Origin of the sequence: Streptomyces sp. NPDC079020 (genome assembly GCF_044542225.1) — a bacterium.
In the GTDB taxonomy this organism is placed as follows: Bacteria; Actinomycetota; Actinomycetes; order Streptomycetales; family Streptomycetaceae; genus Streptomyces.
This window is the reverse complement of record NZ_JBITUB010000011.1, coordinates 168939-219603: the sequence shown is the minus strand read 5'-3', so window position 1 is coordinate 219603 and position 50665 is coordinate 168939. Positions and strand designations below refer to the sequence as shown.

General features: G+C 72.1%; 39 protein-coding genes, 1 tRNA gene, 1 pseudogene and 1 riboswitch (1 of these 42 running past the window's edge). Of the genes and pseudogenes, 8 read left to right on the top strand and 33 right to left on the bottom strand.

The window, feature by feature from the left end; all coding sequences use genetic code 11:
- The first annotated feature begins 496 nt into the window (after positions 1-496).
- On the top strand, positions 497-1363 hold the full coding sequence (locus tag ACIGJO_RS23900; RefSeq protein WP_399961144.1) for a hypothetical protein: 867 nt from the start codon (positions 497-499) through the stop codon (positions 1361-1363).
- Between the two features lie 22 nt (positions 1364-1385).
- Here the strand turns inward: ACIGJO_RS23900 and ACIGJO_RS23895 are convergent, their stop codons facing one another.
- From ACIGJO_RS23895 to ACIGJO_RS23885, 3 genes are all read right to left on the bottom strand, one after another.
- Entirely contained in the window at positions 1386-1703 is a 318-nt protein-coding gene (locus ACIGJO_RS23895) for a hypothetical protein (protein WP_399961142.1), read from the bottom strand.
- Between the two features lie 187 nt (positions 1704-1890).
- Positions 1891-2778 (bottom strand): Bax inhibitor-1/YccA family protein, encoded by an 888-nt coding sequence (locus ACIGJO_RS23890; RefSeq protein ID WP_266931672.1) that lies wholly within the window; start codon positions 2776-2778, stop codon positions 1891-1893.
- Positions 2779-2925: 147 nt separating this feature from the next.
- Positions 2926-3011 (bottom strand) — tRNA-Leu (locus ACIGJO_RS23885).
- A gap of 476 nt (positions 3012-3487) precedes the next feature.
- Between ACIGJO_RS23885 and ACIGJO_RS23880 the strand changes: the two genes are divergently transcribed.
- Both ACIGJO_RS23880 and ACIGJO_RS23875 read left to right on the top strand, forming a co-directional pair.
- Positions 3488-4258, top strand: a complete 771-nt coding sequence (locus ACIGJO_RS23880) for an ABC transporter ATP-binding protein (RefSeq protein WP_266931673.1) — start codon at positions 3488-3490, stop codon at positions 4256-4258.
- 56 nt (positions 4259-4314) lie between these two features.
- Positions 4315-6843 carry an ABC transporter permease gene (locus tag ACIGJO_RS23875; RefSeq protein ID WP_399961139.1) on the top strand — a complete coding sequence of 843 codons (2529 nt, stop codon included), beginning with the start codon at positions 4315-4317 and terminating at the stop codon, positions 6841-6843.
- A gap of 126 nt (positions 6844-6969) precedes the next feature.
- On the opposite strand, the gene ACIGJO_RS23870 is transcribed toward ACIGJO_RS23875, so the two are convergent.
- The 14 genes from ACIGJO_RS23870 to ACIGJO_RS23805 all read right to left on the bottom strand — a co-directional run bounded on the left by ACIGJO_RS23870 (position 6970) and on the right by ACIGJO_RS23805 (position 24061).
- Positions 6970-8280 carry a class I SAM-dependent methyltransferase gene (locus ACIGJO_RS23870; protein ID WP_399961137.1) on the bottom strand — a complete coding sequence of 437 codons (1311 nt, stop codon included), beginning with the start codon at positions 8278-8280 and terminating at the stop codon, positions 6970-6972.
- A gap of 368 nt (positions 8281-8648) precedes the next feature.
- Entirely contained in the window at positions 8649-10034 is a 1386-nt protein-coding gene (locus ACIGJO_RS23865) for an NAD(P)/FAD-dependent oxidoreductase (protein WP_399961135.1), read from the bottom strand.
- A 464-nt stretch (positions 10035-10498) separates the two neighbouring features.
- On the bottom strand, positions 10499-11449 hold the full coding sequence (locus ACIGJO_RS23860) for an exopolyphosphatase (protein ID WP_399961133.1): 951 nt from the start codon (positions 11447-11449) through the stop codon (positions 10499-10501).
- Positions 11446-12003, bottom strand: a complete 558-nt coding sequence (locus ACIGJO_RS23855; RefSeq protein WP_399961131.1) for a DUF501 domain-containing protein — start codon at positions 12001-12003, stop codon at positions 11446-11448. The genes ACIGJO_RS23860 and ACIGJO_RS23855 overlap by 4 nt, the downstream gene beginning before the upstream one ends.
- An 84-nt stretch (positions 12004-12087) precedes the next feature.
- Positions 12088-12558, bottom strand: a complete 471-nt coding sequence (locus ACIGJO_RS23850) for a septum formation initiator family protein (RefSeq protein WP_399961128.1) — start codon at positions 12556-12558, stop codon at positions 12088-12090.
- Positions 12559-12683: 125 nt separating this feature from the next.
- A complete protein-coding gene (gene eno, locus ACIGJO_RS23845; protein WP_399961126.1) occupies positions 12684-13964 on the bottom strand; it encodes a phosphopyruvate hydratase in 1281 nt (426 codons plus the stop codon).
- A 355-nt stretch (positions 13965-14319) separates the two neighbouring features.
- On the bottom strand, positions 14320-15054 hold the full coding sequence (locus tag ACIGJO_RS23840; protein ID WP_399961124.1) for a transglycosylase family protein: 735 nt from the start codon (positions 15052-15054) through the stop codon (positions 14320-14322).
- A 3-nt stretch (positions 15055-15057) separates the two neighbouring features.
- Positions 15058-15238, bottom strand: a riboswitch (cyclic di-AMP (ydaO/yuaA leader).
- Positions 15239-15528: 290 nt separating this feature from the next.
- Complete coding sequence (locus tag ACIGJO_RS23835; RefSeq protein WP_399961122.1) at positions 15529-16497, bottom strand: transglycosylase family protein; 969 nt, start codon at positions 16495-16497, stop codon at positions 15529-15531.
- 142 nt (positions 16498-16639) lie between these two features.
- Positions 16640-17920 carry a cytochrome P450 gene (locus tag ACIGJO_RS23830; RefSeq protein ID WP_399961271.1) on the bottom strand — a complete coding sequence of 427 codons (1281 nt, stop codon included), beginning with the start codon at positions 17918-17920 and terminating at the stop codon, positions 16640-16642.
- 182 nt (positions 17921-18102) lie between these two features.
- A complete protein-coding gene (locus ACIGJO_RS23825; protein ID WP_399961120.1) occupies positions 18103-20709 on the bottom strand; it encodes a tetratricopeptide repeat protein in 2607 nt (868 codons plus the stop codon).
- Positions 20710-20750: 41 nt separating this feature from the next.
- Entirely contained in the window at positions 20751-21785 is a 1035-nt protein-coding gene (locus ACIGJO_RS23820) for a nucleoside triphosphate pyrophosphohydrolase (RefSeq protein ID WP_399961118.1), read from the bottom strand.
- 62 nt (positions 21786-21847) lie between these two features.
- The gene (locus tag ACIGJO_RS23815) at positions 21848-22501 is read right to left on the bottom strand and encodes a SurA N-terminal domain-containing protein (protein WP_399961116.1); all 654 of its coding nucleotides are present in this window, start codon (positions 22499-22501) and stop codon (positions 21848-21850) included.
- 139 nt (positions 22502-22640) lie between these two features.
- Positions 22641-23045 (bottom strand): GtrA family protein, encoded by a 405-nt coding sequence (locus ACIGJO_RS23810; RefSeq protein ID WP_399961113.1) that lies wholly within the window; start codon positions 23043-23045, stop codon positions 22641-22643.
- Positions 23046-23098: 53 nt separating this feature from the next.
- Entirely contained in the window at positions 23099-24061 is a 963-nt protein-coding gene (locus ACIGJO_RS23805) for a glycosyltransferase family 2 protein (protein ID WP_399961111.1), read from the bottom strand.
- 123 nt (positions 24062-24184) lie between these two features.
- Here ACIGJO_RS23805 and ACIGJO_RS23800 point away from each other — a divergent pair, with 123 nt between their 5' ends.
- Positions 24185-26896 (top strand): YfhO family protein, encoded by a 2712-nt coding sequence (locus ACIGJO_RS23800; RefSeq protein WP_399961109.1) that lies wholly within the window; start codon positions 24185-24187, stop codon positions 26894-26896.
- Positions 26897-26912: 16 nt separating this feature from the next.
- On the opposite strand, the gene ACIGJO_RS23795 is transcribed toward ACIGJO_RS23800, so the two are convergent.
- From ACIGJO_RS23795 to ACIGJO_RS23785, 3 genes are all read right to left on the bottom strand, one after another.
- Positions 26913-28481 carry a protein kinase gene (locus tag ACIGJO_RS23795; RefSeq protein WP_399961107.1) on the bottom strand — a complete coding sequence of 523 codons (1569 nt, stop codon included), beginning with the start codon at positions 28479-28481 and terminating at the stop codon, positions 26913-26915.
- Positions 28478-29134 carry a hypothetical protein gene (locus tag ACIGJO_RS23790; RefSeq protein WP_399961105.1) on the bottom strand — a complete coding sequence of 219 codons (657 nt, stop codon included), beginning with the start codon at positions 29132-29134 and terminating at the stop codon, positions 28478-28480. Before ACIGJO_RS23790 ends, ACIGJO_RS23795 begins: the two co-directional genes overlap by 4 nt.
- 100 nt (positions 29135-29234) lie before the next feature.
- Positions 29235-31439 (bottom strand): N-6 DNA methylase, encoded by a 2205-nt coding sequence (locus ACIGJO_RS23785; RefSeq protein ID WP_399961103.1) that lies wholly within the window; start codon positions 31437-31439, stop codon positions 29235-29237.
- 254 nt (positions 31440-31693) lie between these two features.
- Here ACIGJO_RS23785 and ACIGJO_RS23780 point away from each other — a divergent pair, with 254 nt between their 5' ends.
- Complete coding sequence (locus tag ACIGJO_RS23780; protein ID WP_399961101.1) at positions 31694-32116, top strand: hypothetical protein; 423 nt, start codon at positions 31694-31696, stop codon at positions 32114-32116.
- A 170-nt stretch (positions 32117-32286) separates the two neighbouring features.
- A complete protein-coding gene (locus ACIGJO_RS23775; protein WP_399961099.1) occupies positions 32287-33030 on the top strand; it encodes a hypothetical protein in 744 nt (247 codons plus the stop codon).
- A 61-nt stretch (positions 33031-33091) separates the two neighbouring features.
- Here the strand turns inward: ACIGJO_RS23775 and ACIGJO_RS23770 are convergent, their stop codons facing one another.
- From ACIGJO_RS23770 to mfd, 5 genes and pseudogenes are all read right to left on the bottom strand, one after another.
- Entirely contained in the window at positions 33092-33838 is a 747-nt protein-coding gene (locus ACIGJO_RS23770) for an N-acetyltransferase (protein WP_399961097.1), read from the bottom strand.
- A gap of 61 nt (positions 33839-33899) precedes the next feature.
- Positions 33900-34679, bottom strand: a complete 780-nt coding sequence (locus ACIGJO_RS23765; protein WP_399961095.1) for an HNH endonuclease family protein — start codon at positions 34677-34679, stop codon at positions 33900-33902.
- A 213-nt stretch (positions 34680-34892) separates the two neighbouring features.
- Positions 34893-35057, bottom strand: a pseudogene (locus ACIGJO_RS23760) (GntR family transcriptional regulator); the annotation flags it as partial.
- Positions 35054-35596: a GntR family transcriptional regulator gene (locus ACIGJO_RS23755; RefSeq protein ID WP_399961093.1), complete on the bottom strand. Its 543-nt coding sequence runs from the start codon at positions 35594-35596 to the stop codon at positions 35054-35056. The gene ACIGJO_RS23755 and the pseudogene ACIGJO_RS23760, both read right to left, overlap by 4 nt.
- Before the next feature lie 259 nt (positions 35597-35855).
- Positions 35856-39386, bottom strand: a complete 3531-nt coding sequence (gene mfd, locus ACIGJO_RS23750; protein ID WP_399961091.1) for a transcription-repair coupling factor — start codon at positions 39384-39386, stop codon at positions 35856-35858.
- A gap of 432 nt (positions 39387-39818) precedes the next feature.
- Here mfd and ACIGJO_RS23745 point away from each other — a divergent pair, with 432 nt between their 5' ends.
- Positions 39819-40817, top strand: coding sequence for a helix-turn-helix transcriptional regulator (locus ACIGJO_RS23745; protein ID WP_399961089.1), 999 nt, complete (start codon positions 39819-39821; stop codon positions 40815-40817).
- Between the two features lie 70 nt (positions 40818-40887).
- Here ACIGJO_RS23745 and ACIGJO_RS23740 read toward each other — a convergent pair whose 3' ends face one another.
- Together ACIGJO_RS23740 and ACIGJO_RS23735 are read right to left on the bottom strand one after the other, a co-directional pair.
- Positions 40888-41136, bottom strand: a complete 249-nt coding sequence (locus ACIGJO_RS23740; protein WP_399961087.1) for a hypothetical protein — start codon at positions 41134-41136, stop codon at positions 40888-40890.
- Complete coding sequence (locus ACIGJO_RS23735) at positions 41133-42392, bottom strand: amidohydrolase (RefSeq protein WP_399961085.1); 1260 nt, start codon at positions 42390-42392, stop codon at positions 41133-41135. Before ACIGJO_RS23735 ends, ACIGJO_RS23740 begins: the two co-directional genes overlap by 4 nt.
- Before the next feature lie 251 nt (positions 42393-42643).
- Here ACIGJO_RS23735 and ACIGJO_RS23730 point away from each other — a divergent pair, with 251 nt between their 5' ends.
- Positions 42644-42820, top strand: a complete 177-nt coding sequence (locus tag ACIGJO_RS23730; RefSeq protein WP_073726004.1) for a thiazolylpeptide-type bacteriocin — start codon at positions 42644-42646, stop codon at positions 42818-42820.
- Positions 42821-42958: 138 nt separating this feature from the next.
- Here the strand turns inward: ACIGJO_RS23730 and ACIGJO_RS23725 are convergent, their stop codons facing one another.
- The 6 genes from ACIGJO_RS23725 to ACIGJO_RS23700 all read right to left on the bottom strand — a co-directional run.
- On the bottom strand, positions 42959-44935 hold the full coding sequence (locus ACIGJO_RS23725; RefSeq protein ID WP_399961082.1) for a TOMM precursor leader peptide-binding protein: 1977 nt from the start codon (positions 44933-44935) through the stop codon (positions 42959-42961).
- Positions 44932-45687: an ABC transporter permease gene (locus ACIGJO_RS23720; RefSeq protein WP_266931706.1), complete on the bottom strand. Its 756-nt coding sequence runs from the start codon at positions 45685-45687 to the stop codon at positions 44932-44934. Before ACIGJO_RS23720 ends, ACIGJO_RS23725 begins: the two co-directional genes overlap by 4 nt.
- A gap of 110 nt (positions 45688-45797) precedes the next feature.
- Positions 45798-46799, bottom strand: a complete 1002-nt coding sequence (locus tag ACIGJO_RS23715) for an ABC transporter ATP-binding protein (RefSeq protein ID WP_399961080.1) — start codon at positions 46797-46799, stop codon at positions 45798-45800.
- Between the two features lie 22 nt (positions 46800-46821).
- A complete protein-coding gene (locus ACIGJO_RS23710; RefSeq protein WP_399961078.1) occupies positions 46822-47955 on the bottom strand; it encodes a site-2 protease family protein in 1134 nt (377 codons plus the stop codon).
- On the bottom strand, positions 47952-49046 hold the full coding sequence (locus ACIGJO_RS23705) for a lantibiotic dehydratase C-terminal domain-containing protein (protein WP_399961076.1): 1095 nt from the start codon (positions 49044-49046) through the stop codon (positions 47952-47954). The genes ACIGJO_RS23710 and ACIGJO_RS23705 overlap by 4 nt, the downstream gene beginning before the upstream one ends.
- Positions 49043-50665: the 3' portion of a lantibiotic dehydratase gene (locus ACIGJO_RS23700; protein WP_399961073.1), read on the bottom strand. Its footprint extends 1104 nt past the window's final position; only the last 1623 of its 2727 coding nucleotides appear in the window; the start codon falls outside the window, past its right edge — the gene reads right to left on this strand; it ends in the stop codon at positions 49043-49045. Before ACIGJO_RS23700 ends, ACIGJO_RS23705 begins: the two co-directional genes overlap by 4 nt.

Below are 50665 nucleotides of genomic sequence, written 5' to 3'. Positions count from 1 at the left end.
GAGCGGCTGAGCTGAGGCGCAGCGGAGGGTAGGGGTCGTCCGAGGCACGAGGGCGGCACCTGCCCGCAGCGCAGACGAAGCGAACGCGACCAGTGACACCGAGCGGCTGAGCTGAGGCGCAGCGGAGGGTAGGGGTCGTCCGAGGCACGAGGGCGGCACCTGCCCGCAGCGCAGACGAAGCGAACGCGACCAGCGAGTACGAGCGGGAGAGCCGAGTCCGCCCGCAGCGCAGCGTCACCGGCCGGTCGCCCTTTCCCTCCGGTCGTCGCTGCTGAACCGGTCCGAGCCCGGACCGTGACCGAATCTCCCCCAGGATGTGATCTGCGTCCCGGGGGCGAGTCATTTATGCAGGTCACAGCACTTTTGGGGTTAAACCCCAGGCCGAAAGACCTGTCCATTTCGTGACGTAATGCACTGACAGGGGGCGCGGGTACAGGCCAAGCTGATGTAGGAAGTCGGGGGATCGATTGAAACCGGGAGTATGTCAGTGAGCGCCATGTCATTTGCCCTGTTGCTGACCACCGCCGCTGCCACGGCCGTCGGCGCCGCTGCCCTGCACGCCGTTCACGGGCTGCGCAAGCAGGTCGCGGCCCTGTGTACGGAGCTCTCCGAGGGCCGGGTCCTCGACGCGACCGTGCCGCCACAGACCCGCAGCACCCTCACTCCGGCCGAGGAGATACGCGCGGCCGTCTCCGAAGCCCTCGCCGAGGAGCGGGAGCGCGAGCTCGCCGAGGCGCGGGCCTTCTGGGCCGCCCAGGAAGCCCGCGACGCCGCCGATGCCCCGTCCCTGCTGGGCGGACTCAACGGGCTCGGTGACGACTCCCCCTTCTTCCTCCCCCGCCAGGCGGACTTCGCCGGTCTTGAGGCGATGGACCTGGAGGCCACCGAGGCGCTGGAAGAGCTGGCGGCCCTGAGCGAGCGGCCGTCCGCCGAGTACGAGTCGGCCGACCTCAGCGACCTGCCCGAGATCGCGGAGTTCGCCGACGACTCCCCCGAGCTCGCCGCGGCCCGCCGCCGCCACCCCTCGCACCCCGACTTCGTCCCCGTACAGACCCCCGTCGTCACCGATCACGAGCGCACCGTGAGCCGCCTGGAAGAGCTCGCCGACGCCGCCACCGCGCTCACCGACGTGCGCCCCGGACCGCTGGGGACGCTCGATGTGTATGTCTTCGCCGACGGCACCACGCTCTGCATGACCCCGGGCCACCGCGAGACGGCGGAACGCCTCGCCGACGCGCTGCGGGCGGGCCGGCAGCCGGTGCTGCTGGGCGGCTCCGGTGTCTCCGGTGCCTACGCGCTGACCTTCTCGTGCGGCGAGGACAACGTCTACATCCTCGCGGACCGCGTCATCGCCTCGTTCTAGCCCCCGCACACGGCGCGGGTCCCTACGCGAACGCCCGCGCCGCCGCCTCTTCCACGAATTGCACGGCCTCGTCCAGCTCCGCGGACGGGGCCGTTACCAGTGCCACGGCCAGATCGCGTCCCGCCACGGTGAGCTGATCACCGACGACGAACATCCCGGCGTCCGGCACGAGGTGCGGCTCCCGGCCGGGGCGCTCGATGCGCTGGGCCCGTACGGCCAGTTCCCTGGCGGCGGCCAGCGCCTCGGCGGCCGCGCCGCGCTGGAGCCGGCTCTGCGGGGCGGCCCGCAGGCGGTCGGCGAATCGGTCCACGGCAGCGGTCAGGGGCGTCGTATCGAGCACCCGGCCGACCCTACGCGCCCTTCCCGGACGGCCGCCAACGGGCCCGGCCCCCTCGACGCGCCGGCCATGAGGTCTCCGGCGGGCTCCGCGCCGTCATGGTGGTCCGCACCCGTCACAGAAAACGGAACGGCCCGCGGGCAAGGAGCCTGCGGGCCGTTCCGTTTCGTACGGGAGCTTCGCGCCGTGGTCAGTCGTCCCCGTTGAGGATGGACAGCAGACGCAGCATCTCCAGGTAGATCCACACCAGGGTCATGGTGAGGCCGAAGGCCGCCAGCCAGGACTCCTCGCGCGGTGCGCCGAAGGCGACGCCGTCCTCGACCTGCTTGAAGTCCAGAGCCAGGAAGCACGCGCCGAGGATGATGCCGATGACACCGAAGAGGATGCCGAGGCCGCCGCTGCGGAAGCCGAGGCCGTCACCGCCGCCGAACACCGAGAACAGCAGGTTGACCATCATCAGGAGCACGAAGCCCATGGCCGCGGCCATCACGAAGCCGTAGAAGCGGCGGGTGACGCGGATCCAGCGCATCTTGTACGCGATGAGCACACCGGCGAAGACACACATGGTGCCCATCACCGCCTGCATCACCGTGCCGGGACCGATGTAGGTGCTGACCGCGCTGGAGATCACACCGAGGAAGACACCCTCGAAGGCGGCGTACGCGAGGATCAGCGCCGGGACCGGCTTGCGCTTGAAGGACTGCACGAGCGACAGGACGAACGCCACGAGGGCGGCGCCGATCGCGATGCCGTAGGACTTGCCGAGGTTCGCCTCGTCGACCGGCAGCAGCGCCCAGGAGAGCGCGGCGCCGAGGACGACGGTGCCCAGCGTCATCGCGGTGCGGGTGACGACGTCGTCGATCGTCATCGCGCCGGAGCGCGCGGGCGCCTGCGGGGCGCCGTACTGGACGTCCTGCTGCGCGTAGGGGTTGGTCGCGTACGGGTTGGCGGCGGTGCCCTGTGCGTACGGGTTGGTTCCCGCTGCGGGGGCCCCGGCCTGCGGCGCCGTGTTGAAGCCGGCGGAACCGTTGTCGCGGCTGAACCCCCGTCGCGAGAAGACCGGGTTGCTGCTCCTCATTGCTCTCCTCCATGGCCACACTGCGTGGCCTCGCGACAAGAGTAATGGGTGGGCAAAGGAATCACCCTCGTGCCCGGGGAGGATCTTTATGGAAGTTGATCGCTGAAGTATTCTGCGGTCGCCCGGCGCGCCCACCGACGGGTGTGGTGGTGCCCGGAGCCGGACTCGAACCGGCACGCCCCCGAGGGGCAGCGAGGTTTAAGCTCGCCGTGTCTGCGTTCCACCATCCGGGCCTGGCGCGCGGCTCCGCGTTGGCACATGACCCTATCCGGGGCCGTCCCCCGATCAGCGGAACCGTGGCTCGATGTTGTCTTATTTTATTGACCGTTTGAGGGTCCGTCAGCACATCTGGGCGCGCTGACCGCACGCCCGCCCGGGGTGACGGGCCGGTAGCCCACCGTGTGGGAATGACGGAAAGTCGCCGCACTCGTACGGCCCAATGCGCCAGGGGCACGCCATGCTCCGCCAGGGCTCCGCCACCCCTTCGGTCCGACGGCCGCCGCGGGCCCGGTCCGCGGGCCGCCCCCGGACCCCGTCCATGGTCCGGCTCAGGGTCGGTGTCATACCCCAGGAGGACGCCGCCACCCCGCCGGTGCGACTCAAGACGGCCACAGGAACGGGCACGGGGGCTGACGCCCGGCGGCGATACGGCGATGACGATGGAGGTGTCCCCGAAGGAACCCCGCATCACCCCCTCAGGAGCGTCCCCGTGATCACCACCCCCACCGTTCACCGCGCCACCGCGGTGGCTGCCCGCGCCACGGAGCTGTCGAAGGTCTACGGGCAGGGTGAGACCCAGGTGGTCGCCCTCGACCGGGTGACCGTGGACTTCCCGCAGGGCGAGTTCACCGCGATCATGGGCCCCTCGGGCTCCGGCAAGTCCACGCTGATGCACTGCGTGGCGGGTCTCGACAGCTTCAGCAGCGGCTCCGTCCGCATCGGCGAGACCGAGCTGGGCTCCCTCAAGGACAAGCAGCTCACGCAGCTGCGCCGGGACAAGATCGGTTTTATCTTCCAGGCCTTCAACCTGCTGCCGACGCTGACCGCGCTGGAGAACATCACCCTCCCGATGGACATCGCGGGCCGTAAGCCCGACGCCGCCTGGCTGCAGAAGGTCATCGACATGGTGGGGCTGTCCGAGCGGCTGAAGCACCGGCCGACCGAGCTCTCCGGCGGCCAGCAGCAGCGCGTCGCCGTGGCCCGCGCCCTGGCCTCGCAGCCCGAGATCATCTTCGGCGACGAGCCGACCGGAAACCTGGACTCCCGCTCCGGCGCCGAGGTCCTCGGCTTCCTGCGCAACTCGGTGCGCGAGCTCGGCCAGACCGTGGTGATGGTGACCCACGACCCGGTGGCCGCCTCCTACGCGGACCGGGTGATCTTCCTCGCCGACGGCGCGATCGTCGACCAGATGCTGCACCCCACCGCGGACGGGGTGCTCGACCGGATGAAGGCGTTCGACGCGAAGGGCCGCACCAGCTGACGTAACCGGCTGCCGCCCCCCGTCCCCCTTCCGGAACCCATCCCAGGACTACAGACATGTTCCGTACCGCCCTGCGCAATGTGCTCGCGCACAAGGCCAGGCTGCTGATGACCGTGCTCGCCGTCATGCTCGGCGTAGCCTTCGTCTCCGGCACCCTCGTCTTCACCGACACCCTCGGCAACGCCTTCCGCAACCAGTCGGCCAAGAGCTACGACAACGTCGCCGTCGCCGTCAGCACCTACGCCGACCAGCGCGACGAGAAGGCCCGAGGCATCGACGACGCCACCCTGAAGAAGATCGAGGACCTGGACGGCGTGGCGAGCGCCACCGGCCGGGTCTCGGGCTTCGCCGGGGTCGCCGACCCGGACGGCAAGCTCATCGGCAACGGCTGGTCCAACACCGGGGCCAACTTCGCCCCCGGCAAGGACGGCAAGGACGCCGCGTACACCTTCACCGAGGGCACCGGCCCGCTGAAGGACGGCACCATCGCCCTGGACAAGGACACCGCGAGCAAGGGCGAGTACAGCGTCGGTGACCCGGTGCGGGTCGCCACCAACGGGCCGGTGAAGGAGTACACCCTCTCCGGTGTCTTCACCACCGAGGACGGCGCGGTCAACGCGGGCGGCAGCCTGGTCCTGTTCGACACCGCGTCCGCGCAGAAGCTCTATCTCAAGCCCGGCGTCTTCAAGGACGTCAACGTGGCCGCCGAGGCCGGCGCCTCGGACCGGAAGCTGCTGGCCGCGGTGAAGCCGCTGCTGCCCGAGGACGCCTCCGCCCGGACCGGCGCCGAGCTCGCCGACGAGCAGGCCGAGCAGATCGAGAGCGGCCTCGGGGCCCTCAACGGGATGCTGCTCGCCTTCGCGGGCATCGCCCTCTTCGTCGGCGTCTTCCTGATCGCCAACACCTTCACCATGCTGGTGGCCCAGCGCACCAAGGAGCTGGCCCTGATGCGGGCCGTCGGCGCCTCCCGCAGCCAGGTGAAGCGTTCCGTCCTGCTCGAAGCGGCCGTGGTCGGCGCGATCGCCTCGGTGATCGGCTTCGTGCTGGGTCTCGGCCTCGCCGTCGGTCTGCGCTCCGCGATGAGCCTGCTCGGCGGGAAGATCCCGGCCGGCCCGCTGGTCGTCTCCCCGACCGCGGTCGCCGCGGCCTTCACGGTCGGCATCGTGATCACCGTGCTCGCCGCCTGGCTGCCCGCCCGCCGGGCCGCGAGGATCGCGCCGGTGGCGGCGATGAGCAGTGTGCACGCGGTGGCCACCACCAAGTCCCTGGTCGTACGGAACTCGATCGGCGGCGTGCTCGGCCTGATCGGCGCGGCGGCCATCGTCGCCGGCGCCTCGGCGGGCGGCACGAACGGCCGCTACACCGTCGCGGCGGGCGCCTTCTTCGCCCTGATCGCCATCATCGTGCTCATCCCGCTGCTGTCGCGGCCGGTGATCGCACTGGTGCGGCCGCTGCTGATGAAGCTGTTCGGCGTCTCCGGGAAGCTGGCCGCGCAGAACTCCGTCCGTAACCCCCGGCGTACCGGGGCCACGGCCTCCGCGCTGGCGATCGGGCTGACCCTCGTCACCGGGATCTCGGTGCTCGGCGTCACGCTCGGCCAGGCGGTCGACCGGATGACGACGGACAACATCAAGGCCGACTACCTGGTCTCGATGGCCAGTGGCGACCCGCTGGACCAGACGGCCCTCAGCGCCCTGGAGAAGGCCGACGGGGTCACCGCGGTCTCCCCGCAGCAGGCCTCCTCGCTGTGGATCGGTGAGGAGTACCACTCGGCCTCCGGAGTGACCCCCGGTGATGTGGAGAAGCTCTTCTCGCTGAAGACGGTCTCCGGCTCGCTGGGCTCGCTGAACGACGGCGAGATCGCCGTCGGCAGCAAGACCGCGAAGTCGAACGGCTGGAAGACCGGCGACACCGTCGCGGTGAAGTTCGAGGACGAGAAGAAGGGCGAGCTGAAGATCGGCGCCCTCTACGAGCAGAACGAGTTCCTCTCGCCGTTCCTGCTGCCGAAGGACATCGTCAACGCGCACACCCCGCTGGCGGACATCCGCGAGGTCTGGCTCAAGATGGACGGCGGCGGCACCCAGGCCAATGAGCAGGCCCTGGTGGACGCGCTGGGCGACAACCCGGCGATGAGCATCATGGACCGGAACGACATCCGGGACATGTTCGGCGGCTTCGTCAACATCGCGCTGAACATCATGTACGGACTGCTGGCGATGGCTCTGATCATCGCGGTGCTGGGTGTCATCAACACCCTGGCGATGTCGGTGTTCGAGCGTCAGCAGGAGATCGGCATGCTGCGGGCGATCGGTCTCGACCGGCGCCGGGTCAAGCGCATGATCCGTCTGGAGGCCGTGGTCATCTCGGTCTTCGGCGCGGTGATCGGTGTCGCACTCGGTACGTTCCTGGGCTGGGCCATCGGCCGCACCCTGGCCTCCGAGATCCCCAACTACAGCCTGGTCATCCCGTGGGACCGCCTCGCGCTGTTCCTCGTGCTCGCCGGTCTGGTGGGCGTGCTGGCCTCGCTGTGGCCGGCCCGCAGCGCCGCGAAGCTGAACATGCTCACGGCGATCAAGACCGAGTAACACCCGCCGGGGACCCTGACAAAGGGGGGAGGGGCCGGTGACCGCGCGACGCGGTCACCGGCCCCTCCCCCCTTCCTCCGTCTCCGTCTCCGTGCCGTGCCGTGCCGGGCGCTCCGTACGCGGGCCTCAGTCCCCGGCCGCGGCCGTCCACTCGCGGGAGCGCAACGGCATACGGACGGCGCCGTTCTCCTCCGGGCGGACCACCAGGATCTGGTTGACGCCGATCTTGTTGTGCTCGAAGGAGAGCGCGGAGGCGGCCATGTAGAGCCGCCAGACCCTGGCCCGGCCGGGCGAGGTGGCCCGTACCGCCCGCTCCCAGTGCTTCTCCAGGTTGGCCACCCAGCGGCGCAGGGTGAGCGCGTAGTGCTCGCGGATGGCCTCGACGTCGCGGACCTCGAAGCCGGCCTCCTCAAGGGTGGCGGTGGTCCGGCCCACCGGGGCGAGTTCGCCGTCGGGGAAGACGTACGCGTCGATGAACTCGTCGATGCGGTAGGCGTCCTCGTCCCTCTCCGGGCGGCGGGCGATCTGGTGGTTGAGGAGCCGTCCGCCGGGCCGCAGGAGCGCGTAGAGGTCGTCGGCGTACTCGCGGTAGCGGACGGAGCCGACGTGCTCGGCCATCCCGATCGAGGAAATGGCGTCGTACGGGCCGTCCCTGACGTCCCGGTAGTCCTGGACCCGGATCTCGATCCGGTCGGTCAGCCCCTCCTCGGCGATGCGCTTCCTGGCGTACGCGGCCTGTTCGGCGGAGAGGGTCACCCCGGTGACCCGGGCGCCGTACTCACGGGCCGCGTGGATGGCCATGGAGCCCCAGCCGCAGCCGACGTCCAGGAGGCGGTCACCCTCCTTCAGGGCGAGCTTGCGGCAGACCAGGTCGAGCTTGTCGCGCTGGGCCTCCTCCAGGGTGCTGCCCTCGTCCCAGTAGGCGCAGGAGTAGACCATGGACGGGCCGAGGACCAGTTCGTAGAAGTCGTTGCCGACGTCGTAGTGGTGGCTGATGGCCTTCTTGTCGCGCCGCTTGGTGTGTATGGCACCGGTTCGGCGGCGGACCTCCTCGGCGGGCGGGGCCGGCGGGGGCCAGGGGCCGGCCAGTCCGACGAGCCCGCGGACGAAGGACCGGACCTTCGGGTCGCGGACCGGGTGCGGGGAGGCCTTGGCCTTGGCATCGGCGTCGCGGTCCCACAGCAGGTCGGCGAGATGGTCCAGGGCCTCGTACAGATTGCCGTCGACATCGATCTCACCGGCCACCCAGGCGCGGGCCAGGCCCAGCTCGCCCGGCTTCCACAGGAGCCTGCGCAGGGCGCGGCGGCGCCGGATCACCAGGGCGGGGGCACCCGGCGGCCCGGATTCGCTGCCGTCCCAGGCCCGGATGCGGACCGGTAGGGGTTCCCCCAGCAACTCTTCGGCGAGAGCGGTCAGCCGCGATGCGGCGTCTGCCATGGCGCACACCTCCGTGGTGGTGTTTCCCGAACATGCCAAAATTCGCATAACCATGCCCTTGATCCCGTCACGACACCTCGGCGCCGGGACGAGATACACCTGCGTCAACTGTCTCCGGACCGCAGGCCATCCCGCTACAGGGCAACAGATCGGCAAAGCACGTGTACGCGGCATGCATGTACACGTGTCAGGACCGTCGCCGGAACCGGGGCGGCGTCCGGACATGCCGAAGGGGCCGTCCGCACCACGGATGGCGGACGGCCCCTTCGGGCATCGTGCGGGAGGATCCGGCGGACCGGAACCGGTGGAGCCGGTGCCCCGGCCGGCAGTGTCCGCCCGCTACGGGGCGGAGCCTGCCGGGAAGGGCACTAGGAGGCCTTGGCCTTCTCGCCCTCGGACTTGGCGGCGGCCGGAGCCGGAGCCGGCTTGGCGGCCTCGTAGAACTCCTCGCGCGGCGTCTCCATGGCGCCGAGCGAGACGACCTCGCGCTTGAGGAACATCGCGAGGGTCCAGTCGGCGAAGATCCGGATCTTACGGTTCCAGGTCGGCATCGCCATGCCGTGGTAACCGCGGTGCATGTACCAGGCGAGACGGCCCTTGAGCTTGATCTTCATCTTGCCCATGACGATCATCGCGACGCCCTTGTGCAGGCCGAGACCGGCGACCGCACCCTTGTTGGCGTGGCTGTACTCCTTCTGCGGGAAGCCCCGCATACCGGAGATGACGTTGTCGCCGAGGACCTTGGCCTGACGCAGCGCGTGCTGGGCGTTGGGCGGGCACCAGGCGTTCGGGTTGCCGGCCTTGCGGCCGACCAGGTCCGGGACCTGGGCGTTGTCGCCGGCGGCCCAGATGTAGTCGGTGCCCTGCACCTGGAGCTTCTCGGAGGTGTCCACGTGGCCGCGCGGGCCGAGCGGCAGACCGAAGCGCGCCAGCGCCGGGTTCGGCTTCACGCCGGCCGTCCACACGATGGTGCTGGAGTCGACCTCAAGGCCGTTCTTCAGCACGACGTGGCCGTCGACACAGGAGTCCATCGAGGTGGAGAGGTAGATCTCCACGCCGCGGCTCTCCAGGTGCTCCTTGCCGTAGGCGCCCAGCTTCGGGCCGACCTCGGGAAGGATCTTGTCCGCGGCGTCGACGAGGATGAAGCGCATGTCCTCGCGCTTCACGTTCGTGTAGTACTTCGACGCGTCGCGGGCCATGTCCTCGACCTCGCCGATGGTCTCCGCACCGGCGAAACCGCCGCCCACGAAGACGAACGTCAGCGCCTTGCGGCGGACGTCCTCATCGGTCGTGGAGTCAGCCTTGTCCAGCTGCTCCAGGACGTGGTTGCGCAGGCCGATGGACTCCTCGATGCCCTTCATGCCGATGCCCTGCTCGGCGAGGCCGGGGATCGGGAAGGTGCGGGAGACCGCGCCCATCGCGATGACCAGGTAGTCGAAGGGCAGCTCGTAGGCCTCGCCGACGAGCGGCGCGACCGTGGCGACCTTGCGGTCCTGGTCAATGGTCGTGACACGACCGGTGAGAACCTCAGCCTTGGGCAGCACGCGTCGCAGCGGGACGACGACATGCCGAGGCGAGATGCTGCCGGCAGCAGCTTCGGGGAGGAAGGGCTGGTACGTCATGTACGAGCGCGGGTCGACGACCGTGACGGTCGCCTCTCCGTAGCGCATCTTCTTGAGAATGCGTCGAGCTGCGTACAGGCCTACGTACCCACCGCCTACAACGAGGATCCTGGGACGCTCCGTGGTGCTCATGCCATCGAGTATCCACCCCCCTCACAGGGGGTGCTCGTGAGCCCCTTCACAAGGTTCGGAGTCACCTCTGCTACACTTCGCCGCCCACGTGACCGAGGTCATGGCGCCACAGGGGAACCAGGAGTCGGCGGCGAACGTTGTTCACCGCTTGTGAGCTGGCCCTTGACCCTTGGCACAGCGGGAACCAGTGCTCGGATTCATCCGCGCGCAACACCCCCGGAACATGCCCGCACACCCGCCGCGGGGCACCGCGGACCACCTGCACAGCCCCCGGGGCGCCGAACTGCGTCCAACAGGGCCGAATTCCTTGTGAAGAAGTTCACGAACTTGGTCGCGGCGCACGCCCGAAGGGGCCCCCGGAAGGGCTTCCGGGGGCCCGTACGCGGCTCAAAGGTGCAGACGGGAATGCGTATGAGCAGGTGCGCGGGGCGGGCGTGAGCAGGCGTACGCGGCGGGCGCCGGGCTCAGTGGCCGGACGCGGCCGACCACGCGATGCCGTCCAGGATGTCGTGTTCGCTGACGACGACCTCCCGGGCGCCGGTCCGCTTCATCACGGCGAGCAGGACGAGCGCCCCGGCGGTGATCACATCGACCCGGCCCGGGTGCATCGCGGGGATCGCGGCGCGCTCCTCGTGCGTCGAGGCGAGCAGGCGTCCGGTGATCTCCTCGACCCGCTCGAAGGGGATCCGGGAGTGGTGGATCGCGGCGGAGTCGTACTCCGGGAGCCCCAGGGCGATCGCCGCCACCGTGGTGACCGTCCCGGCCAGTCCGACGAGCGTGGCGGCCCCGCCGAGCGGCACCGTCTCCTCCGCGAGGTCCAGGGCCGCGTCGATGTCCGCGCGGATCGCGGCGATCCGGCCGGGCGTGGGCGGGTCGACGACGGCGCCGTCGTCCACGAGGTGGCGCTCCGTCATCCGGACGCAGCCGATGTCCACGGAACGGGCCGCGCGGACCTCGTCGTCCCCGAGGACGAACTCCGCGGAGCCGCCGCCGATGTCCACCACGAGATAGGGCTTGGCGAAGTGGTCGCCGCCGACCAGTTCCTTCGTGGCGCCGGTGAAGGAGAGCTCCGCCTCCTGGTCGCCGCTGATCACCTCCGGCTCGACGCCCAGGATGTCCAGGACACCGGCGACGAACACCTCGCTGTTCTCGGCGTCGCGCGAGGCGGAGGTGGCGACGAAGCGGACACGTTCGGCGCCGAGCTCCTTGATCACCGCCGCGTACTCGCGGCAGGCCGCGAAGGTGCGCTCCAGCGCGTCGGGGGCGAGCCTGCCGGTCCGGTCGACGCCCTGGCCGAGGCGGACGATCTGCATCCGCCGGTCCAGCTCGACGATCTCGCCGGTGGCGGGGTCCGCGTCGGCGACGAGCAGACGGATGGAGTTCGTACCGCAGTCGACGGCGGCGACCCGGGTCACCGGTCCGTCCCCCCGTCGGCGCCGTCCACCCCGGACGCCTCGCACGGCGTGACGCACGGGCCCTTCGCCCACCACTCGGGCAGCATCGCGATCGCCTCGTCGCCCAGCGGGTTCACCCCGGGGCCCGCGGCCAGCGAGTGGCCGACCAGGACGTGCAGGCACTTCACCCGGTCCGGCATGCCGCCCGCGCTGGGGAAGCCCTCCAGGACCTCGATGGCGTCACGGCGGGCGATGTAGTCCTCGTGCGCCCGGCGGTAGGCCGCCGCCAGCTCGGGGTCGGACTGGAGACGCTCCGTCATCTCCTTCATGACCCCGTTGGCCTCCAGCGTCCCGATGGCCGACGCCGCACGCGGACAGGTCAGGTAGTACGTCGTCGGGAACGGCGTGCCGTCCTCCAGACGGGGCTGCGTCTCGACCACGTCCGGGTTGCCGCACGGGCAGCGGTGCGCGATGGCCCGCAGACCGCGCGGCGGGCGGCCGAGCTGCTGCTCGAACGCGGCGATGTCCGCGTCGGTGGGCTTGGTGGACTCGGTCTGCGGAGGGGGCGTTTCCATGCCTGCCTTGGTTCTGCTCGAAGGTTCTGCTCGACAAGACGCTGCTTGAAGGCTCTGCTCGACGGTTCTGCTCAGGGGTACGGGTCAGTCGCGGTCGGCGCTGTCCACGCCGTCCCAGAGGTTCGAGTGCCAGGGACGGTCCGCCGCGCCCGGCTCTCCGCGGCGGTCCTCGGCCGCGTCCGGGTCGGCCACGGTGTAACCGGTCTCCCCGGGGAGTACGTAATGGAGGTGTTCCCGGGCCAGCCGCATGATGTACGCGTCGTCCTGGAGCCGCGCCTTCTCGTCGCGCAGCTCCTCGGTGCGCCGGCCCGCCTCCTGGGAGAGCCGCTCCTGGTCGGCGATGTCGTCGCGCTGGGAGACGTACTGCCGCATGGGGTACGCGAGCGCGACCACCAGGGAACAGACGACCAGGGCCAGGAAGGCGGCCCGGCCGGTGAGCCGGGAGCGCCGGGCCTGCCGGCGGTTCTGGGAACGGTAGACGCGGGCCGCGGTCAGCTCGCCGAGCAGCCGCAGCCTGGTCGCGGTGGAGAACCGGTCGCGGTCCTTCCCGGCCATGTCTCCCGCCTCCCCATTACGCACGTCCGTCCCCGCACACGGTACGGGACCGAGTGCGGGGACGGACGGAGGCTGGTGCACCGAACCACCGAAGGGCCGGTGACCGGCCCCCGGGTGCCGGAATGTCAGCCCTTGAAGCGCGGGAACGCCGAGCGGCCCGCGTACACCGCGGCGTCGTCGAGGATCTCCTCGATGCGCAGCAGCTGGTTGTACTTGGCGACACGGTCCGAGCGGGCCGGGGCGCCGGTCTTGATCTGACCGCAGTTCACGGCGACGGCGAGGTCGGCGATGGTGACGTCCTCGGTCTCGCCGGAACGGTGCGACATCATGCACTTGAAGCCGTTGCGCTGGGCCAGCTCGACGGCGTCCAGGGTCTCGGTCAGCGAACCGATCTGGTTGACCTTGACGAGCAGGGCGTTCGCGGAGCCCTCCTCGATGCCGCGGGCCAGGCGCTCCGGGTTGGTGACGAAGAGGTCGTCGCCGACGATCTGCACCTTGGCGCCGAGCCTGTCGGTGATGACCTTCCAGCCGGCCCAGTCGTCCTCGTACAGCGGGTCCTCGATGGAGACCAGCGGGTACGCGGAAACGAGCTCCTCGTAGTACTCGGTCATCTCGGCGGCCGAGCGGGACTTGCCCTCGAACTCGTACGTGCCGTCCTTGTAGAACTCGGACGCGGCGACGTCGAGCGCGAGCGCGATGTCGCGGCCGGGGACGTAGCCGGCCTCCTTGATGGCCTCGACGATGAGGTCCAGGGCGGCGCGGTTGGACTCCAGGTTCGGGGCGAAGCCGCCCTCGTCACCGAGTCCGGTGGACAGGCCCTTGGTCTTCAGGACCTTCTTCAGGGTGTGGTAGATCTCCGCGCCCCAGCGCAGCGCCTCGGAGAAGGACTCCGCGCCGATCGGGGCGATCATGAACTCCTGGATGTCCACGTTGGAGTCGGCGTGCGAGCCGCCGTTCAGGATGTTCATCATCGGAACGGGCAGCAGGTGCGCGTTCGGGCCGCCGAGGTAGCGGAAGAGCGGCAGGTCGGACGCCTCGGACGCGGCGTGGGCGACGGCCAGCGAGACACCGAGGATGGCGTTGGCGCCGAGCGAGGCCTTGTTCTCGGTGGCGTCCAGGTCGAACATCGCCTGGTCGATGAGGCGCTGCTCGGTGGCGTCGTAACCGACGAGCTCCGGGCCGATCTGCTCGATGACGGCGAGGACGGCCTTCTCGACGCCCTTGCCCTGGTAGCGGTTGGGGTCACCGTCGCGAAGCTCAATGGCCTCGAACGCACCGGTGGAGGCGCCGGACGGAACAGCAGCACGTCCCGTGCTGCCGTCGTCGAGGCCAACCTCGACCTCGACCGTGGGGTTGCCCCGGGAGTCGAGGATTTCCCTGGCTACGACGACGTCGATGGACGGCACGAGGCATCTCCTTCTGGGATATGACACTGGTTGTGCAGGGTCACTGTGGCCTTGCGACACGAGCCTAACCGGCTCGGCCCCGTCGGGCGGCCGACCGCCCGTCTCCTGGGACGAAAAAGGACCCAAGAGCCCGCATAACGGGAGGAAGGTCAAGAAATTTACTGGCTGGTAACTACAGAAGTTGAACGCGCGAAGCCGGCCGCACAGCCAAAACACCCCGGCCCGGCGCGCACGGGGTGAGCGCGCCGGGCCGGGGGCGGAGCCGAGGGAGATGCCGCCGGACGTCCCCCTCGGAGGGAGGAGAAGCCGTGAGCCGCTCCGGCCGGAGCGGGAGACGCTCCGGGCCGGGCGGGGACTACTTCAGGTGGAGCTGCTGGCCCGGGAAGATCAGGTCGGCGTCCTGGACGATGTCGCCGTTGAGCTTGAAGACCTTCTGCCAGCCGCCCTTGACGCCTTCCTTCTCAGCGATCTTGCTGAGGGTGTCGCCGGACTTCACCTTGTACTCGCCGTCGCCCTTCTGGACCTTCTGACCGGTCGGGGTCGTCACGGTCTTGGGGGACTCGACCTTGGGGGCGGCCGGGGCGGTGCGCTGCTCGCCGCGGGAGGCGGGCTGCTCGGCCTGGCGCTCCTGCTGCTTCGGCTGGGCCTGCTGCTTCGGCTGGGCCTGCTCCTGCTTGGCCTGGCCGGATCCGGTGTCGACACCCGGGTCCACACCGTCGTTGGTCAGACCGCCGGCGCCGGCGCAGGCCCAGGCACCGGGGCCCTGCATGTCGAGGAGCTTCTCGGCGGTGGCGATCTGCTGGGCCTTGGTGGCCAGGTCGGCGCGGGCGGCGTACTGCGTACCGCCGGCGGCCGCCCAGCTGGACTGCGAGAACTGCAGACCGCCGTAGTAGCCGTTGCCGGTGTTGATGGACCAGTTGCCACCGGACTCGCACTGGGCGACGGCGTCCCAGGTGGAGACGGAGGCGGCGGAGGCGCCGGTCGCACCCATCAGCGGGACGGCGACGGCGGCACCGGCGACACCGGCGAGCGTGGCGACACGGACGGCCTTGGACGGGCGGCGGTGCTTGCCCTTGCTGTTACGCAGCATGGAACTTCTCCTCACCGACGCCTACGAGGTGAGCTGTCGGGTTCGGGCCAAGTGAGTTGCCCGGCCGCGTGTCCTAGCACGCGGCTCCACCCCAAGCCGGTCCTGATCGCACTCGTACGGGACGAGTCGACCGGGCCCGGCGCTTACCTGGGTCCCCCGCTCCTGCCTACGGCGCTTTACGCGTCTGTTCCCTTCGACCGACGGCAGGATTCGGCGTGACGGTCGACGGGGCCCGCGGTGCGAGCGGTTCCGACCGTAAACACAGGCAACCCCCACATTCAAAGATGGACATACCGGTCAATCAGGCCTTACTTGCCATCAGCGGGGGAACGTTTCCGCAGGTCGGGGGCGATATGGGCGGAGCCGGCGGACAGGACACGCCAGTTGAAGCAAAGAGACCCATGTCTCACTTACGCATAAGTGGACATAGGCCTCTGAACTACCCCGGGTTTCGGGGCGTTTTCCCGAATTGGATCAGTTGGCGGCGGCGCCCCGGGCATCGCCGGAAGGAGCCGTTTCCGGGCCCAGGTCCAGGCTCTGGCCGGGCACGATCAGGTCCGGGTCCACTCCGACGGCGTCCTTGTTCGCCTCGTACAGCGCGGTCCATCCGCCGGGGAGTTTCTGTGCGTCAGCAATCGCCCAGAGACTGTCGCCCGGCCGGACGGTGTAGTCGCCGCCGACGGGCGCCGTACCGCCCTCGCGCGCCTCGCCCTCACCGCGGGAGGCGTGCCGGCCGGACTCGCGCCCGCTGTCCCGGTCCGCGGCCCGGCTCTCCTCGGGCGCCGGAGTGCCGCGGTGCTTGCCGCCGGTGCCGTCCGCGCCCTTCGGGGCGTCAGGCGCCGCGGAGCCCTCGGGCGCGGATGTCTTCGGGGAAGGGCTCGCGGGCGGCGCGGAAGGGCTCGACGAGGGGTCGCCCGCCTTGCCGGAGGCGCCGTTCCCGTCCTGCGTACCGCTGTCGGCTCCGTCCGCCTCGTCCGCCGTCCCGCCGTCCGGCAGTCCGTCCGCGGGTGCCGCGTCCGAGGGGCCGGCGGAGGGTGCGGCACCGGGGTCGACACCCGGCAGCGTGCTGTCCGTCGCGAGTCCGGAGATCACCGCGCAGCCGGGCCAGGCCTTCGGGCCCTGGTCGCCCAGGACCTTCTCCGCCACGGCGATCTGCTGCGAGCGGCTGGCGAGGTCGGCCCGGGGCGCGAACGCCGTGCCGCCGTACGCGGACCAGGTGTCCTGCGAGAACTGGAGCCCGCCGTAGAAGCCGTTGCCGAGGTCGGCACTCCACATGCCGCCGCTCTCGCACTCCGCGACCCGGTCCCAGGTCGAGGCTTCGGCGGCGTGCGCGCCGGCCGCGCCGAGCAGCGGGATCGCGATGGCCGATCCCGTCACGCCCGCGGCGACGACGATGGCGGGTGCCTGGCGAGGGCGGCGGTGTCTGCCGTTCGCGGAGCCCATGGAGTTTGCCTTCCGTGCGACTGACTGGTGGGTACTGAGGTGACCGGCGAGTCACGTGACGCCCCGTTCGAGGCGTTGAACGGTGAACCTAGCGGGACTTGAACGTGTGTCACAAGTCGATGCAGCGCAGATCACGTGAAAGTCACAGAGTTGACGCAGCGTCACTTCCGTCGTGCCGCAGTCCCGGGGTGAACTCCACCGGCAGCGTGCGCAGTCCACGCATGATGAGACCTCCACGCCACCGCAAATCGGTCGGTTCTCCCGCAAGTCGCAGATCCGGAAGGCGTCGCAGCAGCGTCGCGATCGCGGCCTGCCCCTCCAGCCGGGCGAGCGGTGCTCCCAGGCAGTAGTGGATGCCGTGCCCATAACCGAGGTGCTGATTGTCACGCCGTGCGAGGTCGAGCGTGTCCGGGTCGTCGAACCGGTCCGGGTCCCGGTCGGCCGCGGCGAGCACGACGAGCACGGGATCGCCCGCGGCGATGTCCCGCCCCCCGAGCGTCAGTGCCTCGGTCGCGAAGCGCCAGGTGGCCAGCTCCACCGGTCCGTCGTACCGCAGCAGTTCCTCGACGCCCGTGGCCAGCAGCTCCGTGTCCCCCGCGTCGAGCGCGCGCTCGAGAAGCGCGCGCTGTCCGGGGTGGCGCAGCAGGGCGTACGTACCGTTCCCGATGAGGTTGACCGTGGTCTCGAATCCGGCGAAGAGAAGGATGAAGGCCATCGCGGCGGCCTCGTTCTCGGTGAGGTGCTCGCCGTGGTCGCTCGCCCGGATCAGACCCGAGATCAGGTCGTCGTCCTCGCCCCCGGCCCCCAGGCCCTCCCGCTTGCGGTGGATGAGCTCCGCGAGATAGCCGCGCATCTTCTTGACCGACCGGGCCACCCCGCCGCGCGGGCCGCCGCCGTGGCGGATCATCATGCCCGCCCAGTCCCGGAAATCGTCCTGGTCCTCGCGCGGAACGCCCAGCAGATCGCAGATGGCGTAGATGGGGAGCGGGAAGGCGAAGTCATGGATGAGGTCCGCCTTCCCCTCCTCGATGAAGTTGTCGATGAGGCGGTCCGTCAGCTCCTGCACGCGCGGCGCGAACTCCGCGACCCGGCGCGGAGTGAACGCCTTGGAGACGAGCCGGCGCAGCCGGGTGTGGTCCGGCGGGTCGATGTTCAGCAGATGCGTCATCAGCTCCGCCTTGCGCTCCCCCGGGATGCCCGTCTTCCCCCTGGCGTGCGCCGGCTCGGCGTGGTGCGCCGGGTTCTTGGAGAGCCGGGAGTCGGCGAGAGCCTGCTTGGCGTCCGCGTACCGCGTCACGAGCCAGGCCTCGACCCCGCTGGGCAGCGTCGTCCGGTGTACGGGACTGTGCTCGCGGAGCCATGCGTAGGCGGGGTACGGGTCGGTGGCGAACTCCCAGGTGAAGAGTTCGGGGGCGGGGGGCACGGGCGCGGGGGCCGCGTCTCCGGGGGCGCCGGGGGCGTGCGGGCAGACGGGAGCAGGAGCGGGCGCTGGGGCGTCGGCTGAGGGCTCGGCGGCGTCGGAGTGCGCGGGAGCGGAGGCGTCGGAGTGCGCGGGAGCGGAGGCGTCGGCGGGGGGCTCGGCTGAGGGCTCGGCGGGGCTGGCGTTCACCCCTCGACGTTATCCGGGGCGGCGGCACGGCTTCTTCGCAGCTCGGCGAGGATGTCCCAGGTCGAGGCCGGGCGGTCCACGGCCTCGATGTCGTTCACCGCGTAGGCAGGGCTCCGCCGCAGCTTCTCACGGACTGCCGAGACCACGTGGCCCCCTTGGGCGACGGCCGCGGCCTCGACGTCGTCCGCCACGTTCCTGCCACTCTGCCGCAGCTCCTCACGGATGGCGTCGACCGCATGATTGCCGACTTCCGCGGCCCTGCCGAACCATTCCTCCGCCTCGGCGTACTGTCCCTCGTCCCACAGCATGATCGCGAGTGCGACAGCGGCGTAGTAGCTGCCCCGTGCGTGGCCCTCCTCGAACCAGCGCCGTGCCTCCTGCGTCTCGCCCCTGCCACGCAGCACGTGGGCGAGGTTGGTCGCCGCGCTGGGGCTGCCTCCTTCGGCCGAGGCCTGGTAGAGCCGTTCGATCTCTGGGTCGGTCGGGTCCCGCTCGGCCAGGAGCAGCGCGAGGTTGTTGCCCGCCCGGGACGTCGCGGCCGGGTCGTCCGTATTGGCGAGGGCCCTGCGGTACAGGGCCTCCGCCACCTCCGGCTCCTGCCAGTCGTGGAAGACGTTGCCGAGGCCCGCCGCGGACGCCTCGTGCCCGTTCTCCAGGGCCTGGACGTACCAGCGGCGCGCGCCATGGGTATCCCCTGCCGCCACCGCCACATCGCCCAGCCGGTGCGCGGCCGCACCGTCGCCTGCCTGCGCGGCCAGCGTCAGCCAGTGCGCCGAACGTTCGGCCAGGGCCGCGCCGAGCTCGCGCTGCGCCCCCGCATCTCCCGCCTCCGCCGCGGCCTCCAGATACGGGATCGCCGCCGCCGTCTCGTCCCGGGCGGCCAGCGCCTTCCCCACCAGGGCGGCAGCCTCGGTGCTGCCCGCGTCCGCCGCCCTGCGGAACCAGCCCTCCGAGGCGGCCTCGTCACCGAACTCCCCATCGATCCGGCCGAGCACCATCAGGATGTCCGGGTCACCGTCCGCGTCCGGCTCCAGCGCCGCGTGGGCCCGCTGATGGACGTCGGCGCGGAGCGTGCTGACACCGCGCACCACTTCGAGGGCGAGCGGCCACATCCCCAGGGGCACCGGGGAGGCGAAGCCCGGCGCCCGGTCGTGTGCGTCCGCCACCAGGGAGTGGTAGACCCGCCAGGTGTTCTCGCCCCGGCCCGCCACGAGCATTCCGGTCACCCCGTGCCGGACGCCGGACGCCCAGGCGAGGGCGTCCACGAAGCTCTCCCGCTCGGCCCGGACGTACTCCGCCCCGTACAACCGGTGCGCCCGGCGCAGCACGTCGAGCGCGAGATCGTCACCGGCCCCGCAGCGGGCCAGGTCGATCGCGGCGCGCACCAGCAGATGTCCGCGCGGGTGGGCGTTGGCGCGGCGGGCGCGACGCCATTCGTCCGCGAGCTCGGGGCCGATGGCCAGATACTCGGTGACGCCCTGGTCGTTGCCTGCGTAGTACGCGCCCACCAGCCGGCGGTCGGACATGTTCTCGACCAGCCTCGACATCTCGCCCAGGCTCCATTCCCGGCTCAGCTCGACCGGTTCCACGCCGATCAGCACCCGGGCGCTCGCGGACGTGCCGAAGCGGTGTACGTCGTACGCCTCGTCGCCCATCGTGGCGATCACCGGCGTGCTCCGCGCGGCCAGGTCGGCGAGCACCGCCGCGGTCAGGCCGTTCTCGCCGAGGTGGCCCTCCAGGTCGTCGAGCCACAGGACGGCGTTCTCGCCGTGCCGCTCGCGCAGGACGGCGGGCAGGCCCCGCAGGTCGGTTCCGGGCGGGGGTGCGTAGATCCGCGTCGTGCCGGAGAGGTTGCTGAACAGTGCCGCCCAGGCCGTCCTGGTCTTCCCCGACAGCGGCTCCCCGGTCACCAGGACCAGCCCGCCGGACCGGGCCGCCTCCCGGACCAGCGCGCCCAGCCGCGTGTCGCAGTCCCGTCCCGTATATACGGGCAGGACGGGCTCTTCGGGGAGCTTGCGGCTGCGCCGCACGCCGAGGGCGACCGGGTCGGCCCGGCCGAGCTGCGGCCAGTCGGTGACCGGGGGCGGGACGTGGTACGCGTGCGGTCCGAAGTAGTTGTTGTTCTGTACGCCATTGCCCTGGACGGGGCCGGTGAACACGCCGTCCCGGAGATCGGAGCGGTGGTCGCCGGACGGGGCGCGGAAGCCGGAGCTGTTGTCGCCGCCGAATCCGTCGTGGCGGATCGTCCCGGACTGGATCACGGGGCCGTGGACCGTACCGCCCGACACGGCGTCCGGCCCGCCGTTGCCGCGAGCCGGTGCTGAGGGTTCCCGGTCCGTTTCAGCACGGTACAGAGCCTTCACCAGCGCGGTCAGGAGGAGCGGACGTTCCAGGTTCTCAAGCATCGCGTACATGGCCGACCTGGTCGTATTGGCCCCGCTCGGGTGCTCGCCCAACGCGAACCGGAAAACGGCCAGGTCGTTGTCGGAGAGGCCGGGGCCACTCTCCGGACCCAGCAGGACGGCCGCCCTGAACTTCTCCCACTCCCCGCCCGCCATCACCCGCATCAAGTCATCGGCCAGCGATTCCAGTTCCGCGCTCACGCCCTGTCCCCCACACCTCGAACGGCCCTGGCATCACCGTACTAACGGGTGTTGCCCTCCGCTGCCAGGATCGCGTCCCGGTAGGCACGGGCGGCGGCGCGCAGGGCGGCCTCCGGGTCGATGCCGTCGCCTTCGGCGCGCACGGCGAGGGCGAGGAGTTCGTATCCGATGGAGCCGCCGGTGGAGCCGTCGGCGAAATCTCCCGTGGAATCTCCCGTGGAGTCGCCCGTGGAGTCGCCCGTGGGCAGGGCGACTTCGAGCCCGGCGGTACGGACACGGCTGCCGAGCTTGGCCGCGAGGGCCAGACCGGGCTGGCCGAGGGGAACGCCGTCGGTGACCGAGTCGCGCTGCTTCTCGATCGCCTTGGTCCGCAGCCAGTGCGCGCGGACGTCCTCCGGGGTCTCGGCGGTCGCGTCGCCGAAGACATGCGGGTGGCGGTGGATCAGCTTCTCCACGAGACCGGCCGCGACATCGTCGACGGCGAACGGGTCCTCGGGGTCCTCCTCGGCGATCCGCGCGTGGAGGACGACCTGGAGCAGGACGTCCCCGAGCTCCTCGCGCAGCTCGTCGCGGTCACCGTCCTCGATCGCCTCGACCAGCTCGTACGCCTCCTCGATGGCGTACTTGGCGAGGCCCTGGTGCGTCTTCTGCGAGGTCCACGGGCAGGCGCGCCTGATCCGGTCCATCACCTCGACCACGTCCAGGAGCCGGGCGCCCGGCAGGTCGTACGAACCGGGCAGCAGCTCCAGATCGGGCATCGCCACCCGGCCCGAGCCGCCGAGGCGGGCCAGTCCGTCGGTGAGCGGCCGGTTGCCCTCGCCGCCGGCCAGCACCACCACGCTCCGGCCGCCCGCGCAGTCGGCGACGAGCTCCTCGGCGGTCGGGGCGGCGTGCTCGACCGCGACCCCGGCCTCGCGCAGATAGGGCAGCTGCGGGTGGTCCGGCTCGGCGCAGAGCACGCGGTCGGCCGCGTGCAGCGTCTGCCACGCGGGCCAGGACAGCAGTCCGGGGGCGACCCGGTGGCTGGCGGTGAGCAGGACGATACGGCCGGGGCCGCCGGGGGCTTCAGCGTTCACCCCTCGAACCTACCCCGGCCCCGCGGCAGGGCCCATGACGGCCGGATCCGGCCCGGGGCCGCTCAGGCGCCGGCCTGGGTGCCGGGCTCCTCGGCCTTGGTGAGCTGGGTGATCCAGGACGCCTTGTAGTCGCCGAGCTGGAGCTTCTGGTCGTCCCAGGCGCCGAAGCGCGGGTTGACGTCGATGTGCAGGGCCTCCGACGCCTTGGTGAGGGCCTCGCCCACGGCCTGCTGCCCGGCGGGGGAACCGAGGTCGGCGCCGAGGGCCTCGGCCAGCTTCGGCAGCTGGACGTCCCGGCGCATGTCGCCGTCGATCTGGTCCGGGGCCACCCAGCGCTGCTGGAGCATCATCGCCTTCAGCTGCTCCTCTCCCCCGGACCGGGCGGCGCTCGCGAGGCGTGCCTCCTGGATCTCCTTGCGGCTGACGCTCACCCCGGCGTCCTCGGCGGCGCGGTCCAGGATCTGGCCGAAGATCAGGCTGTGCAGCTTGGCCCGGCCCAGCTGTCCGGACCTGTTCACCAGCTGGGCCGCCTGCGGCGAGCTCCGCTGGGCGCTGCGGACGTCCGCGGCCTGTGCCTGGACCGTCGACACCTCGATCCGGTCCCCGCCGACGACGGCGGCGGCGCCGGGGTGGGCCTGGCTGCCGCAGGCGGAGAGAAGCGGTGCCGCGACGAGCAGTGCGGCGGAGACGGAGAGCGCGGTGCGACGGCGGTGCAAAGGAGCCTCCCGGGGAGAGTTTGTGCATCAGTGCACAAGGCCTTGCGGTGATCGATGTTAGGCAGTGGACGTGGTTCGGGCCACCGATTCGACCAACGATTCGGGAGGAGTTGGGGATGTGGGGCCGGTACGGGGCCGATCAGGGCATCTGTTCGACCGCGGGCCCCGGCCGCCGGTCCGGCCGCAGCATGATCGTGCGGGAGACCACGAACGTGACCGGGATGGCGGCCGCGGCGGCGATCAGCGGGGCGTAGCGGCTGCTGAACCCGGCCAGGCCGACCAGGACGTACACACCGCCGGTCGTGATGAGGAAGTTGGCGGCGTTGGTGAGCGGGAAGAGCAGGAACTTCCGCCAGGTGGGGCGGGTGCGGTAGGTGAAGCGGCAGTTGAGGAAGAAGGACCCGGTCATGGAGGGCGCGAAGGCGAGGACGTGCGCGGCGATGTACGGCAGCCAGGTCAGCAGCGCCAGGTAGCAGAGGTAGTACGTGCCGGTGTTCACGACGCCGACCAGGGCGAATCTGATCAGCTGCCCGATGACCGGCATCCTTCGCGCGGCGCCTTTCGCCGGCGCGGTTTCGACGGGTGTGCGGGGCTGATTCACCGGCGTACGAGTTCCTGAGGCGGGTGCGGCTGCTGTGGCGTAGCGATATTGGACGCCTTCACCAGGAAGTGCGGGCGGCGCTTCACCTCGTAGTAAATACGCCCCACGTATTCGCCGACGACTCCCACCATCACCATCTGCACCCCGGCGAGGGCGGTGACCACGACGAGGAGCGTGACATAGCCGGGCGTGTCGACGCCCCGCACCATCGCGACGCCGACGATCCAGGCGGCGTACGCGAGCGCGACGGAGAGCAGCAGCAGACCGAGGTGGAGCGCGGCGCGCAGTGGCTTGTTGTTGAAGGAGAGCAGTCCGTCGAGGCCGTAGTTGAGGAGCTTCCCGAAGGTCCAGGCGGAACGGCCCTGTTCACGGGTGGCGTTCTCGTAGCTGAACGTCGTCGTGCGGAAGCCGACCCAGGAGAACAGCCCCTTGGAGAAGCGGTTGTACTCGGTGAGTCCGAGTAAGGCGTCGACGGTCCGGCGGGACAGCAGCCGGAAGTCGCCCACGCCGTCGACGAGTTCCACGTCCACGAGACGGTTGATCAGCCAGTAGTAGGCGCGGGCCGCGACCGTACGGGTCACGCGGTCGCCCTTGCGGGTGCGGCGGGCGATCACCTGGTCGTGGCCGCCGGCGTGCTCCTCCAGCATGCGGCCGATGAGCTCCGGCGGGTGCTGGAGGTCGGCGTCCATGATGACGACGGCGTCGCCCTCGGCGTGCTGGAGGCCGGCGAGCATGGCCGCCTCCTTGCCGAAGTTGCGGCTGAAGGAGAGATAGCGGGCGCGCGGGTCGGCCGCGGCGAGCCTCTCCAGGATCTCCAGGGTCGCGTCCCCGCTCCCGTCGTCGACATAGACGAGCTGGAATTCATGCCCCAGCCGCGCCATTTCGTCCGTGACACGTACGTGGAAGCGTTCGAGGATTTCCTCCTCGTCGAAACACGGCACCACTATCGAGATCAGCACGGAAGTACATCAACCCGCCCAGATGTCGGAACCCGATGCTCCATATGGCCGACGGGCGTCATTCTTGTGAACTGGTGCAATTCTTAACCGAGTTGAGCCTTCGGCGCTGGCATATTTCTCCGTATGCCGAACTCCCGCCCCCGCGCATCGGCCTGCGCTCTCGCCGCGCTGGTCACCGTCGCCGCCGTGCGCGCGGGCGACGCCGCGGCCCGCAGCTTCCCCTTCGGACCGCGCACCCGCAGCGTCAATGACCTGGGCAACCAGTTCGTGCCGTTCCACACCCGGCTGTGGGACCTGCTGCACGGGCGGGCCGACGGCGGAGTGCTCCTCAACTGGCAGTCGGGGTTCGGGACGAGCTTCCTGCCGGACCTCGGCACCTATCTGACGAGCCCGTTCGCCCTGCTCGTCGGTGTCTTCCCGCGCGACCGCATCGATCTGGCCCTCTACACGGTGACCCTGCTGAAGATGGCCTCGGCGGCCGCCGCCATGGCGTTCCTGCTGCCGGCCCTGCGCGGCGGGCACCGGTGGGCGGCCGGGGCGCTGGGCGCCTCGTACGCCCTGTGCGGCTGGTCGGTCGCCGAGGCCTCGTACAACCCGATGTGGCTGGACGGTCTCGTCGCGCTGCCGCTGCTGTGCCTGGCCGGGGAGTGGGCGCGGACGGGGCGGCACCGGGTGGCGGCTCCGCTGGTCGTGGCCGTGCTGTGGACCGCCAACTTCTACACGGCCTATATGGCGACCCTCGGGGCGGCGTTGGTGCTGGTGGTGCGGCTGGTGACCGAGTCGCGGGACCGGCGGACGGCGGGACGGGGGCTGCTGCGGGCCACCGGGACGGTGACGCTCGGGATCGGGCTCGCCGCGCCCGTCCTGCTTCCCGTCTACCTCGGCACGAAACACGCGTACCCCGGCTGGACGCGCCCCTTCGCCCCCGCCGCCTGGCCCGACGTCCTGGCCCGGCTGCTTCCCGCCACGTACGGCTTCTTCACCCCCGCGCTCTTCCTGGGCACCGGCACCCTGCTGCTGGCCTGCGCGCTCGCCTTCCAGCGGTCCGTGCCGCACCGCGAGCGGTGGGCGTGGACGGGACTGGTGGCGGCCGTGGCGCTGTCCTTGCAGTGGGGGCCGGCACATCTCCTCTGGCACGCCTTCGCGACGCCCAACGGAAGCCCCTACCGGCAGACGTTCGTCCTGGCCGGGCTCCTCGTGATCGCCGCCTGGATCGCGGTGTCGTACGGCTGGCCGGGGTGGCGCGCCCTGCTCGGCGGGGGCGCGGTCGTGGCGGCACTCGCGGTGGCGGCCTCGTCGAGCGGTCTGGTCACCCGGTGGACGTATCCGCTGTTCGCCGCGGGTCTGCTGGCGGCGGGGGCGGCGGCGGTGCTGGCCCGGCGGGCCCAGGGGGGCGGGCGGCGGTGGTACGCCCTGCCGGCCGTGCTGCTGCTGGTCGGCGCACAGGCCGGGCAGGCCGCCGCCACGACCGCGTACGCCGACCGGCAGCGCCTCGTACGGCTCGACGACTACGCGCCCTGGGGCGCACGGCAGAGCGCGCAGGCCCGGGCGGTGGCCGGGGCCGACGGCTGGCCGCGCCACCGCACCGACCCGGGCCGCGAGCCGACCACCGCCAATGACCCGCTGGTGGTCGGCGGCCAGGGCGGCGCGTACTACAGCAGCCACACGCCGGACGTCCTGACCCGCACGATGCGGGCCCTCGGCGGTGGCTGGACATCACGCGGCCGCGCCGTCCAGAGCCTCGACAACCCGGTCACCGACACGGTGTTCTCCATCGGGGCGCGCCTGCGCACGCCCCCCGACCCGCATCAGCCGTGGAACCCGCGCGACGACCGGCCCCCGACGGTGACCCGGGCTCAGGTGCCGCCGTTGGTGACCGTGCGCGGACCGGACTCCGGCCGTGCGCCGGCGTACGGCCCCTCCCCGTTCCGGAACCAGGAGCTGCTGCTCGGCACCACCGTCTACACGGTCCCGGCGACAACGCTGCGGGACACGGCGGGAGTCACGGGGACACCGGGGCAGGGGACGGGTGGCACGGCGGTGCGGCGAGGAGCGGGGACCTACCGGGTGGAGCGCGGCGGTACGTACACCCTGAGCGCCCGCTGCCCGGCCGGGCGCGAGGTGTATCTGTGGGCGCCGGACCTGTTCGGGCGCGCCGCTCTGGCGGACACGGAAGGGGTACGGCTCCAGGGAGACCTGCCCGCGCGGAGCGCGGCGATGGAGCGGCTCGGCACACCCGGAGGACCGGGCGGGGGCGCGCCCCCGGGGCCGGCCGGCGGCACGTCCGGACACCGAGCCGGGGGCGCGGCCGGGGGCGCGGGCGGGGGCGCGGGCGGGGGCGCGGGCGGGGGCGCGGGCGGGGGCGGGGGCGGGGGCGGGGGCGCGGGCGGGGGCGCGGGCGGGGGCGCTCCCGTGCGGGTCACCGTGCGGCCCGAGCGGGACGGGACCGTGCCGCACTCCGCCATCGGCTGCCTGGACCGGACCCGGCTGGCCGCTGCCGTGACCGCCCTGACGCGCACCGGCGCGGCCTCCGTCCGCGTCAGCGGCGACGGGGTACGGGCCGAACTCCCGCCCGGCACCGCGGGAACCGCCGTGCTGGCCGCGCCCCGGATCGCCGGGTGGCGCTGCGAGGGCCGGCCGGCCGACTCCTACCTGGGGCTGGTCGCCATGCCCGTACCCGCCGGTGCCACGTCGGTCGGCTGCGCGTTCCGGCCGCCGGGGCTGCGCGCGGGAGTCGTCGCGGGGGCGGTCGCCCTGCTCGTGCTGCTGGCGACGGCGGCAGCGGGACGGCCGGGGCCGCGCCGGGCGGCGGCGCGGCCGCGCGGCCGCGCCTGAGCCGGCGGGGACGGGTTCAGCCGCCGCGTACGTCCTGCTGGTGGGCCAGCCGGCGGCGCAGCTCCACGGGCAGCGGGTGGTGCGGCCCGTACACGCGCTCGGCGTCGTACAGCAGGGCCTGGATCTGGGCACGCCCCGCCGCGTGGTCGCCCACCGCGAGGAGCAGGTGCCCGATGCGGTGCCGGATGTCGAAGGCCCGGCCGGGGCCGGTGGTGACCGCGCCGTACACGTTCTCGTAGTACGGGAGGACGGCGCGGTACTCGTCGAGCGCTGCCGCCGCCTCGCCCAGCTGTTCCAGGCACAGCGCCGCGTCGTAGCGGTACTGGAGCGTCTGCGCGTCGGCCGGGCCGGCCTCCGCCGTGCGGTCCTCGGCGAGCCGGCGCAGCTCCGGCAGGGCACGGCGGTACTGGCCGTCGTCCATCAGCGTCGCCGCGTACTGCTTGCGCAGGATCCGGACGACGGGTGAGTGCTCGCCGTGTTCGGCGGCGGCCGCCGGGAGGATGTCCCCGAGGATGTCCACGGCCTGGGTGATCCGGCCCTCGCCGAGCAGCCGCTTCACCTCGTCGACGGCCTGCGCCACATCGGGCCGGGCGGCCGGTGCGGGCACGGGTACGGCGGGGCCGGGCGGACGTGGGGCGGATGCCGGGGCGGTGGCGGATGCCGGGACGGCCCGGTCCGGCCACGGGGCGTGCGGCCGGAGGAAGGGGCGGGTCGGGTCGAGCGGTCCGGCCGGGGTGCCGTGGGCGGGCAGCAGCGGGCGAAGCGTCTCGTACACCTCCTGGGCGGAGGCGGGCCGGTCCTGCGGGTCCTTGGCGAGCAGCCGCAGCACGAGCGCTTCGAGCTGTGCGGGGATCTCGGACCTGAAGCGGCGTACCGGGAGCGGCGGCTCGTAGAGGTGGCGGTGCAGGACACCGAGGGCGGTGGATCCCGCGAACGGGACATCGCCGCTGAGGAGTTCGTGCAGGAGGACGCCGAGCGCGTACAGGTCGGTGTACGGGCCGACAGCGCCGCCCATCGCCTGCTCCGGGGCCATGTAGGCCGGGGAGCCGATCGGTGAACCGGTGTGGGTGAGGCGGGTGGTGTCCGTGTCCAGGACGGAGGCGACGCCCAGGTCGAGCACGGTGACGGTGCCGTCGGGCCGGACCATCACATTGCGGGGCTTGAGGTCGCGGTGGACGATCGGCACGGCGTGCACCGCGGAGAGTACGGCGCAGAGCTGGGCGGCGACCGAGACGGCCCAGGGCCAGGGGTAGGGGACGTGCTCGGCGAGGTGGTCGGCGAGGTCGGCGCCCTCGACGTACTGCATGACGAGGTAGAGGTCGTCGTCGTCGCTGCCCGCGTCGTGGACGGTGACCAGTCCGGGGTGGTCGACCTGGGCGGTGACCCGGCACTCGCGGACGAACCGGCGGCGCAGCTCGTCGGCCGCCTCGCTGCCGGTGGGTCCGGCGACCCGGTCGGGGCGCAGCAGCTTCACGGCGACCCGGCGGTCCAGGCGCTGGTCGTACGCCGTCCACACCTGGCCCATGCCGCCCTGGCCGAGGATGGTGGCCAGCTCGTACCGCCCGGCGATGACACGTCCGCTCACCGCCCCTCGCCCTCCTTGCGGAGGTAGTCGCTCAGCTCGTCCAGCTCGGCGCGGACCTGGTCGAGGCGCTGGGGCGCGGCGGGCCCGGGGGCGGCGGGGTAGCCGTGGCCGGGAGCGGGCGGTGGCGTCGAAACCGCCGTGGCGGCGTACTGGCCGTACGGGGGCCGGGCGTGGGGCTGGGCCTGGGGCTGGGGCTGCGGGTGGAGCTGGGGCTGCTGCGGGGGCCGGCCGTGCGGCTGGGACGGGAACGGGGGCTGCGGCGGGAACCGCAGCTGGTCGCGCCGGTCACCGTACGGACCTTCCGGGCCGTAGTGACGTATCTCCGCGTACAGGTAGTACGCCACCACGCCGACCATGACGCCGAAGATCCAGGTGACCCCGATGAACGCCTCGGCATCCGTCGTCTTGTCGGGGTCCTCGGGCATGGCCAGCATGAACGCGAAGAGCCCGGTGTTGAGCGCGAACACGAGCGCCAGCAGGGCCCAGTCACGGCCCTTGCGGGTGACGATCGCGAGCCTCAGCATCGCCCCCCAGGCCAGGAACCCGAGGCTCAGTACGGTCAGCGCCACAAGAACCACGCGCACCGCGGTCAGCGCCGCCGACGACGGACGACGCTTCGGTGGCTGCTGCGGCGGATAGCCGTAGCCGTGCATGTGCCGCTCCCGGGAGGCGTGTGTGTCGGACGTGTGCTGTGAGCGTATACACCGACACGGACACCCGGTCCCGGGTTGCGCGCGAGCGCTGTGGTTCACATCACTTCGGAGCGACCGTGCCGTCCGTCAGCCCGTCGTACATGCCCTGTACGAGCAGCCCGCCGAGCCGTCCGGCCGCCCGCAGTGCGTCCTCGAACTCGGCGAGCGTGCGGAACTGTTCCCCGTACCGCCGCTGTTCGGCGAGCGGCAGCCGGGGCAGCTGGAGGCGCCGGGCGTCGAGCCGGGTCGCGGTGGAGGCGTAGCTGCTGGCCTGCCGGTTGTTGGCGGTGCCGCGCAGGAATCCGGCGAGGAACCACGGGTCGATCGCGGCCGGATCGGGGCGCAGCAGCTGGAGGTTGCGGCCGAGCACGGCGCCCGCGGTGGCCTCGTCGACGACCCGGGTGACGGAGCCGCCGCCGAGTACGGGGACGACGACGTCGCCGGGCTCCAGGAGTACGGCGTCCTCGGCGCCCTCGGCGGGCGCGGCGGCCGGCGCGGGGGTACCGCTCGGCGCCGTACCGGCCAGCACGTCGTGTTCCGTGAGGACGTGGCCGCCACCGCCGGACCCTCCGGTGCGCAGGTGCAGGGCCCCGGCACGGGCGAGTTCGCCGACGGTGGTCAGGGGCCAGTGGGCCGGCTCGGAGAGATCGGCGGGCGGTGGGGTGAGCCGGGCGGTCAGCCGCAGGGTGTCGGCCAGCCGCTCCCGTACGCCGCTCAGCCCGGCCGCTCCGCCACCGGCGGCGGGGCGCGGCAGATGCCGGGCCGGGGCGAGGTCGACGTCGTCGTCGAGGAGTTCGATGACGGGGACGGCACGGCTGACGCCGGCGGGGCCCGCGGATCCGGCGGAGGCGGCGGGGGGTGCGGGGGCGGCGGAGTGCCCTGTGTGGTGCTGCCAGGCGTCGAGCACGGCCCTGTGCACGGCGGGCCAGTCGATCCGGTCGCGGCCCCCGCCCGCCGGGCTTCCGGGCCCGGCACCGGCCCCGGAGGCGGGTTCGGCGGGCTCGGCCATGTCGACGAGCAGCAGTTCGGGCGCGGGACGCGGGCCGCCCCCCGGCCTGCGCAGGATCCAGAGGTGGAGCGGGATGCCGTACGGGGGCGCGGCACCGGCCGGAAGGGCGATGACCGCGCGGAGCGCCCCCCGGCGCAGGAGGTCGGCGCGGATCCGGCGGCCGGAGCGGCGGGAGGCGGCGGCCGGCGGCATCAGCAGCACGGCGGTGCCGCCGTCCTTGAGGCGGGCCAGGGCGTGCTGGACCCAGGCGAGTTCGGACTCGGTCCGGGCGGGGAAGCCGTACTCCCAGCGCGGGTCGTAGGCCAGTTCGTCGTGGCCCCAGTTGCGTTCGTTGAACGGCGGGTGGCAGAGCACGGCGTCGGCGGCGAGCTGCGGGAAGGCGTCGGCGCGCAGCGTGTCACCGGTGCGCACGGCCAGGACGGTGCCGTCGGCCCCGGGTCCGTCGCGGTGGAGGGCGAGGCGGAGCGCCGTGAGCGCGGCGAGGTCCGGGTCCGCTTCCTGCGCGTACAGGGCGGTGGGCCTGCTGACCGCGCGCAGCAGGGAGCCGGTCCCGGCGGCGGGGTCGAGCACGGTGCGGGCGGGCTGCCTGCCGGTGCCCCTGTCCGTGTCCTTCTCCGGTTCGGCGAGGGCGGCCATCAGCTCCGCGAGACCGGGCGGAGTGAGGGTGTACTGGCGCGGGTTGGCGTCGAGCTGACGGCCGAAGAGGAACTCGAAGCTCTGCCGTGCACCGGATCCGGCGGCGAGTTCGGCGGCGGCGCGCAGCAGCGGGACGGACGGCAGGAGGCAGGCCGCGTCCGGAGTGCGGACCACCCGGGCCGCCGGGTCCGGGAGTTGTCCGGAGCGGCGCGGCGATCCGGCGTCCGGGCCGAAGCGCGCGGTGAGGACGTCGTCGATCGCCTGCGGCAGCACACCGGCCATGCGCTCGTCCGGGACGGCGGCGAGCTCCAGCCAGGCGGTCGGCCGGTCCCTGACGACGAGCAGGGCGCAGCCGGTGTGGATCAGGGCGGTGACGGCTCCCCCCGGATGCCCGGACACCTGCTGCCAGACCCGTTCCCGGAGGGGGATCTCGGCGAGTTTCCCCTGCTCGCGCAGCCATTGCTCCACCTCGGGCAGCGCGAAGGACGGGCTGGTCTCGGTGCCGCCGACGGGCTTGGGGAAGTCGGCGTGGCGTCGGCGCCAGTTACTGACGGCGGCCCGCCCCACCCCCGCGAGCCGCGCGATCCCCGCCGCGGTCACCTCTGTCGCGTTCTCCGGCACTGACCTGTCTCCCCTGATCCGTCCGCGCTGTGTCGGCGAGCATACCGACTTGATGGACCTTCACCGATTCACAGTGTGACCCAACCCCTCCCCCGTGAACCGTGTTGACTCGGTTCACAAGCTCTGCTGTTATTGACCTGTCCCTGCCCCTTCCGGACCGGGACGGCATCCACGTCATCCGTGACGCGTACCGCCCGTTGCCTTCACTCGATTCGTTCCGTACGCCGTTCCCGTGTTCACCGAAGGGCACAGCCATGTCCGAGTACCGCCGGTCGCCGCAGCAGGTGTACGCCCCCGCTCATGCGCCGGGCGCGCATCCGGCGCGCCGCGGACTCGGTACGACGGCCTTCGTCCTCGGTCTCACCGGCAGTGTCCTGGGGCTGATCCGGCCGCTCTTCTGGCTCGCGGGGGGCCTGGGCCTGCTGGCCCTCCTCCTCGGCCTGGCGGGCCGGCGCCGCATCGGACGCGGTACGGGTGCCGACAACGGCATGACCAGCTTCGGTGCCCTGCTGGGCGTGGTCGCGCTGACCCTGGCGCTCGTCGGGGCGGTGCTCGCGGTCAAGGCCGTGGGCGGCACCACCGTTCCCGGCCCGACCGGCCGGCCGTCGACGGTCGCTTCCACCGGAAGCCCGCACGACGCGCCCCACCACGTACAGCAGTTGGCCCGCACACCCTGAATCCGGCACAGGCCCGCCCCTGACGACCGCCGACCCGCTCCTCACGACCGCCGATCCCCGAACAGCCATGCCCTGCTCGGCCCGGCTCTCCGCCGGCACCTGAACAGTGCCCGTTCCGGCGCTCAGTTCCCGCTGCCCGCTCGCTCACTTCACTCCCGGAGTCATCACCCATGCGCCTGCTCGCCCGCACTGCCGTCAACACGCTCTGCGCCCTGTCCGTACTCAGCCTCGCCGCGTGCGGCACCGGTTCGGCCGATCCGAAGGAAACGGGTCCGTTCGCGGACATGTCGGGCCCGGAGGTCACCAACAAGGCGCTGTCGACCACGAAGAAGGCGAAGTCCCTGCGGGTCGCCATCGACGTCCGGTCGGCCGACAACCCGGTCAAGGCCGACTTCTCCGCGAGCAGCACCGGCGACTGCACCGGGACCATGTCCATCGGCGCGGCGGGCACGATGGAGATCATCAAGACCGGTGACACCGTGTACACGAAGTTCGACGAGGCGATGCTGCGCGAGCAGTCGAAGGGCGAGCCGAAGGCCGATGTCGACGCCGCGGTGAAGCTGCTCGCGGGCCGCTGGATGCAGTCGAAGGCGAGCGATCCCGACACCAAGGACAGCATCGAGTTCTGCGACCTCGACGGGCTCCTGAAGGAGTTCGCGGCGAACGACACCGCCGCCCGCAAGGCCGGGGAGACCGAGGTCGGCGGCAAGCCCGCGCTGCGGCTCACCGAGAAGGACGGCAAGGAGACCTACACGGTCCTGGTGGCCGCCGAGGGCGCGCCGTATCTGCTCCGCGTCACGTCCGAGGGCGGCGAGGAGCCGACGACCATGGACCTCTCCGAGTTCGACGAGCCGGTGGTGGCGAAGAAGCCCGCCGCCAAGGACATCGTCGACCTGGAGCAGCCGGCGGGCTGACCGCCCGCACACGGGAAGGGCTTCGGCAGCGGGGGAACTCACCGCTGCCGAAGCCCTTCGCTCACACCTTGTGCCGCACCCACACGTTGGGCTCGACATAGACCGCGTACCCGTGCGCGAGCGCACAGTGCACCGGCAGCAGCGCCCCCGGTACCTCCACCGGACCGTCCGTGTCGAACGGCAGCCCGGTCCACTCCCGCCACTGCGCGAGCGAACCGCTCACCGTCATCGACACCGGCGCCACCGCCTCGATGACCCCGCCCGCCCGCGCATGGACGCGCAGCCAGGGGTCGTACGGCAGCCCGTCCTCCTCCCGGGTCCGGCGCGCGTAGTCCTCCATCGGGACCGAAGCGGACAGGTGCTTGGCGCTCGGCCGGACCGGGGCGACGACCTCCCCGAAGCCGAGCCGCCGGGCGTTGTCCCGCAGCGCGGCCACCATCCGGCCCGAGATCCCCTTGCCCTGGTGCCCCGTGGCCACCGTGATCTCGATGGCGCTCACGGTGTCGGGCGTGCGCCCGCGCCGCAGATCGGAGAACGCCCACAGCAGCACCTGGTCCCAGCCGCCGGTCGGCAGCTCCCCGCGCCCGGGGCCGTCCAGTTCGAACGGAACACTGTACGCACGGGCGACCACGGCACCGTCCGGACCGGTGGCCACGAGCACGTACTCGGGGAACTCGACCGCGATGCGCGGGAAGTTCGCCCAGCCGACCAGGTCCTCAAGGACGAATTCGGGCCAGGTGTCAGGCATCGCGTTCATGGGCCCGGCGAGCTCGGGGCGTGCGGCGAGGGTGGTGATGATCAACTCCATATCGCCGACACTAAACGGCGCGTCTCGGCCATGACCAGCTATTTTCGGCCCGAGCCCGGATTCAGCCACCGCACTGCGCGAGCATGGCCTGCTTGTCGGCGGTGGTGACCGGCAGTTCGTACTTCAACGAGACCTGTGCGAACCGCACCGCGTACGAACAGCGGACCGGCTTGTACGGCGGCAGCCAGGACGCGGGCCCGGAGTCGCGCTTGGCGTTGTTGGCGGGGCCGTCCACCGGGATGAGGTTGAGCGGATCGTTGGCGATCCGCTGCCGCTTGGCGTCGTTCCAGCGGGCGGCGCCCATCTGCCAGTCGTAGGACAGCGGCATCACATGGTCGATCTGCACCTTGGTGGCCTGCTGCTTGCGCCAGGCGATGGTCGACCCGGTGTACGGGTCCTTGAGGGTCATGGAGATGACGACACAGTCGGAGCCGGAGCGGTGCTCCACGTCCTTGCCGTCGCGGGCCAGCAGGTCGTTGCGGGTGTCGCAGCCGTTGCGGGCGAGCGGTATGCCGTCGACGGAGTCCTTCCAGGCGTACCCGAACCTGTCCCGCGCGTACCCGGTCTTCGGACCGCGCCCCTTGGTGGCCACCTGCTCGATGATCTTCCGGCCGGCGGCCCGGTCCGCGTCGGTGGTCAGGGACGCCAGGCCCGGCTTCGTACCGTCGGGGTTGTCCAGCGGGCTGGCCCCGAAGCCCTTCGCCGACTGGCCGCCCCCACCCGAGCCGCCGCCCGAACCGCCCTCGGCCGCAAGGTCGTCGGGGTCGCAGCCGGCCAGCGTCAGCACGGCCACGGCGCTCAGTGCGGGCACGATCACTCGGTACGTACGGGGAGATATCACGCGTAGCCATCCTGACGGGGAGAAAGCCGAACCCGGGAGATCCTACGGACGACTTCCCCGCCGGAGCGCATTCATGACGCGGGTCGGGCCAGGATGCGACCCGGATCACCACACACACCCGCACAGAACTGCTGCTCGTCACCGGCTCCGCCACGGGCCGAGCGGACTGACGACACCACACGGACCGCCCCGAGCGACCACGTCGTCGGGCCCGGTGGCGTTGGAAGCAGAAAACCGGCCTTTCAGCTGCACGGTGGAGGGCAGACCGGCGCCCGGGGACAGATCGCCGGACATGATCTCGTCCCGCAGGTCGGCCGCGATCCGCTCATGGAGCGAGCGACGGTCCTCAGCTTCGTTCTCCGCTTCGGGCACAGTCATCCGATCTCGATCTCATACCGCAGCCGCCTGTCTCGCGACACCATGACCATCACGTCGGCCTGGACCGGCCGGCCGGCCGCGTCCAGCGTGAGCCGTGTCAGCTGGAGTACGGGCTCTCCGGGCCCCATCGCCAGCGCTTCCCGCTCGCTCTCCGTCGGCATGCGGGCCGACACGGCCTCTTGGGCGCGAACGCCGACGTGCCCGAGATCGGCGAGCAGCCTGACGGCGCCGCCGGGAATCCTGACGGTGCCCGCCAGGCCCGTACCGCTTCCGATCTCCCTGGGGTAGTAGGTGTCGGTCAACTCACAGGGCTCGTCGTCCAGGTACATGATCCGCCGGCGCGCGACAACGTGCTCGCCGCGGGCCAGCCCGAGGAGATCCGCCACGGGTTCCGGCGCGGCCACTTCCCCCGCCTGCACGATCCGCTGGCTGCCGCGCCGCCCTTCGGCCGCCGCCTCCCTGCCCCAGGCTCCACCTTGCCCCGGGGCGGATGGAGCCAGATACCGCGCGGAAGTAGTGATCCCTTCACCGTCACCCATGGCTTTCCCCTTCACAGCCTGCCTGCAGGACCCCGCCGATGCACACGGGAGGCGAAGTGTTCGAGCCCCCCAAAGGCCACCTTGCCACTTTTCGCGAATAGCAGTACGGCATGCGCGTTACGGCCCACGAGCAAAGCGGTGAACCACCGTGTCTTCGCGCCAGGCATGACGGGCAACCCTTCGTCCGCATCCGCGGCGCTGAACGAAGCGGGAGGCGGCCCGCCGGTATTGCCCGGTGGGCCGCCTCCCGTCCTGCGTCCTACGACCCCAGGATCGTCGTCAGGAACTCCCCGGTCCACGCCAGCAGTTCGCGGCCCACCACCGGCTTGCCGCCGATCCTGCCCGTCGTGGGGCGCGGGACCAGGATCTGGTGGGCGGCCGGCTTGATGACCGTCTTCGGGTGGAGCCGCTTCAGGCGCAGCTCCTGGGACTCGCGCAGTTCCACCGGGGCGAAGCGGATGTTCGAGCCCTGGAGGACGATCTCGCCGACGCCGCAGGCGCGGGCCAGCATGCGCAGGCCCGCCACCAGGAGAAGGTTCTCCACCGGTTCGGGGAGCTTGCCGTAGCGGTCGGTCAGTTCCTCGCGGACCGCCCTGATGTCGTCCTCCGTGTTGGCGGAGGCGATGGCGCGGTAGGCCTGGAGGCGCAGCCGCTCGCCGGGGGCGTAGTCGTGCGGGACGTGGGCGTCGACCGGGAGCTCGATCTTGACCTCCAGCGGCGGTTCCTCCTGCTCGCCGCCCTCCATCTGGGCCCGGTAGTCGGCGACCGCCTCGCCGACCATGCGGACGTACAGGTCGAAGCCGACGCCCGCGATGTGGCCGGACTGTTCGCCGCCGAGGAGATTGCCCGCGCCGCGGATTTCGAGGTCCTTCATCGCCACGTACATGCCCGCGCCCATCTCCGTGTGCTGGGCGATCGTGGCGAGCCGCTCGTGGGCCGTTTCGGTGAGGGGCTTCTCCGGGGGGTACAGGAAGTAGGCGTACCCGCGGTCGCGGCCGCGGCCCACCCGGCCGCGCAGCTGGTGGAGCTGGGAGAGGCCGAAGTTGTCGCCGCGCTCCACGATCAGGGTGTTGGCGTTGGAGATGTCGATGCCGGACTCGACGATCGTCGTCGAGACCAGGACGTCGAACTTGTTCTCCCAGAAGTCCACCACCACCTGTTCCAGGGCCTGTTCGGACATCTGGCCGTGCGCTGTGGCGATCCGCGCCTCGGGGACGATCTCGCGCAGCCGGGCGGCCGCCCGGTCGATGGACTCGACCCGGTTGTGGATGTAGAAGACCTGGCCCTCGCGCAGGAGTTCACGCCGCACGGCCGCGCCGATCTGCTTCTCCTCGTACGGGCCGACGAAGGTGAGGACGGGGTGGCGCTCCTCGGGCGGGGTGGTGATCGTGGACATCTCGCGGATGCCGGTCACGGCCATTTCGAGCGTCCGGGGGATGGGGGTCGCGGACATCGTCAGGACGTCGACGTTGGCGCGGAGCTTCTTCAGCTGCTCCTTGTGCTCGACGCCGAAGCGCTGCTCCTCGTCCACGATGACCAGGCCGAGGTCCTTGAACTTGGTCTCGGCGGAGAACAGCCGGTGGGTGCCGATGACCAGGTCGACGGCTCCGTCCTTCAGGCCCTCCAGGGTCGCCTTGGACTCCGTCTCCGACTGGAACCGGCTCAACGCCCGCACGCTGACGGGGAATTGGGAGTACCGCTCGGTGAAGGTGCCGTAGTGCTGCTGGACGAGCAGCGTGGTGGGTACGAGGACGGCCACCTGCTTGCCGTCCTGGACCGCCTTGAAGGCCGCGCGGACCGCGATCTCCGTCTTGCCGTAGCCGACGTCGCCGCAGATCAGCCGGTCCATCGGGACCGTCTTCTCCATGTCCTCCTTGACCTCGGCGATCGTGGACAGCTGGTCGGGCGTCTCCGCGTACGGGAAGGCGTCCTCCAGCTCGCGCTGCCAGGGGGTGTCCCCGCCGAAGGCGTGGCCGGGAGCCGCCATCCGGGCCGAGTACAGCTTGATCAGGTCGGCGGCGATCTCCTTCACCGCCTTCTTGGCACGCTGCTTGGTCTTCGTCCAGTCGGCGCCGCCGAGCCGGTGCAGGGTGGGCGCCTCGCCGCCGACGTACTTGGTGACCTGTTCCAGCTGGTCGGTCGGGATGTAGAGGCGGTCGCCCGGCTGGCCGCGCTTGGCGGGGGCGTATTCGACCAGGAGGTATTCGCGGGTGGCGCCCTGGACCGTGCGCTGCACCATCTCGACGTAGCGGCCGACACCGTGCTGCTCGTGGACGATGTAGTCGCCCACCTCCAGCGTCAGCGGGTCGATGGTCTTCCTGCGGCGGGCCGGCATCCGGCCCAGGTCCTTGGTGGCCGTGCGCTGGCCGGTGAGGTCCGTCTCGGTCAGCACGGCGAGCTTGAGCCCCGGGTCCACGAAGCCGTGGTCGACGGCTCCGCAGGAGACATGGACGACCGAGGGCGAGATCTCCGCCAGGTCCGGGTCCAGCCGGGCCGCGATGCCCTCGCCGCCGAGCACTTCGACGGTACGGCTGGCCAGGCCCTGGCCCTCGGTGACGTACACCGTGCGCCAGCCGTCGGCCAGCCAGCCCTTGGTGTCGGCCAGCGCACGCGCGGTGTCGCCGCGGTACGACTCCGGGGCGTGCATCCCGAGCTTGAGGGTGTCCTCGTCCAGTTCGTCGTCGGCGGCGAACGGGGAGACGGACCACCACATCATCGACAGCTCGCGGGCCCGGTCCCGGACGTCCGCGACGCCCCGGAGCGAGGCCGCGCCCACGTCGATCGGCGCCTCGCCGCCGCCCGCGGACGCCGCCCAGGACGCCTGGAGGAACTCCTGACTGGTGGCGACCAGGTCGGCGGCCCGGGTACGGACCCGCTCCGGGTCGCAGACCAGGGCCATCGAGCCCTCCGGCAGGACGTCGATCAGCAGCTCCATCTCGTCCACCAGGACCGGGGCGAGGGACTCCATGCCCTCCACCGCGATCCCCTCGGCGATCCTGCCGAGCAGCTCGCCCAGCTCGGGATGGGCCTCGGCGAGGACGGCGGCCCGCTCCCGCACCTGGTCCGTGAGCAGCAGTTCACGGCAGGGCGGCGCCCACAGGCCGTGCGCGGCCACCTCCAGCGAGCGCTGGTCGGCGATCTTGAAGTAGCGGATCTCCTCGACGTCGTCGCCCCAGAACTCCACCCGGAGGGGGTGCTCCTCGGTCGGCGGAAAAACGTCCAGAATTCCCCCCCGTACGGCGAACTCCCCACGCTTCTCGACCAGTTCGACCCGGGAGTACGCGGCGGCGGCGAGCGCCTCGACGATCTCGCCCAGATCGGCGCTCTGGCCACCGGTCAGCGCCACCGGCTCCAGGTCGCCGAGCCCCTTGACCTGCGGTTGCAGCACGGAACGGATCGGAGCGACGACCACACTGACCGGCCCGGTCTCCGGGTCGTCCGCCCGCGGGTGCACCAGGCGGCGCAGCACGGCGAGGCGACGGCCCACGGTGTCCGAGCGCGGTGAGAGCCGCTCGTGGGGCAGGGTCTCCCAGGAGGGGAACTCCGCGACGGTGTCCGGCGGCAGCAGGGTGCGCAGCGCGGCCGCCAGGTCCTCGGCCTCCCGGCCGGTCGCGGTGACGGCCAGCACGGTCCGGCCGGTCTCCCTGGCCAGGGCCGCCACGGCGAAGGGCCGGGCGGCGGACGGGCCCACCAGGTCCACATGCGTCCGGTGGCCGTCTGCGGCGGCCTTCACCGCTTCGGCGAGAGCCGGGTCACGTACGACGACATCCAGCAGACCGTGCAGACTCATGAAGGGCTTCCGTCCGGGTAAAGAGGGTTTCGCTGACAGCCGGCTGCTGCCAGGGGCAACACGAAGGGCCCGACACGCGTCCTGGGGCGCCCGCCGGACCGCAGCCGATCCGGAACGCACCCCCAGCGGGCCGGGGGTTCCAGACTACGACCCGGGACCGGGCACCGCGTGCCCGGCGAAACGCGGGGGGCGTTCCCCGGCCGGAAGCCGTCCGTCGCTCCAGCGGCACCGCTCACCGCCGGTCGCACACCGTTCATCTCCACAGCGCACACAGTTGTGTCCGGGATCCTCACAGAAGTGATCCCACCGTCTAGTCTTTGCCCGACCATTGCACAACAGCGGGACGGACAACCGGGAAGCAGCCGTCGACCAGCACCGCCGGGCGACCCCCGGCGGTGTGCGGCCACAGGGCACCAGGCAGCGGGGGCGTACGTGGGCGAGAACGAGATGTCCGTATTCGGGGTCTCCGAGGCCGAGGAAGAGATCTACCGGCACTTCCTGCGCAATCCCGGCACCCCGACCGACGATCTCCACCTTCTCCTGCACTCCGAGCCGCAGGTGGCCCGCGCCTGCGTCGCCCGGCTCCAGGAGCTGGGGCTGCTCCACCCGGAGGGCGCCGACCGCCGGATCTTCCCGACCGATCCCGAGGTCTCGCTCGCCCGGCTGGTCGATTTACGGCTGCACGCGCTGCACCAGGAGCTCCAGCACGTCACCCGGTCCCGGCACATCATCGACGGTCTACGCGCGGAGCAGGGGGCCCGGACGCCCCCGCCGCAGGGCATCGAGCAGTTGGAGGGGCTCGCCCAGATACGCAACCGGATCGACGATCTCGCGTTCTTCGCCCGGGACGAGATCCTCTCGGTGGAGCCGTACACCAAGCTGTCGCCCGAGAACATCGCCCGTTCCCGGCCGCTGGACCTGCGCTGTCTGCGCCGGGGCGTACGCATCCGGAATGTGGTCGCCCGCGCCGCCCTCCAGGATCCGCCCACGGCCGCGTATCTGCGGGAGCTGGCCGCGCACGGGGCCTCGATCCGGGTCACGTCGGACACGGCGGAACGGCTGCTGGTCTACGACCGCAGAGCCGCGCTCGTCCCGCTGGACCCGCGCAACACCGCCCGGGGCGCGCTCCTGGCCCACCGCAGCGGGCTGGTCTCCAACATCATCGCCCTGTTCGAGAAGATCTGGGACCAGGCCGAGGATCTCGCCCGTGCGGGCGGCCAGGACGACGCCCCGGCGGACACCGGGCTCTCCGGGATCGAACTGCGGGTGCTCATGTCGATGTGCACCGCGGGCAAGGACGAGTCGGGCGCCCGTGAGCTGGGTGTGTCCGTCCGGACCTACCGGCGGCACGTCGCCGACCTGATGCAGACGCTCGGCGCGGCGAGCCGGGCACAGGCGGCGCTCCGGGCCCGCGAACGCGGCTGGATCTGAGGGGACGGCGGGGCGGGGACGGCGGGGCAGGGACGGCGCGCTCGCGGCGTCGGCGAGCGCGGCCCCGCGCTCACGGCTCCCTCGTCCAGCCGCGCAGCGCCGCGTCCGACAGCACCCGTGACACCGCCAGCCGCACCGCGGACGCGTCCGTCACCCCGCCGAGCTCGATCCGCAGCACGACCCGGTCCTGGCCGACGTCCCCCGGGGTGCAGGGCCAGTGCGCCGGGAGCATCCCCAGCATCCGTACGACGGTGGTCTCCCCGGTCGGGGCGGTACGGTCGCGGCGCACGATGACCACATCGGTCCAGCGGGGGTTCACAGCGCCGCCCTCCCGCCGTCCGGCCCCGTTCCCAGCACCTGCCGGGCCGCGGACGCCATCGCCCCGATCCCGGCCGGCAGGGCCGTTCCGACATCCGGGGCGAACCCCGGCGCGTGGTTGGGCGGTACGGGTTCGCCCCCGGCGCGGGCGGTGCGCCACTGCCGGGCCCCCGTCGTACCGAGCATCCAGTAGGCCACCGGCACACCCCCCTCGGCGAACCACGGGAAGTCCTCGGTGGCGGTGGTGGTCCCGAAGTCCCGTACCCGGTCCGGTCCCAGCAGGCTCTCGTGGGCCCCGCGCACCGCGCCGGTCAGGGCCGGGTCGGGGACGAGCACCGGGGAGCGGGCGGTCACCGTGAAGTCCGGATCCCGTGGACAGCCCGACGCCGCGCACTCGGCCCGGACGACGCGTTCGGCGGCGGCCGCCATCCGGTCGAGCACGGGGGCGGAGAACGCCCGGAGGCACAGGGACAGTTCGGCGGTGTCCGGAATGATGTTGCCCCGCTCCCCCGCCCGCATCGACCCCACGGTCAGCACGGCCTGTTCGGCCGGGGCGGTCTCCCGGGCGACGACGGACTGGAGCCGCAGCACGATCGCGGCGGCCGTCACGACCGGGTCCACCGCCAGGTGCGGGGTCGCCGCGTGACCGCCCCGGCCGTGCACGGTGACATCGGCGGAGAGGCTGCCCGCCATCAGGGGGGCCGGGCCGGGGGCCGGGTGGGCGAGCATGCCCGCCGGGAGCGGTGCGGCGTGCTGGGCGAGGACCGCGTCCGGGGTGCCGAAACGCTCGTACAGCCCGTCGTCCAGCATGGCCCGCGCCCCGGTCAGGGTCTCCTCGGCCGGCTGGCCCACGACCAGGACGGTGCCGCGCCAGGCGGTGCGGTCGGCGGCGAGTTCGGCCACGGCCCCGGCCACCGCCGCCATGTGCAGATCGTGGCCGCAGGCGTGCATGACCCCGGGGACGGTGCTCGCGTAGGACAGGCCGGTGCGCTCGGTCACCGGCAGCGCGTCGAGTTCCGTGCGCAGCATCACGGTGGGCCCCGGGCCGTTGCGCAGGACACCGACGAGACCGTGGCCGCCGCCCACGGAACGGGTGACCGTACAGCCGTGGCCGGCCAGCCGGGCCGCGAACCGGTCGGCGGTGCGGTGCTCGGACCCGGAGAGTTCGGGGTGGGCGTGCAGGTCGAGGTAGAGCTCGACCGCGGAACGCAGCACCGAGTGCTGCACCGGGCGCCGCACCGGCAGGGGTGTGGACATGGAGTCGGTCCTCTCCTTCGGACATGCGGGAAGCACCAGGGGTGCGGGGCGTGCGAGGGACGGAGCGGTACCAGGAGTACGAGCCTGCGCCGAGCGGCCGTCAGCACCCCGCCGTTCCGCTGTCACCGGATGCCAGCGGAGTGACAGCGGATGCCGGGCCGATCTGACAGCGGCGGAGCCTGCAATGGACCCACCGCAGGGGAACAGCGCCGGAGCCGCCGGCCCGTCCCCCCGATCCCAGGGAGAACACCATGGCCCCCAAGACTGAGCTCGCGACCCTCGCCGACGAGATCCTGGAGCTGGAGTCGGAGACCTTCGAGATCTCGGACTACTCGGACGCGGTCGAGGTCGTCCTCGCCGGTTCGACCTCGTCCTCCTCGACGTCGACCTGCTCCAGCACCACCAGCACCACCTCCTGCTGCGCCTGATCCCCCACCGGGAACAGCGCGTCCGGCGTACCCCCGGCAGCCCCCTCCGTGGCACGGAGGGGGCTGCCGGCCGTAAGGCGCCGGGGCCGGGACCGGGTGCGGCCGCCGGGGCGGGCGCGGTCACGGGAACGGGTGCGGTCACGGGAACGGGTGCGGGACGGCCTTGATCTCCGCCTCCGGCAGGTCATCGGTACGGTGGCCCGCCACCCGCAGCGCGGTACGCAGCCGGGGCATGTGCAGCGCCCGCTGCCTGGTCCAGCCGAAGTCCAGCGGCAGCAGCCCGGGGACGGTGGTCGAGACCGTGTGCAGGCCCATCCGGTGCTGTTCGGGCGTCGTCTGGTCGACGGCGATCACGTCGTACCCCGCCCCCGTCAGCCGATCGCGCAGCAGCCGCAGATCGTCCAGCAGATCGCCCGTGCGGGGCCGCACCGGCTCCCAGTCGGCGAACGTCTCGTCCAGCGGGGCCGCCACCGAGGGCTCCAGATACTCGCGGGCGTGCCCGGTCATCGAGGGCAGACCGTAGAGCTGGGCGTGGTCCTTGAGGTGCAGCACCTTGGTGAAGTCCTGGGCCATGGCCTCCAGTTCGGTCCGCCGCTCGGCCACCTGGTAGGGCAGGTGCGGGATGTAGGTGAGGACCTCTGACAGGGCCGCCTCCACCGTGCCCTCCGGGTCGAAGCCGGCCGCCGCGCTGAAGGAGAGGGTGCCGTACCCGCCGTCGCGGCGCACCGCGAGCGCGGTGACGACCGGCACCGCCAGATCCATCCGCGTGTCGAAGGCGTGCACGTCGTAGCCGTGCAGCGCGGCGCGGTCGAGCATGGAGCGGACGGCCGGGGAGCGGCAGGAGCCGAGGTCGATCCGGGCCGGCCGGACCCGCCCGTACCAGGCGAGCAGGAAGGCGTCCCGCTCGACGAGTTCCAGGAGCCCGAAGAGGATGGCCTCCTCCAGGCTTCCGCCGGTGGCACAGCCGTTGGAGCACTCGAAGACGAAGTTGTCGGCCTCCACTCCGGCGCTGTAGTGGGCGAGCCGCGCGGGAACGAGGACCGGGCGGTCGTCGCGCAGCGAGTGGCCCCAGACCCAGGGGATCGCCCGGTCCGGGTCGAAGGGGCTGACGAGGTGGTCGCGCGCGTAGGTCTCGGGCGCGTAGAAACCGCAGTCCGCCGGGTTCAGCGCCCGGTCCGCCAGGTTCGTGTACGAGTCGACGACGGGCGAGGTGCCGCGCCTGCGGTGGGTGCCCGCGTAGCGCTCCAGGCCCTCCAGGTAGGCGAGGGTGCGGCTGGTGGAGTACCGGTTGGCCTGGCCGCTCCAGGTGACGTCGTTGAGTCCGGCGTAGCCGCGTACGAAGTGGGTTCCGGCGACCGGTGCCGTGGTGGTGGACGCCGGGTTGATCCAGGTGTCGGAACCGAGCGCGCCGCAGACGGGGTTGGCGAGGGCGGCGGTCGGCAGGGGGTAGGAGTCCAGGGAACGCAGCCGGTAGCCGTCCGGGTCGGGCTTGGGGCTGGGGATCAGCCGCATCCGGGCGGCGGCCTCGGTGTCCGGCACCTCGTGGACGCAGACGGGGCAGAGCGGTTCGGGCAGCAGCGGGAAGGTGGCCGTGGCGAGCGTGCCGAGGTCGACCCGGGTGATCCGGGGCAGTGCGCGGTCGGCCGCGGTGGCGGTGATGTCGGTGGGCCGGGTGCGCCCGCCGGACAGGACGGCCCGGTACGTGGCCCAGACGGCGTCCACCGCGTAGCCGGTGAGCACCGGCCAGTGGGTGGCGCCGTGCGGTTCGTGGCCGAGTTCGAGTGCCTCGCGCTCGGAGCGGCTGCGCAGCCGCTGCCAGCGCATGGCGAGGCACTGGCCGCAGGCGCTGTCGCCGTCCGCGCCGCCCCAGGGGCCGATCAGCGCGGCCCGTGCGGTGAGCTGGACGTTCGCCCCGGAGCGGGTGGCGGCGTACGGGTCGGGGTGGCCGAAGCCGAGGGTGTCGGCGGCGCCCAGCGGGACGACGCGGGGGGCGGGGAGGCCGGGCGCGAGCGGCCCCGACCGCGCGTGGAGCCGGGAGAGTTCGGACTGGAGGTGGGTGCGGGCCGCGTCGAGGGGCGTGTCGGCGGCTGCCGTGTGCACCGTCGTGGCGGTCATGACTTGTCGCTCCAGCGGAAGGTCCTGAGCGCGACGGCGCCCAGGACGAGCGCGAATCCGGCGAGCACCGCGCAGGCGATGCCGATGTCGGCGAGGGAGCCGCGCCCGGTGACGGCGCCGGAGATCCCGTCGTTGAGGTAGCGCAGCGGCAGGACCCGGGAGAGGCTCTGCATCCAGCCGGGCATGGCGTCCAGCGGGAAGAACGAGCCCGACAGGAAGGCCATCGGGATCATCAGGCAGTTGGCGACGGCGGCCACCGCCTCCGGCGTCTTCGCGTAGCTGCCGACGATGACACCCATGGCGAGGAACGCGGTGATCCCGAGCACCAGCACCGGCAGCGCGAGCGGCCAGCGGCCGTCCAGTTCGAGGCCGAACGAGGGCAGCAGCGCCACCGCCACGAACAGCACGGCCTGCACGGCTCCGATGCCGAGCGCCAGCACATAGCGGGAGGCGAGGACCGAGAAGACCGGGGTGGGGGTCATCCGGATCAGCCGCAGGATGTCGTCGCGGCGCCACTGCATGAGGGTGAAGCCGACGCCGAAGACGGCGGCGTTGCCCACGCCCCAGGACAGCACACCGGGGGCGATGTAGTTGATGTAGGGCTTTCCGCTCTGCTCGACCGTCTGGCCGTGGAAGATCAGCCCGAAGACGACCAGGAAGATCAGCGGGAAGGCGAAGGTGAAGAAGAGGGTCGTCCGGTCACGCGTACAGGCCCGGTATCCGGCCTGACTCAGCGCGGCGTATGCGCTCATCGGGGGTGTCTCCGTATCGCTGGGAAGGGCGGTGCTGCCGGGGCGGCCGCGGCAACTTCCGTTCGGCTGCCGGGTGTCGGGGGCGGGGGCGGGGGCTTCACGGACACGGCCTACGCCCGCGGGGCAGCGGCACCCGCGCCCGCTCCCTCACTCGCGCCCGTGTCCGCCCCCGTACCCGCGCCGGTCAGCGCGAGATAGACGTCTTCGAGGCTCGCGGTGCGCGTCTGGACGCCCTGGAGTCCGGCGATCTCGTCGACGGCGGCCAGCACCCGGCCCGATTCGAGGGTTTCCAGCACGATCGCGTCGGCCTCCTCGGCCGCCCGGTCCACGCCGGGGATCGCCAGCGCCGCGGCGAGGGTGAGGCGGCCCGCCGGGACCAGCAGACGGGTGGTGGGGCTGCCCGCCGCGATCAGCCGGGCGGGGCTGTCGAGGGCGGCGACCTTGCCGCCGACCATGATCGCTACGCGGTCGCAGAGCGCCTCGGCCTCGTCGAGGTGGTGGGTGGTGTAGACGATGGTGCGGCCCGCACCCTTCAGATCGCGGAGCACCTGCCACAGAGCGCGGCGGGCCTGCGGGTCGAGAGCCGCGGTCGGCTCGTCCAGGAAGATCAGCTCGGGGTCGTGGACCAGGGCGGAGGCGATGGCGAGCCGCTGGCGCTGGCCGCCGGAGAGGTCGTCCACCCGGGTGTCGCCCTGTTCGGTGAGCCCGACGGAGGCCAGGGACCGTTCGGCCGCCGCCGTGTCGCAGCGGTAGAGGGCCGCCATGGTGCACAGGTGCTCGCGGGCGGTCAGCCGGACGAAGAACGCCGACGCCTGGGTCTGTACGCCCAGCCGCGGCAGCAGGGCGACGTTCCTCGGCCACGGGCTCGTGCCGAGCACGGTCACCGTCCCGGCGTCCGCCCTGCGCTGGCCCTCCATGATCTCGATGAGGGTCGTCTTGCCCGCACCGTTGGGGCCGAGCAGACCGAAGAACTCCCCCCGGGCGACCGTGAAGGACACCCCGTCGACGGCCCGGGTGTCGCCGTACGTCTTGTGCACGCCCTCCAGAAGGACGGCCGGGGAGTCCGCCGGACCCGGCGAGTCCGGGGCGGAGCGGGAGGTGGTGGGGGTCATGGAACTCTCCTTGGGAGGGGCATCAGGCCGTCAGCAGGTGGTGGGCGGCGGCCACGGCCGCGGCGACGATCGCGGCGAGGACGAGCAGCGAGCCGAGCCCGTAGGCGGGATAGGCGATCCGGGCCCGGCGCGGGTAGCCGGCCGCCGCCGGGTCGCGCCGGACGACGAGCCGCAGATACGTACCGGCCGAGGCGGCCAGCCCGGTCGCCCCGGCCAGCTGGCTCGCGATCTTGTAGCCGTCCAGCGGGGGGAAGGGCACGAGCATCGCGAACGCCTGGACGCTGCCGAGCAGCAGCAGACCGGCCAGCGCGTCGTGCGTGGCGTCGTCGAGCGGGGCGAACAGCCACAGGGCGCAGAACGGCAGGAGGAAGACCAGATTCATCACCGCGCCCGCGACCGCCGTGCCGATCCTGCGCCAACGGCTGCCCAGATAGAGGTAGTTGTCCACCGTGCAGTACATGATCACGACGGGCAGCCGCCAGCGCAGCCCGATCTCCGCGACCCGGCCGCCGTAGTGCCGGGCGACGACCCCGTGCGCCAGCTCGTGCAGGGCCGTGCTCAGCCACAGCAGGGTGGCGGCCCCGGCCAGCAGCACCGGATTGGTGAACAGATCCCGTACGGCGAGGAGCAGTTCACCGGCCCTCAGCACGACGACGGCCTCCATCGCCACGACCAGGGCGAGCAGCGGTATCAGCCACCCCGGCGCGAGCAGGAAGCCGACCGCCCGGTGCAGCCGGGCGGTGGTGGCGTCCGCGTCGGCGACCAGCCGGAGAGTGCCGCGCAGAAGACTCCGGGCGGGCTCGCCCGCCGGACCGGCGCCCGCGGCGGGAGCGGCCGCGGGCGCCGGAGCGGCCGGCGCGGGCGCCCCGGCGAGCAGGCCGCGCGAGCCCAGCATCCGCAGGATCTGCTGCCAGTTGGCGTCCGCCAGCCTGCGCCCGTACCGCGCGGCGTACTCTTCGCCGATCTCCTTCAGGCTGCGCTCCCCGTCCATCCGGGCGATGAGGAAGTGCTCCTTGACGCCGACCTTGAAGGAGTTGCCGCTGTCCGTGTCCTTGATCAGGTGCACGGTGGCGGCGCCGTCCAGCAGCGCGTCGCTGAGCAGCACCCGGGGCCGGAGCGCGGGGCGGTACTCGGCGAGGGCCCCGGAGGCGCTCACGCCGTCTCCCGCAGGGCCCGCCCCAGTACGTGGCTGAGATAGGCCTCGTCCCTGATGGTGACGTGGAGGCGGTTGTTGGTCATATGCATGTACGGGGACAGGAGCAGCGGCAGCGAGCGGGCCGGGTCGGTGACCGGCTCGTCGCGTTCGCCGTCCCACGAGCGGAAGACGAGGTCGCCGTCGGCGGTCAGCTTCCGGGCACGGTCGCGCAGTTCGGCGCAGTGCTCGGCCCAGCCGCCCAGGAACCCGGGCAGAACGGCCGGCTCCCCGGCCTCCCGTACCCCGCCGTCCTCCCGGGCGCCCCCGGCGGTGGCGGCCATGACGCGCTCGAAGCGCGCGGTGAGTCCGGCGGCCATCGCCGCGTAGTTGCGGTCGTACTCCTCGGTGCCGATGAAGCCGGTACCGGGGAAGGCCTTGTGCCAGAACTCGTAGTAGCTGTCCAGGTAGTCCGCCAGTTCGGTGCGGTCCGGGAGGAAAGTCGCGGACATGACCATCATCAGCTGGGCGGAGGTGCCCAGCAGCACGGTGCGCAGATGGAGGTTCTTGGAGCGGAAGGCGTCGATGACCAGGTCGCTGGAGTGGCGGAAGTGCCATTCGGCCAGCTCGATCCCGGCCGGGCCGCCGTACTTCCCGTACTCCGGCTCGTAGGGCATCGCATGGCGCGAGTTGTTCGGGCGGAGGTTCATCCGGCCCTGCTCGTCCATGTAGTGGCCGCGCTCGCTGCCGGGGAACTCGATCTCGAAGAGCGTGTTGTAGAAGTCGTTGAGGAAGCCGGAGTCCACCTCGTACAGCGCGGGGCGCTCGGCCAGAAAGACGTCCACGGCCCGCTCGGCGCGGCGCGTCACCTCCTCTGCGGCGGCCGGCGAGGAGGGCCTGAGCCTGAGGCGTACGTGCGGTCCCTCCAGCCAGTAGTTGATGAAGAAGTACCCGTCGAGGAGCCCGTCCGCCTCCAGCTCGTCGACCAGCGGGCGGACGCAGTTCAGGAGCAGGGGGCGCGGGTTGGCGGCGTAGAAGATGTGCAGGGCCTGCCAGGGGCCCGGGGAGGCGGCCGGGCCGGCGGTGGACGCGGTCGCGGCGGTGGGGACGTTCATGGGGTCTGGGTACTCCTTCGGACGGGTACGGCCCTCTCCACGGCCAGTTCGGCGACATGGCGGCCCCGGGCGGACACGGTGTGCAGTCCGTCCTCGTCGGGCAGCATTTCCCGGAACACCACACGCGCCTGCGGGGACTTCAGGAGCGCCTCGAACGCCGACAGGGAGAGCGGGCTGTCGAAGTCGAGGTACTGCGGCTTGGCACCGGTCGCGCCCCGTGCCCCGGTGTCCGACACAGTCGCGAACACCCGGTCCGGCAGCGCGTGCGCCCGCCGGAAGCCGTGCCAGCCGAGGAACCAGCCGTCCTCGGCCACCCCCGGCTCGCGCAGCGGCAGTACGTCGGCGGGGGCGCTCCAACTGCGGCGGCTCAGCACGACACTGCCGTGGCGCACCCTCGGCCGCCCGGTCACCCCGCCGGCCGCAGCGCCCTCGGGGACGCCGCCCCACACATTGAGCGGGGCCATCGAGGTCGGGGAGAGCAGCAGGAGTGTGCGGGGCAGTTCGGGCAGGGCCAGCGGTACGAGATAGCCCAGGTACACGGGGATGACCTCGCGCCCCAGCCGGGTGGAGCGCAGGACCAGCCGGTCCTCGTCCGGGTCGTGGACGAGGTGGAGGTCGTCGAGGTCCAGCCGGAATTCCGCGGGCAGCGTGCCGCGCTCCCCCGGGCAGACGATCTCGTACCGGGTGAGGCGCCCGTGCAGGTTGAGGTTGCTGGTGACGGGGCCGCCGGTGATCTCGGCGAGGACGGCCCCCTCGGGCACGATGTCCTCCGCGCCCGCGAGCAGCCGCGCGTCGAGGCCACCGGGACCGGCGCCGCCGCCGTGCCCGTCGAAGAGGTGCGTGAAACGGCTGAACGGGAAGGACACCCCGCCGTACGAGCGGTTGAGGACGACCAGCGGGTCGCCGGGCCGGTCCACCAGCTGCAGATGATGGCTCATCGGAGCGAACCCCGTGGCGAGCGGATCGAGCTGCCCGGCCACGGCGGCGAGGAAGTCCTCGTCGACACACACCTCGCCGCAGCCCGGCTCCGTCGCCTCCCACAGGGCCCGCATCCGCTCCACGAACGTCTGCCGTGCCGCGTCCAGGGCCTTCAGCTGCGGCTGGCCGAGCCAGTTCACCTCCGGCACATAGGTGCCCTCGGCGTCGAACGTGGTGTGCCCGGCGGTGAACGACATGTACTGGTCGAAGAAGTCCTCGTGGAAGTCGTGCACGAGCTTCAGCAGGTCGTCGCAGCGGCCGCCCTGCCCGTACCGGGCGAGGAAGAAGCCCTTGAAGGTGATCCGCTGCGGCAGCGTCAGATCGAACGCGGGCAGAATCCGCTCCACCGCGCCCAGCGGTCCGGCGGCCAGCTCCTGCCAGGCCGCCGGGTCCAGCGTCACCTCGCTCCCGGCCGCCACGTCCTCGTACAGCAGGGTCTGCGGGACCTTCGCGCGTGCGGCGCCCAGCTCCTCCTCCTGAACCCGGGTCAGCTCGTCCCGCAACTCCGCCAGGAGCGCGCGCCGTTCGTCCGGGGAGGCGTCCGCGAAGCGCTCGACGCGGGTGGCGGCCCCCTCCAGCCGGTCCGCGAGCCGGTCCGCCCAGGGCCGCCCGAGGCCCCGCAGCGAGCCCTGGAACGCGCG

Excerpts from the sequence above, each read along its gene's own strand:
- ACIGJO_RS23900 (WP_399961144.1), top strand. The coding sequence starts at position 497 with ATGTCATTTGCCCTGTTGCTGACCACCGCCGCTGCCACGGCCGTCGGC.
- ACIGJO_RS23890 (WP_266931672.1), bottom strand. The coding sequence starts at position 2,778 with ATGAGGAGCAGCAACCCGGTCTTCTCGCGACGGGGGTTCAGCCGCGAC.
- ACIGJO_RS23875 (WP_399961139.1), top strand. The coding sequence starts at position 4,315 with ATGTTCCGTACCGCCCTGCGCAATGTGCTCGCGCACAAGGCCAGGCTG.
- ACIGJO_RS23870 (WP_399961137.1), bottom strand. The coding sequence starts at position 8,280 with ATGGCAGACGCCGCATCGCGGCTGACCGCTCTCGCCGAAGAGTTGCTG.
- ACIGJO_RS23865 (WP_399961135.1), bottom strand. The coding sequence starts at position 10,034 with ATGAGCACCACGGAGCGTCCCAGGATCCTCGTTGTAGGCGGTGGGTAC.
- ACIGJO_RS23855 (WP_399961131.1), bottom strand. The coding sequence starts at position 12,003 with ATGGAAACGCCCCCTCCGCAGACCGAGTCCACCAAGCCCACCGACGCG.
- ACIGJO_RS23850 (WP_399961128.1), bottom strand. The coding sequence starts at position 12,558 with ATGGCCGGGAAGGACCGCGACCGGTTCTCCACCGCGACCAGGCTGCGG.
- ACIGJO_RS23840 (WP_399961124.1), bottom strand. The coding sequence starts at position 15,054 with ATGCTGCGTAACAGCAAGGGCAAGCACCGCCGCCCGTCCAAGGCCGTC.
- ACIGJO_RS23835 (WP_399961122.1), bottom strand. The coding sequence starts at position 16,497 with ATGGGCTCCGCGAACGGCAGACACCGCCGCCCTCGCCAGGCACCCGCC.
- ACIGJO_RS23810 (WP_399961113.1), bottom strand. The coding sequence starts at position 23,045 with ATGCCGGTCATCGGGCAGCTGATCAGATTCGCCCTGGTCGGCGTCGTG.
- ACIGJO_RS23800 (WP_399961109.1), top strand. The coding sequence starts at position 24,185 with ATGCCGAACTCCCGCCCCCGCGCATCGGCCTGCGCTCTCGCCGCGCTG.
- ACIGJO_RS23790 (WP_399961105.1), bottom strand. The coding sequence starts at position 29,134 with ATGCACGGCTACGGCTATCCGCCGCAGCAGCCACCGAAGCGTCGTCCG.
- ACIGJO_RS23780 (WP_399961101.1), top strand. The coding sequence starts at position 31,694 with ATGTCCGAGTACCGCCGGTCGCCGCAGCAGGTGTACGCCCCCGCTCAT.
- ACIGJO_RS23775 (WP_399961099.1), top strand. The coding sequence starts at position 32,287 with ATGCGCCTGCTCGCCCGCACTGCCGTCAACACGCTCTGCGCCCTGTCC.
- ACIGJO_RS23770 (WP_399961097.1), bottom strand. The coding sequence starts at position 33,838 with ATGGAGTTGATCATCACCACCCTCGCCGCACGCCCCGAGCTCGCCGGG.
- ACIGJO_RS23755 (WP_399961093.1), bottom strand. The coding sequence starts at position 35,596 with ATGGGTGACGGTGAAGGGATCACTACTTCCGCGCGGTATCTGGCTCCA.
- mfd (WP_399961091.1), bottom strand. The coding sequence starts at position 39,386 with ATGAGTCTGCACGGTCTGCTGGATGTCGTCGTACGTGACCCGGCTCTC.
- ACIGJO_RS23735 (WP_399961085.1), bottom strand. The coding sequence starts at position 42,392 with ATGTCCACACCCCTGCCGGTGCGGCGCCCGGTGCAGCACTCGGTGCTG.
- ACIGJO_RS23730 (WP_073726004.1), top strand. The coding sequence starts at position 42,644 with ATGGCCCCCAAGACTGAGCTCGCGACCCTCGCCGACGAGATCCTGGAG.
- ACIGJO_RS23725 (WP_399961082.1), bottom strand. The coding sequence starts at position 44,935 with ATGACCGCCACGACGGTGCACACGGCAGCCGCCGACACGCCCCTCGAC.
- ACIGJO_RS23720 (WP_266931706.1), bottom strand. The coding sequence starts at position 45,687 with ATGAGCGCATACGCCGCGCTGAGTCAGGCCGGATACCGGGCCTGTACG.
- ACIGJO_RS23715 (WP_399961080.1), bottom strand. The coding sequence starts at position 46,799 with ATGACCCCCACCACCTCCCGCTCCGCCCCGGACTCGCCGGGTCCGGCG.
- ACIGJO_RS23705 (WP_399961076.1), bottom strand. The coding sequence starts at position 49,046 with ATGAACGTCCCCACCGCCGCGACCGCGTCCACCGCCGGCCCGGCCGCC.